Below are 57,671 nucleotides of genomic sequence, written 5' to 3' on the forward strand. Positions count from 1 at the left end.
GCTGTTCACCGAACTGGCCGCACTGTCCCCCGACGATCCACAACGCCAGCGGCTACGCGAGGAGATCATCGCCCGCTGCCTGCCGGTGGCCGAGCACATCGCCCGCAAATTCACCGGCCGCGGAGAGAATTTCGAAGATCTGCTGCAGGTCGCCCGGGTTGGTCTGGTCGTGGCGGTGGACCGCTTCGATCCCGACTTCGGCTCGACATTCCTCGGCTACGCGGTGCCGACCGTGATGGGCGAGGTGCGACGGTACTTTCGCGACCACGCCTGGGCAGTGCGAGTTCCGCGGCGGCTCAAGGAGATTCAGGGCAAGCTGGGACCGGCGTCCGACGCGCTGACCCAACGGCTGGGCCGGGTGCCCAGGGCTCGTGAGATCGCCGCCGAACTCGGGGTCGACCTCGCCGAGGTGACCCAGGCGCTGGTCGCCCGCAACGCCTACCAGACCTCGTCGCTGGACGGCAACGACAGCGATGACGGCACGTCCACCGCGCGCACCCCGCTGGACACCCTCGGCGCCGAGGAACCGGAGTTCGAGGTCATCGAGAGCTACCTGGCCGTCGCGCCACTGCTCGATGCGTTACCGGACCGAGAGCGCCGGGTGCTGACCATGCGGTTCTACGGTTCGATGTCGCAACAGGAGATCGCCGACCAGCTCGGATGCTCGCAGATGCAGGTGTCACGGATTCTTTCGAAAACTCTGAAAACTCTGCGCGATCAGGCTCTACCGGACTGATCCGCGATCGCATCGAGCGGACGTCCGGCTGCGTCCTCTGCGGATCGGCGACCGCATTTCCACGACCGTCCCGGCGTCGCCGGTCGTCACGACGACGTCGGGAACCAGTGCGTGGATGATCGTCGGCCCGCGCCCGCGTGCCGGGTCGGCATCCGCACCCCGCGGCTTCCACCTGCCCCGGTCGGCGACGACGAGGTGCAGTTCGTCATCCTCGACACGGGCGGTCACCGATACGAGGCCGCCACGGTCGCGGTGACCATGCTCGACGGCATTGGCACAGGCCTCGTCGACGGCCAGCAGGATGTCGCCGACTTGCTCGGCGACCATCGAACGCCGCTCCAGCCACACGCGCAGGGCGTGGCGGACAGCGGGGCGGCCGACTCGTTCTCCGGTTCGTCCGGATCACATCGCAAGGTCGACCTTCGGGACGCGCCGCACGTCCATCGTGTCCCGCGTGCCGCTCACACCTCGGAAAGCGGCCTGTATCCGGCGCTGTCGGCTCAACGCCATACTGCCGTAGACCGCGATCACCAGCACAGCCGCGACACCCAGCACGACTGCGATCGAGAACATCACCGACTCCACGTGGTTTTCCTCCTGCGGCTGTGCCGCCTTCGTCACGGAACCCTCCGGCAATGACCGGTTTTCGCACCGGTCAAACATTCCGTACCGACACCGCCGACGGTCACCGTCGCGCCCGGAACATGTTGAAAATGAGAAGCACGATCACCGCCCCGACGATCGATCCGAGGAACAGGTGATGCACCGGCGGGTGCACGCTGAAAACGTGTGGCGCGAACACCAGGCTGCCGAGGGTGCCGCCGACGTAGCTACCCACGATGCCCACGACGATGGTCGCCAGCCAGCCGATGTGCTGGCGCCCCGGGATCAGCAGGCGAGCGATCGCGCCGGCGATCAATCCGATGACGATCATGGTGATGATGCCCATGGCAAGCTCCCTAACAGTGTTGCGGCGACGCAATTGCCGCGCCGGTGTGACGCCATCTGGCGATGCCCACGATCCCGGATGTTCAAACAGGCCGGCGCGGCTGCGGCGTGGCGACCGGTCAGCCCTCGGTATCGGTTCGGGGTTGCAGGCCGGCCGTCCATTTCTCTTCGATGCGCCCGTAGCGCCAGGTGAGCACGGCGATGGCCCAGGTGAGGACGAACAGGCCGACGATGAGGTAGCCGAGGAGATTGAGGTCCAGGGCGCTGATCCAGGCGAAAAATCCACCGGTCCAGCCGAATTGGTCGGCGAGCAGCCCGAGAAGTTCGACGGTGCCGATGAGAAGCGCGACCACGACCGACAGCGCGGTGATCGTGATGTTGTAGAAGACCTTGCGCACCGGTTTGGCGAACGCCCAGCCGTAGGCGAAGTTCATGAAGCTGCCATCGATGGTGTCCAGCAGACTCATACCCGCGGCGAACAGGATCGGCAGGCACAGAATCGCGTACCAGGGCAGCCCGGCCGCCGCACTGGTTCCGGCCAGGACCAACAGCGCCACCTCGGTCGCGGTATCGAAACCCAAGCCGAACAGCAGGCCGATCGGATACATCTGCCACGGCCTGGTGACCGATTTCATCACCGGGCCCAGCAGCCGGTTCACCAAACCCCGTTGCGCGAGTTGGTTTTCCAGCTCGGTTTCGTCGAACTGCCCGGTGCGCATACGCCGGAATACGCGCAGGATGCCCACCAGCACAGCGATATTCAGGATGGCGATGATGTAGAGGAACGTGCCGGACACGGTGGTGCCGATCAGGCCGGTGTAGTGATGCAGGGCCGAGGAGTCGTTCTCGACCGGCCCGACGACGGCCTTGACCCCGACCGACAGCAGCAATGCCAGAGCGAACACGACGCTGGAATGCCCGAGGGAGAAGAAGAACCCCACCGACAGGGGCCGCTGCCCGTCATGCATGAGTTTGCGGGTGGTGTTGTCGATCGCGGCGATGTGGTCGGCATCGAAAGCGTGGCGCATACCCAGGGTGTAGGCGGTCAGGCCGACACCGATCCCCAGGGTGCGCTCGCCCACGCTGAAATGCTGCGGGGCGACGAGCCCGACCAGGCTGAACCAGCCCAGCACATGCAGCGCGACGATCACCCCGGCCATCACGGCCAGCCGCGACCATTCCCGGCGAGTCAACACCAGACGATCGGTCACGAAACGGAAGGGCCTAGGAATTGTCGACGTCACGATGTGCCCTCTCCAGACGAACCGAATTCGTCGAAGGTAAACCCACCCGTGGCGTAGATGCAACTCATTGGCAAGAACAGAGTTGGCGGGCGACCGGCTCGAGGCGGCAGACTGTGCATATGGCGAGCGCGTCGCACCATTCCCACGCTCCGACACCGGTCGGTGAGCAGCACGCCCGGCGGCTGCTGCGCAGTCACGGACTCCGCTGCACCGCACCACGGCTGGCCGTGCTCTCGGTGCTGGGTCGCTCCCGCGATCACGGGCACCTGACCGTCGCGCAGATCCAGCAGAGCCTGACCGCCACGGGCCACGATGTCGACCTCACCACCGTCTACCGCACCGTCTCGACCCTGGTCGAGGCAAACGTGTTGCACGCCTTGGTGATCGACGAACGGATCACCAGCTACGGCCCCACCGACATCCCGCACCACCACGCGGTCTGCACCCGATGCGGCGCGATCAACGAGGTCCCGTCCGAGCATCTCACCGCGGCCCTGGCCGAAGCACGCACCGGTAGCCATTTCGCCCTGCCCGATACCGCCGGACTCACCCTGCATGGTTTGTGCCCCGCGTGCCAGCAGGACGCCGAGCACTGACCGCGGGTTGTAGTAGACAATGAAGTAGGCGTCGGTCTCGGCGCGCGTTTCATCGAAGAATTCGATATCGATGGTCGTGATGTGGTGCCGAATGTTTTGCGGGGCCGTACCCATCTCGATGACGGGATCCGCTGATTCACTCCTGGCGTAGACCGATTGAGAGGATCTGACCTTGAACGATCTTTCTCGCCGTGACCTGCTCAGGACGTCGGCAGCCGCTGGCGTCGGAGCAGTCGTCGCCTCGGGTCTCACGGCCGCGGACACGCCGGATATCGCGGGTGCGAGCGCCCCGGGAATCGTGGCCGCGGGCCACCCGAGTGAAAACCCGGGATGCCCGCCCGCGACGCTGACCGGCCACATCGTCCGCCCCGGTGACGCCTCGTACACGGATGCGCGGCTCGGCTGGGATCAGCTCTTTTCGCACTATCCGCTGGTCATCGCCTTCGCACAGGAAACCCGGGACGTGGTGAACGCCCTCACGTGGGCGCGGCAGCACGACATCGCGCTGCGGGTGCGCAGCGGCCGCCACGCCCTCGAAGGCTGGTCGAACGTCGACAACGGCATCGTCATCGACGTCAGCCAGCTGAAATCGGTCCAGATCGACCCCGGCGCCCGTATCGCGACGGTCGGCGCCGGGCTGAACCAACTGGAAGCGGTGACGACGCTCGCGAAGCAGAACTTCGCGGTCACAACCGGAAGCGAGGGCAGCGTGAGCCTGTGCGGCGCAACGCTCGGTGGTGGCCTCGGGCCCCTCAACCGCTGGCTCGGCATGGCCTGCGACAGCCTGATGGCGGCCGAGGTCGTCGTCCCGTCGGGTCACGACTGCGCCGAGGTGCTCAACGCGGACTCGCAACACCACTCGGACCTGCTCTGGGCACTGCGCGGAGCGGGAAACGGCAACTTCGGGATCGTCACACAACTGACCTACAAGGTGTATCCGCTCGACCATCTCGCCTATGTGCAGGCGACATGGGATGGACTCGGTGACCTGAACGGGGTCTTCGAGGCATGGCAGCGCACGGTGCCGTCCGCCGACAGCCGTCTGGGATCCGAGCTGGAGATCCACAAGTCCCAGATCCTGCTGTCCGCGTGGCTCGTGGAAGGGGCAGGGGCACAGGCCAGAGCGATGCTCGCTCCGATCCTGTCGGTCGGCACGCCCGATGTCACGGTGCGGGTCGGTAACTGGGGCGACTTCTTCGCTGGTGCCCAGGTCCCGCTCGCGCGAGAGCCCGCGAACTGGAAGTTCTTCTCGCAGTTCGTAAAAGAGCCGTTTCCGAAGAAGGCGATCGACATCATCGGCGACTTCATGCGAAACGCTCCCACAGAGGACAGCAACTACTTCGTCGATGCCTTCGGTGGAGCACTCGAGAAGGAGCCCCCAGGCGGCACGGCGTTCGCGCATCGCGACGCGCTCTTCTACGGTGAGATCGGCGCAGCCTGGGGCACTCGTTCGACACAACCAGGCGTCGTCGACCCACTGACCTCGCAGGCCCAGGCCTGGACCGCCGAGTTCAGCCAGACGCTGCGACCCTACACGGACGGCGCCTACGTCAACGTGCCGAACATCGGAATGCAGGAGTGGCAGACCGCCTACTGGGGGAGCCCGCATTTCGAGCGGCTGCGCAAGATCAAGGCGAAATACGACCCGCACAACGTCTTCCAGTACGAACAGAGCATCCCGCCCGCGTAGCAGTGTCGCGGTGCGCGTGGTCCCGGCGGTGCCGGGTGGAATCCGGTCCGCCGGGACTTCGCGTCGTCCGTCAGAGATATGCGCCGCAGACCGGCCATGCGCCGCGGCCGTGGGTGGCGAGGACGGTTTCGGCGATGCGAATCTGTTCGTCGCGGCTGGCTTGTGCGGGTGACCCTGTGCCGCCGGCGGCTCCCCATGTGCTGCGGGCGATCTGGAGGCCGCCGAAGTAGCCGTTGCCGGTGTCGGCGCTCCAGTTTCCGCCGCTTTCGCAGGCGGCGACCGCATCCCAGTCGTGGCCGTTATGGGCCTGTGCGGCGGGCGCGATCATCATCACGGAGACCGCGGTGATCGCGGCTGCGGCACTGATGAAGCGAATGTCGAAAACACGCGGGTAATGCACGGAGAATCTCCTTCCATGATCAGCCGACTCGACCTTCGGAATACCCGCCGCCATTCGTGCGGGTATCGTCGGGGATTTCGCGAACCGTGGTGTGGAAATATCAGGTGTGCGTAGGATTCACCGGCTTGCAGGGACCGTTGTCCGGTGCACCGCTGCCGGGCCACTCTCGTCGCAATCGCGCAGCCATCAGACGGTAAAGCGCCGATCTACAGGGGCGACTTCGGTTTTCGTCTGGGCAAAGGCCTGTGGCCACGCGTGGAGAGTGGATAACGCTGAGCACTTTTTCTCCGGAACAGACGATACGTCGAAGACCGTGAATATGCCGGAGAGTTTATCGAATCGAAACCAACCGATGCGAATGCATTCCTCACGTGCGGAAATGTTTCCTGCCGATCTGGACCCGCCGCACTGAAAAGCTTGCGCGTGTCCGTACAAGAGCATCATCCACACCCGAAACATCCACCGGCGCAACCGATCTGCTCCAGGTTCCACGACTCGGCGGATCAGTGGTGGCGAAGTTACGGCAACGAACTCTGGGAATTCACTGCCGAGGGTTTGATGTGCCGCCGGGAGGCCAGCATCAACGACGTCCGGATCACCGAGGCAGATCGGCGAATTTTCGGCCCCCGACCGGACCAGGAACACGGTCGGCCGTTCCCGCTTCGATGACACCGGTTCGCACCGCGACGGTTCGGCTGGCGAATCGGTCTACGACCACCAGGCCTACTTCCACAGTGTGGACATCCGGATACCGCTGTTGCGCTTGACGATCCGGCTCGTCGTCGCGCTTGGCATACCGGCAGTGCTCGCCCGGCGCGGCCCCCGGGTGACGAGTGTCGAGCCGACGCCGAAAACGCTGTCACCAGCGGCGAACCGACGATATTGCGGCCGACACCCGTCAGTGCCGCAACGAAATTCACGCTCGTGGCTGCGACCGCGCACCCATTTCATCGCGCCGGCCAGCTTCACCCGCCCCGCCGATCTGCCCGAGCATGTCCGTGCCGCCGACGTCGCCACCGCGATGCAGGTCCTCAACGCCGTGCCCGCGATGCGCCGGGCCGCACCGGGATTCGCGGGAACCGCGCCGCCGCCGCAGATCCACAGCCACGCGGGATTCGCGAGCCGATGCGCGGCGACGGCAACCGATACCGGGCGGCCTCCGATTCCGAAACGGGCGGTCGGTGACGGCCTTTCCCGTGGGGTCGCCTGACTACTCGGCGGCGCGACTGGTGAAGTCGAAGGATCCTCCGTCGATGCCCCAGGAGATGATCCGTTCGGGGTGGATTCGGATGACGGCGCGTTCCTGGGGTTGGAACGGCGGCTCCTGGTCGTCGAGCGCCTCGGCCGTGCCGCGCACCTCGATGCCGCGAATCACGTAGGGCTCCAATGAGACCTGTTGGTCGATGACGAACGACACCCGGCTGCCCGCCTCGACGTTGCGGTACTTTCGACTGGCACGCATCCGCATGCCCCCGATGTCGATCGTGCCGTCGGCGTTCACCCGATAGCTGGTCGGGTTGTTCTGCACAACGCCGTCGGGCGACACCGTGGCCAGCCGACCGATCCCGGCCTCCGCGAGGAACTGCTGTTCGTTGACGGTGAAGGTCATCTCGTTTACTCCTCAGTGAATTCTAACGGCGCTAGAAACTGAAGCAACGGTAACATTCGTCCGCTAGACTGTCTAGCGTTGCTAGATTGCGGATCGCTACCGCGGGATCGTGCTCACTTCGAAGGGCAGCGTCCGCCTGCTACCAGCAGCGGTTTGCCCCGCGTTCGGGAGCTTCAGCCAAATAGAGGCGGTGGCGGCAGCTGGGAAGGGTCAGTCGAGGCGGGTGGCGGTCACGGCCCACACGGGCAGGTGCACCCGATTGTTCTTCAGCAGCGGCCCTATGGTCTGGAGTTGTTCCAGCATCGGCTGCATCCGCTCGGCCCATCCGGAGCCTTCGCCCATCTCCTTGGTGAGATGAGCGAACGTCTCCGGACTGAAGGTGCCCAGGTAGGTGGCGGTTCCCAGGTGGTCGATGCGCCATCCGGCCGCGGGCAGCACCCGGTCGAAATTCTCCGCCGGCAAACCTTCGGGCTGAAGGCCGTTGACGTTGTGGCGGCCGATTTCGAACATGAACAGTCGCGCCCCCGGTTTGGTGGCCCGATGCAGGGCCTGCGCGTATCGGGTCTGGATTTCTTCGTCGTCGAGGAACACGTGGTAGAAGGCGCTGTCGACCACGGTGTCGAAGCGGGCCTCCAGCCCCTCGAGTCGGGTGGCATCGGCCACCTGGAAGTCCACCCGCACCCCGGCGCGCTCCGCATTGCGCTTGGCCCGCTCGATCGCGGTCGGGGACGCGTCGATCCCGGTGGCCGAATAGCCCTTGGACGCGTAGTGGATCGCGTGATGTCCCGGGCCGGTTCCGGGGTCGAGCACCTCGCCCCGCACAGCGCCGTAGGCCACCAACTGCTGCACCACCGGCTGTGGACCACCGATGTCCCAGGGGATCAATGCGGGAGCAGCCTGCTCCGGCGGCGCGTCACGGTACAGCGCTTCGAAGTCCGGCTGACCGTTGTGGTTCGGTTCCCTGCTCATGACGCCTCCTTCGATCGCGGACGGGCCACACCGGAAGGGTCGTGCTGGAGATGAGATCAATGGTTCCGCAATTCGGCGGCGAACGCCACCGACTGTCGTGACTGGTGGGACGGCTCCGATCACAGCCGTGCGCCTGCTTGCCTTCGATGACGGAGAGGCGGACGCTCGGGTTCATGGCCAAGCCGTATCGAGCATCGTGGGGTGTGAAGGCGTCCAACGCGTGGATGCGGATGGTGATACGCGCTGGATTTCCGATGTGGACTTTCCGCGTCCTCACGGTGCCCGGGCGTCGCACCGGGCGCGCGATCGAGACGCCGCTGGCAGTGTTCGAACAAGACGACCGGCGATACCTGGTGGCGTCCTACGGAACGGTGAACTGGGTGCGTAATCTGCGTGCGGCACAAGGGAAAGCGGCACTGCGCCACGGCAAACACGTCGAGACCGTGACGGCCGTGGAATTGTCCGCCGATCACGCGGCCCGGATATTCCGGGCGTCGCTGACGTCCGGGCCACCACGCGTTCCGAAACCCGTTGTGGCGCTGTATCGGCGGTTCTTCGTGCTGCCCTACCTGGATGTGGATATGGACTCCTCGCCACAGCAATTCCTCGACAACGCCCGCACACACCCGGTCTTCGAAATCGTATCGGCCTGACTCAGGCGGGACTCCGGCAAACCCGGGGATGAAGTCGGCGTCTCGACGAGATTCGGCCCGGCTGTCGGGTCTTCCCCGTATCGCCCTGCAGCGCTGCGTCTTTCGGTGATCGCCGGAACAACGGCGTCAACGTCCACGCATCCCGCGCTACCTACAGGCGCTGCCGAGGCCGATGGATCTCGAGGATGCCGGATCCGAGTTCCGGCCCCACACGACGACTCTCGAGGGCGGGATACGGCACTCGGCCTCCTACCGTGGTAGCCCGAGCATTCGACGGAACGTCCGCGAGCCGGGTGGGTAGGTACGGGATCGATGACGGAAACTCGTTGCACGGCGAGATCGAAAACCTAACATCTCTAGATAAACTATCAGAGAGGAGACCGCGGTGACCGCGAATTCCGGAGACAGGGAACTCACCGGCGAGATCGCGCTCGTCACGGGTGCCGGTTCCGGGCTGGGGCGGCGGTTCGCCGCGGTGCTGGCGGAGGCGGGTGCGCAGGTCGTCGTCAGTGGCCGCCGGGCCGACCGGCTGAAGGAGGTCGCGCAGGAGATCACCGACTCCCGCGGCCGGTGTGCGGCGGTTCCGTTCGACATCGCCGACGCCCACGCCCTGCCCGCCGCGCTGGACGCGGTCGAGTCGATGTTCGGGCTGGTCACCGTGCTGGTGAACAACGCGGGCATCAACGACGCGATGCGGCCGCACAAGATGCCGCTGGAGCTCATCGATGCCGTGATCGACACGAACCTGCGCGGCCCGTTCGTGCTGTCCTGCGAGGTGGCGAAGCGGCTCATCGCCGCGAAGCGCGGGGGCCGGATCGTGAACATCTCCTCGATGGGTTCCTTCGACTACCACGGCAACGCGGCCGCGCTGTACTCGACGACGAAGGCGGCGGTGAACCGGATGACCGAGACGCTCGCGGTGGAATGGGCGCGGCACGGCATCAACGTCAACGCGATCGCACCCGGCGCGTTCTCGACCGAGATGATGGACGGCATGATCGAGCGAGTGGGTGACCCGAGCGAGGCGTTCCCCCGCAAACGCCTCGGTGACCCGGCCCAGCTCGACACCACGTTGCGGTACCTCGTCTCCCCGGCCTCGGAGTTCGTCACCGGCACCGTGATCAAGGTCGACGACGCACAACTGGGCCGATGAGCACGACCCGGCCAAGCGATCCCCGGCCGGGACCGACAACGCCGACTCGGAACCGAATAGGTTCGCGCCCATAGTTTTTCAGCGAGGTCACGGGAGGTTGAGGATCCGCTGATGCTCGGGCAGGGGCGCGCGTAGCGGCTTGAGTTCGAGCATCCCGCCACCCAGCCTGCCGCCGGTTTCGAACTCCATCAGCCCGTCACCGGCGAGCAGTCCGATGCCGCCCTCCACCGCGCCGGTCTGGAAGACGCCGTTGATCCGCGTGCCGCCGGTCGCGGTCCACACGTCGCAGCGACTCCGAATGGGAAACAGGCCGTCGTTGCCCACCGAGGCGGAGATCGTCGCGCGCCGAACGGGTTCCAGCACGCCGTTGCGCAGAATCCAGCCGTCCTGGTCCGGCCCGGTCAGCGTCTGGCGCAGGTAGACCGAGGTCATCAGGTCCGGTCCGAATACGGCGAACATGAACTGCCCAGCCGGGTTTCGACCGAGTTCGCGATTTCCCCACGAGTGGTCCTGGAAGGCGACCCCGCTGAGCCGACGGCCACCGACCTCCACGTCGACGGCCCCGAGGCTCTCGATGTGCCGCTTGCCCAGACTCGCGCCGCCGCGGGCGTAGTCGAGTTCGACCGGCGGAGAATAGGCGCGGAAATCGATTGCGGCGCAGACGGTGCCGTAGTCCAGTTCCAACCGGAACTTCCCGAAGTCGCCGTAGCTGCGCAGCCGCATCCCGCCGACGCGGAAGTCCTCGAAACCGGCGTCCGGGATGGCGATCTCGTTGACCTGCTCGCGCCCGGCCTCGACACCGTCGAGCACCAGCCAGCTCCAGATATCGGCCCGGCGCTGGTTGCGCCACAGACTGAAGTGGTGGTTGCCGCCGCTGCGGGTAGCCGGGTCGTGCCAGACGATACAGAAACTCTCCTGCCAGCGTGCGTCGTCGTCCGGCGGCTCGTGCGCCTCGAGATCACTGGGGTCGAATTCGGTCGTGAGCACTTTTCCTCCTCGTTCAGTGGGTGAATGCCTCGAGCGTCCGCAGGTCCGACAGCGCCGCGCAGGTCCGCTCCGCGTTGGCCGAGCAGACCTCCTCCGGCTGCCGCTCGACCGGGCACAACACGGTCATGAAGCACCAGATCGCGTGCCTGCGATAGGCCAGCAACGCCTCGTCGTAGCCGGGCGCGCGGCCGGCGTGCGCGGCCAGCCTGCCGAGGTAGTAGCGCAGCAGGGATTTCTCGTGCGCACGCCGGTCCTCGACGGTCAGCGACATGATCAGGAAATAGGCCACGTCGAACGCCCAGCTGCCCAGGCCGACGGTCTGCCAGTCGAGGAATCCGCCGTTGCCCGCGGCATCGAAGAAGACGTTGCCCTGGTGCGGATCCCCGTGCACCAGCCACGCCGGTTCGGCGCGGTCGTCGGCCTCCATCTGCTTCAGCGCCGAGCGAATTCGCGCACGGTCCCGCAGCGATTCGGGAACGAACGCGAACCGCGGTTGGCGCGCCGCGGTCTCCCAGAACCCGAGGTATTCTGCGCCGACGTCGACGGCCTGGATGGCACCGCCGGGTTTGAGCCAGTCGAGCTGCCCCACCGGCTCGGTGGTCGTGGGCAGAGCGTGCAGCCGCGCGAGGATGTCCAGCAGCGACCGGGCCACGGCGGGGGTGACGGGTTCGAGCGGGTGCCCGAACCGCACCCCGCGCTGCTCCAGGTCCTCGAGCAGCAGCACGCCGTTGCCTGTGGCAGGGTCGATCGCCTCGAAGTAGGTGGCGGGCAGGTTCGCCGCCACCAGCGGGGCGATCTCGCGGAAGAAGTTCACCTCCGCGGCGTAGAGCAGGGCCGAGCGCTCGCTGTGCGACTCGAACCCGGTCTTGAGCCACATCGTGTCCGGAAGCTTTGCGGCACAACCGATGTCGTTGTAGGTCAGGCGCAAGCGGACCTTCGTGGCCATCCCGCTGATCACCTTGTCCTGCGTCGCGGTCAGCACCCGGACGCCCGGATGACGTCCGGCGAGCGCGGCCGAGAGCCAATCCGGCGTGACCTCGTCGAGAGCGCGGGGAAACAGCATCACGCGACCTCCGCCGTCAGTGCGCCGCCCGCCGCCGTCCGGCTACGGTCGAGCAGGCCACCGCGTGGAACCAGCACGGTCAACACTGCCGCGACGACGCTGATCGCGGCGAACGCGTAGAACGTGCCGGTCGAGCCCATCGACGAGCCCACGATCGCACCGACCATGATCGGCCCGACGACCCCACCCAACCGGCCCAGGCCCACCGCCAGACCGAGCGCGGTGCCGCGCGCGGCCGGCGGATAGTAGACGCCGACGAAGCCGGACAGCGCCGTCTGCGAGGCCGAGCAGAATCCGATCAGCAACACCAGCACGTACACCGCCGCCTGCGCCGGATGCAGCGCGAGTACGGCCACCGCGATCCCACAGCACACGAAGCCGCCGCCCACGATCCGGCGCGGGCCGAACTGGTCCGCGAGACCGCTGAGCACCACCATGCCCACGCCGCTGCCGACGTAGTAGGCGAGCAGGAAGGTCAGCGCCGACCCTAGGTTGTATCCGCTGCTGCGCAGGATCTGCGGGATCCAGGTGTTCATCCCGTAGGCGCACAGCAGCCCGCAGAACGACACCAGCGGGAAAAGCACTGTCGCGGTGCGGAATCCCGGGACGAACAGCGATTTCAGCGGCGACACCCGTTCGGCGGAACGCGCGACGAGAGCCGCGCCGGACTCCGAGGCACTCGACACCCCGTACTTGGCGGCCAGGGCCGCGGCCTCGTCGTGGCGGCCGCGGCCGGTGAGGAACGCCAGCGACTCGGGCAGAGTCCGGAACGCGATGGCCAGCAGCACCAGCCCGATCACGCCGCCGAAGGCGAACAGCGCATGCCAGCCGAGCGCGGGCACGACGAAGATCGCCAGGATCGCCACCAGCGCACCGCCGATGGTGAACCCGGTCTGGATCACGCCGTTGTAGAACTGCCTGCGTTCGCGCGGGACGTACTCCATCGTCAGCGCGATCGCGGTCGGCAGCCCGCCGCCGAAGCCGAGACCACCCAGCAGGCGGAACGCGGCGAACAGCGGCAGATTGGGCGCGACCGCGCAGAGTGCGGTGAACACGCTGAAGCAGGCGACGCACATCAGCGCGACCGGACGCCGTCCCACGCGGTCGATGAGATACCCGGCGAGCATCGCGCCCACCATCATGCCGATCAGCGAGAGACTGCCGACCAGCCCCGCCTCGATAGCCGTTATCCCCCAGACTTTCTTCTCCAGCAACGTCGGTAGCACGGCGCCGAACATCGCGAGGTCGAGCCCGTCGAGGGTGGTGATGGCCAGACACGTCACGACGACTGCCATGGGCGTGGCTGCACGCGCGATTGCACGAGACATGAGGACTCCTTGGGACATATGTGTCCGAAGCCGCCGTGGCGGCAGGTGATTCGCGGGGCGACACCGCCATTCGGGTGATCGGTGTACCGGGAGGTCCGGTTTCTCCGCTGTTTCCGAGATTAAAGTCAGGAGGCGAGAAATGTCCACGACCAGGGCGGCAAGGTGTAGGTGACCATTTCGGTCACGTACTCAGCGAACGGACCAGCCGCGGCAGTCCGTGCAGGGCGCGGTCACGGCCCGGACGCCAGACCGCGTTGGTGTGCAAGCGAATCCGGTCGTGCTCGAATTCCAGGAACAGCACCGGCTCGTTCAGGAAGACATTGCGGGTCGCGCCGAAGCGGGCCCCGCAGATCGTGAACGCCTCGCCCGCCGACACCCGAGGCACCAGGTCCGCGTGACTGCCGCTCACCGGCGCGCGGCCCATCACGCCGTGCCGCCGCAACAGGGTTTCACTCGACTGCACCACGAATGGCGCAGCGGCGGCCTTGAGGAACGTGTACGGCAGGTGGGCGAGTTCGGCCAGACCGACCGACTCCCGGCCGTCGAACCCGATCCCCTTCGCCACCACGACCCGCACCGGCTGGATCTCCACGAGAACGGATTCCAGCCGCCGGTCCTCGATCGATCCGTGCACGAACGCCAGATCCACCTCGCCGTTGGTCACGCCGCGCACCAGCGGGCCCGTGCTCGCCGGACGCTGGCGGACCAGCAGGCCGGGGCAGCGAACCCGCATCAGGTCGAGAAATCGTGCGCGCAGATCCGGCGACACCTCGGGCGCGGTGCCGATCACGACCACCGCGCTGCCGGCCGCGCGCGGCACCAGCTCGGGCAGGGCGTCGAACCGTTCCAGGATCGCCCGAGCCTCCGGGAGCAGCGCGCGGCCTGCCTCGGTCAGCGAGACGTGGTGGTAGTCGCGCACGAACAACGGGGTGCCCAGTTCCTGTTCGAGGTCGCGCACCCGGCGGCTGAGCGGGGAGGTCGCCATCGCCACGCGTTCGGCCGCACGGGCGAAGCCCGCCTCCTCGGCCACCGCAACGAAATATCGGAGATGCCGGATTTCCACCGCGCCTGCTCCTCTCGACGCCACTGCCTCGCTGGCCCTCCGATCGTAGGCTCGATTCCCCGGGCTTATATAGCGTTCGCTAAGTACTCTTCCCGTCCCCAGGGCGGCCGGTAACCAATGACGGTCATTCCGCCGAATAACCTCGATATCTAAAGGAATTAGGTTACTGTCGGCCTGGGTGATCCTCGAGCAAGGAGATAGTCGATGCGTAGCGAGCGAGTGACAAGGACCAGTGCGGCCTGCTGAATCCGACCGCAGCGGGGCACCCGCGCCGGCCGACGCGAGCATCGTGAAATGCGTTGTCGGGCAACGCCGTATTCGACGGCGCGCCCGTCGACCAGTAGTCGACCGCACGCCGGGCAGCGCGCGTCGACCTCGTGTCCGAACGGTCAGCGGGGCGTCATCCGGATGGCGCCGTCGAGCCTGATGGTCTCACCGTTGAGCATCGGATTCTCGACGATGTGCCCGGCCAGCGCGGCGTACTCCTTCGGATCACCCAGCCGCGAGGGGTGCGGCACCTGAGCGCCCAGCGCCTTCAGCACGTGCTCCGGCGCACCGGCCAGCAGCGGCGTGTGGAACAGCCCCGGCGCGATCGTCACCACGCGGATCTTCAGGCTCGCCAGATCGCGTGCGATCGGCAGGGTCATGCCGACGATGCCACCCTTGGACGCCGAGTACGCCGCCTGCCCGATCTGTCCTTCGAACGCCGCGACCGACGCGGTGTTGATGATGACGCCGCGTTCCTCGCCCACCGGCTCGGCCTGCGAGATCCGTTCGGCCGCAAGCCGGATCACATTGAACGTGCCGATCAGGTTCACGTTGACGACCTTGCTGAAATCGGCCAGCGGGAACGCGCCCTGCTTGCCGACGGTCTTGATCGCGTTCCCGATACCGGCGCAGTTCACCGCGACCCGCAGCTGCCCCAGCTCCGCGGCCTTGTCCAGCGCCGCGCCCACCTGCTGCTCGTCGGTCACGTCGGTCGCCGCGAACACGACCCCGTCGCCCAGTTCCTTCGCGACCGTCTCGCCCTGCGACGAGGGCAGGTCCACGATCACGACCTTCGCGCCCGCACCGTGCAGCGCCCGTACGGTGGCCAGCCCCAGGCCCGACGCGCCGCCGGTGACGAGCGCGACCGTGTTCGCGATATCCATTCCGTTTCCTCTCAGTTCAGCGCACCGGCCAACCGGCCGGAAATGAGTTCGTGTGCCTCACGCACGATCCGGTCGATCAGCTCGGCCACGGTCGGGACGTCGCGGATGATCCCCTGCACCAGGCCCGCGGTCCAGATGCCGAGGTCCAGTTCACCGGTCTCGAAGACCTTGCGCCCGCGCGCCCCGGCCACCAACTCCCGCACGTCCTCGAATTGGCCGCCCTTGTCCAGAATGGATACGACCTCGGAACTGACCGCGTTGCGCGCCACCCGAGCGGTGTTGCCCAGCGGCCGGAAGATCAGGTCGGTGTCCCGCTCGGTCGCCTCGACCAGGCGCCGCTTGACCGAATCATGCACCGGCGCTTCGACGGTCGCCAGGAACCGGGTGCCCATGTTGATCCCGTCGGCCCCGAGCGCCAGCGCCGCCACCAGACCGCGCGCGTCGCCGAAACCGCCGGAGGCGACCATCGGGATGGTGATCTTGTCCGCCGCGGCGGGAATCAGCACCAGCCCGGGAATGTCGTCCTCGCCCGGGTGCCCGGCGCATTCGAAACCATCGATGGAGATCCCGTCCACGCCCAGCTCCTGAGCCTTGACCGCGTGACGCACACTCGTGCACTTGTGCAGCACCTTCACCCCGCCGGCCTGGAAGGCGGGCAGGTGCTCGGCCGGATTGAACCCCGCCGTCTCCACCACCTTCACCCCGGAGTCGACGATCACGTCCCGGTACTCCGCGTACGGCGGCGGCTTGATCGAGGGCAGGATCGTCAGATTCACCCCGAAGGGCTTGTCGGTCATCTCGCGGCAACGCACGATCTCCTTGGCGAGATCGTCCGGAGTCGGCTGGGTCAGCGCCGTGATGAAGCCGAGCCCACCCGCATTGGCCACGGCCGACACCAGTTCGGCACGGCCGACCCACTGCATCCCGCCTTGGACGATCGGGTGCTCGACTCCGAACACTTCACAGAACCGCGTGCGCACCATCGCTGCCATACCTCTCCGTCGCCGATACTCGGAACGAGTGTACTTAGCGAGCGCTAAGTAAGCTAGTGACCCGCATCTCACGCAGCGCGAACCCTATGCTTGACGGCGAGGTGATTCGCCTGGACGGCGCGATCCGCCGGGCGCACAACGAAACCGAGGAGGGGCCGATGCCTCAGCAGCCGCAAGCGACCGCCGCGGTCTGGCGGGAGTTCGCACCTGTGCAGCTCGACCCCTTCCTCGAGAACGCCTTGAACGCCTTCCACGAGAACGGCTTTCACGGCACCACGGTGCGTGATCTGGCTCGCCGGGTCGGCGTGACCGTGCCCGCGCTCTACTACCACTACGAGAACAAAGAAGCGTTGCTGGTGGCGCTACTCGACAGCCAGATTCACGACCTGATCAACCGCTGCCGAGCCGCCATCGAAGACGGCGGCGTCGACCCGGTCCTGCGTTTCACCAATTTCTTCGAAGCCGTGGTGCTGAACATGACCCATCGGGTCCGGCAATCCGATCTCGACTCGGAGGTGCGGCACCTGTCCCCGGACAACCGTGCCACCTACGCGGCCAGCCGCAAGACGCTCGAGCTCATGACCATGGACCTCGTCAGCGAGGGCGTCGCGAGCGGCGTCTTCTCGGTCGACGACATCCCCGAGACGGTCCGCGCCCTGCTGGGAATGGCCCAGTCCATTGCCCGCTGGTTCCAGATCGACGGCCCCCTACCCCCCGCCGTGATCGCGGAACGCTACACCGCCATAGCCCTGCGAATCGTCGGATACCAGTCCCCCGATCCGCACACCCCGGCCCCCTGAGCCCGAACGATGCCTCTCGCGGCGCCATCCACATCGACGCGCCGCCCAGGACATGCCCGCTCGGCGATAACGTCAGATGTGGCCGCTACCAACAGGTCTCGGGCCCATCCACGGATACCGCTCCGAGAAACCGCAGCGTGGCCGGAAACGCGTAGTGTCCGCGCCATGGCGATGCCGACTGTGCACGTAAGGTCCAGTGCGGATTGGCTCCTAACCGGCACATCGATTCGATACAACACGCTCACCAATTGATCGCGGCGGGCCGGGCACGGTTCACCGTGACCGCTGTCCGATCTCGGAGTGCACCGAAAGGTAGGTCATGCGGCAACGTTGGATCCTGCGTCAACTATCGAAAGTCCTCCCGGTTCTGGCCGCCACGACGGCCCTGCTCATAGCGGGGGCCGGATGCTCATCACAGAACGGCGGAAGCTCGGGCGGTTCCAGCACCTCCGCACCCGCGACCGCGCCGATCACGACCTTGCCTGCGGGGCGGGAACTGCCGGTGATGCTGCCCAAGACGAACTGTGCCGATCTGTCCGGGCACGACTTCGGAGCGATCGCGCAGGCGCCGACGGGCATCTCCTCGGCAACAGTGGTCGCGAAGAGCGCCGCCCGCTCGTTCGAGTACTGCGATGTGAAGGGATATGTCGGCGGGCAGATCTCCTTCGAGTTGCACCTGCCCACCACCACCTATCGAGGCCGGTACCTGCAGCAGGGCTGCGGCGGCTACTGCGGCATGGTCGACCTGTCGTCGGGCCCGCCGGCCAGCACCGGCTGTGCGCCGGTCACCGATGGGTCCCTGGTCGTCGGAACCGACGATCAGGGGCATACCGGTACCGGCGGGGCCGAGGTCTGGGCCGTGGACCCGCAGCTGAAAGTGGACTTCGGGTATCGGGCCGAGCATGTGTTCGCCCTCGCCGCCAAGGCGATCACCGCGACGTATTACGGTGCGATGCCGCGTTTTTCGTACTACGACGGCTGTTCCGACGGCGGCCGTGAGGCGCTGATGGAGGCGCAACGTTATCCCGGTGACTTCGACGGCGTGCTGGCCGGTGCGCCCGCGTTCAACCAGACCGCGCTCAACGGGTTCGAAGAGGCGTATCTGTCCACGGTCGACTTCCGATCCAACGGCTCGGTGATCCTGCCTGCGGCCAAGGTGGACGTGCTGCACGCCGCGGTCATCGAGGCGTGCGCTGATCCGGGATCGAACGACCGCACGATCCAGGATCCGCGCGACTGCAAGTTCGATCCCGCGAGCTTGAATTGCCCTGCCGGACAAGATAATCCGAACTGCTTGACCCGCGAGCAGGTCGAGGTGGCGCGCAAGATCTACGCGGGTGTGGTCGCGCCTGATGGCACCCACCTGTACACCGGCGGCGAACCGATCGGCTCGGAGGGGCAGTGGGTCGGGTTGATCGTCCCCCCGGACGGCAAGGGCCGGGATTCGACATTCACGTACAAGATCGGCAGCGGATTCCTGCGGTGGCTGGGCCACTGGCAGGCCGACCCCACCGCGTCGGTCGACGCCTCGGTGTTCACCGTGGCGAATCTGAAGAAGTTCCAGGATGAGGTCGGCGGGCTGTACGACGCCACCGATCCGGACCTGAGCGCGTTCGCCACGCGCGGCGGCAAACTGATCCACTGGCACGGCTGGTCCGACGGCTACATTCCCACCGTCGGCTCGATCACCTACCGGCAGGCGCTGATCGACACGATGGGGCAGACCGCGGCGGACAAGTTCTACCGTTTGTATCTGTTTCCCGGCGTCTTCCACTGCGGAAACGGTTACGGACCGAACAAATTCGATCTGCTCACACCGCTGATGGAGTGGACCGAGCACGGGCGCAGGCCCGGTGCGGTGATCGCGTCGAAGTATGCGAACACCGGGCCGAGCAATGCGCTGACCGGGGCCACGGGCACCACCACCAGCGGCGCGCCCGCATACCAGCGGCCGGTTTACCCGTACCCGCAGCACATCGCGTACTCCGGCAGCGGTGATGTGAACGCCGCGGCCAGCTATATCCCCCGCACTCCGCCCCCGCGCGACGACCACTACAAGTGGGGCGGTAACGCTTTCACCTCGGGCTACCAGCAGTGGTGCGCCGCCGATGACGGCCGCGCGCTGAGCTGCACCCGGCACAAGCCGTAGAGGAAATCGCCGCGGCACCGGCGATGGCGCTCAGTACCGTGGCCGTCAGCGCGAATCGGGTCGGGCGGTGACGAAGGGCCTGCCTTCGGAGCACCGTGCAGGGTGACATGCCCTTCGTCGACCGACGTCACCGGCATCAGGTGCTGAACACACTGCTCGAACCAGCGACGTAGGGCCGCATACCCGCAAATCAGCGCTCGAATCCCTTGGCCTGTGTGCAAGCGCGCCATCATAATTGGGTCCACCGCGATCAGGAGCGACCGCGCCCCACCCGCCGGAGCCGGGAGCTCGCTCGTGATGGCCATCGGCGTCGGCAGCGCCGCCGTGGTCGTGGCGATCGCCGAGACTCCAGGTGTCAGCCATACCTTCGGGCGTGTCGGTGATGCTCGAACACCGACTCTGTGACTCGAGGGCGAATCTGGACTCGCCGCGTGACGATCATGAGGGGTGGAACGTGGAGCACGGAGGTCCGTCGATCGCATCTGGCGGTGCCGCGAAAACGCTGACGCCGAGCCAGGACCATTCGGCCGGTCGAGTGTGGTGAAGTCAGGTCAGACCGGCGACTTCGTGGGCGATTGTCGTGAGCCGCGATTGCAGCGCCGCGACCACGCCGTGGCGGTCCTTGTTGGCCTGCTCGTAGAGCAGGATGGTCCGAATATCAGCGGGTTCGGTGAGTTCCTTGATCGCCGCGGACGCTTGGGCGACGGTCAAATCGTCGTAGTCGCTGATGGGCAACTCCCCCGCTTCCAGGGTGCCGGTGGCGGTGCGGATCGAACGCAAAGCCCCGGCCGCGGTGTCGGCACCTTCACGGCGGGCGACCTGTTCGGCGGTTTCCAGCGCCGCATCCCGGGAGGCGCTGAGAGTTTTGACCGCGACATCACCGGCGTGCGCGCCCTGGGCGAGCAACTCACCCAGCGCGGGCGGAGCGGTGCGGACGGTGTCCAGTACCCGGTCCAGGCCGCGGGCGGACCAGCTGACGGGCAGGTTGACCAGCTTCACCAGCGTGCCGGCGCCCGCTTGCAGTGGGGTGTGGCGCAGCGCGGCAGGTCCGCCCAGGGCCTCCTCGGCCAGCACGGTGGTCAGCCAGTCGACTGTCTCCGAATGCGCGGTGATCAATCGCTGCGCCAATGCCACGACCTCGGTGCGTCCGGCGGTGGTCGCCAAGGCCATGATGTAGCGGGCGCGGTCCAGGAGCTGGTGTTCGAGAGCCAGGTCTCCCAGCAGGGCTTCATCGAACGGCTGGGCCTGCTCGATCACGGCCTTGATCGCGGCAGCGCCCCGTCCCAGGAACGGGGCGACCAGTTCCGGAACACCTCCGAGTTCACGGATGGCCGCCTCGATAGCGCGGGCACGGTCGCGGGCATTGTCCGCGTTATCGGACAATGCGCGGCGGGCGGCCTCGGTGCGGGCCTGCGCGATCCGGGTGTCAGCGACTTGGATTTCGGTATTGGTCAAAGCCAGGACGGCGCGCAACTGCGCCGACAAAGTCGTGGTCTCACGTGTACTCATGCGTATCTCGTCCCTTCGGCGTTGGTGATGACGGCATCGGGTCGGCGCAAGCTCTGATTACGGTTGCTGATTTTACCGCCCGGTAACCGGCTCCAAAAGGGCCGACCAAGTCCGCGAGAGCCAGAGCCCAGCGGCCGACACGGCGCGAAATCTCAAGTGCCGCTTGTGAATCCAGCAGATCTGCTCGCCGGTCCGTGATTCGTGACCGAATGCTTCCGCCGAGGCCGACCAGCGGCGGGAAGCCCCAAGCGGCCGGATTGTCCGGGCGGCCCGCTTCCGATCCGTATGGCCCCTGAGCGGGGGCAGATCACGAACATACGGGACTGCTCGAAGCGAGCGGGGCAGGCTGTATTCCACCCGTGGGGGCACTTCGGCATACCGCTATTCGCGGCCGGCTGGACCGGCCCGCGCGTTGATCGTCGAATTCATCAGGGCGTGTGCCCGCGGTACTCGGAAATGGAAGTGGTGAGGGTGACACCGGGCCGATATCCTGTGCATATTGTGTGGGGAGGCTGACCATGGACGATGCTCTGCGAGTACCGCATCTGAGAGCCACCGCAGACTTGGAGCTCCGCCCGTGGTCGTTGTCCGCGGCAGACCTCGAGCTTGTTCGGGAAGCCTCTGCCGACGACCTGATTCCTATAACCATGGCGCCGGCGACCTCCTCGCGCGAGGCCGCAACGCGGTTTGTCGAACGCCAGTGGCAACGAGCGACCGATCGAACCGGATACCCGATGGTGATCGTCCGGCGACGGGACAACACACCAGTGGGAAGTATCGGCCTGTGGTTGAAGGACATCGACGAAGGCCGCGCATCGCTCGGCTACTGGGTGGTCCGCTCTGCCCGCGGCCACGGCGTCGCCGCGGATGCTCTGGCAGCAGTGGCTCTCTGGGCGCTGCAAGAGCTGCATATCCCACGGCTCCAGCTCTATGTGGAACCTTGGAACCGCGCTTCGATCCGCACTGCGGAGCGAGCCGGTTTCGAATGCGAGGGGCTCCTCAGATCGTGGCAGAAGGTCGGCAATCGACGCCGCGACATGTTCATGTACGCGCGCCTGGCAACGGAAACCCTCGCCGAGGCGGATCGGGTTTGCACCGGTTAGACCTCGATGACCCGCCACGGCCTCGCTTGTAAAATTAAAAAATTGGTCGAGACTATGCTTGATGCGCGTTTGTACGCACAGCCAGTGGATAACTCCGCTCGAAAAACATCTGATGAACCGCTCACCCTCTCTATGAGAGGACCGTCCGATGGGTTTTGCAGAGATGCGCCGGTTCCGGCGTGATCCGTTGGGTTTCCTCGAGAATCTGCGCCGAACCAGCCCGGTAGAGGTGTTCGGGCTGCCGTGGGGCGGGTGGTGTGTCGGCGATACGGGTCTGGCGCTGACGGTGTTGAGTGACCGCGCTTTCAATGCGGGGAAGTCCGGGTTCTTCGGTTCTATGCTGCCTTCGCGGTCTGCTCAGGTCGATTTCGGCCGCGCGGTACGCGCGATTCTGCGTACGCATACGCCCGGGTATCGCGAGTCCCTGGCGGCGGCGGTGACCGAAATGCCGTCGGTCACCCGCTGGCCCGCAGCGGGGGTCGAGCTGGTGTATCGGTGCACCGCGGACGTGTTGCTGCACCCCGATGGTTCTCCCGAGTTGCGGCAGTTACTGGAGCGAAATGCACGTGTGGGCGCGCTTCGCCCGGCCCGAATGACGCAGCGGGCGCGGGCGCAGCTGCTGCGCGCCAAGCTGTCCACCGCGCTGAACGAGCAGATCCGGGACCGGCGCAGCGCCACCGGCCGCACCGCGGAAGCCGAATCGCGGGATCTGCTCGATGCCGTGATCGGCGCCTGTCCCGACGGCGTCGCCGATACAACGGTGGCGCAGCTGTATGTGCTGATGTTCCGGTCCATTGTGGGACCGCTGGGCTACTCGCTCGCGTGGTCGGTGCTGCTGGGCAGTCTCCACTCGCCCGGCTCACCCTGGCCTTGGCCCGTCGACTGCGTGGTACGTGAGGCCCTGCGGCACCGGCCGGTCTCCTGGATGGTCAGCCGTCCCGTCCCCTATCCCGCCGAGTTCGGGGGGATCGCCTTCCAAACCGGCGACCTGCTGTCCGTCAGCCCCTACCTGCTCCATCACGACAACAAACACTGGACCAAACCAGCGGCATTCCAACCCGACCGCTGGATCCGACCGAGCGAGCACGGCCCATTCGTGCCCTTCAGTTCCGGCCCCTTCACCTGCGCCGGCGCCGCGGTCGCCCACGATCTGGTCACCGATGCAGCCACCACCCTCATCGAGAACGCCTCTCTGCGCGTCATCGGCGGCGGTGATACCCGCCCGATCGTGACCAATGCCGCGACCCCCAGGCCGTTCACCCTGCGGCGTACCCCAAGCCCCGTCCGCTCCCGACCGAGCCCCAGGAAGGAGGTGACATCATGATCAAGGCATTGCGGTTCATCATCACCAACAAGCCGACCCGTTCCTGGAACCCCGCTGAATACGGATGATTCGCGACCGGCTGGATGGCTCGACCAACGCCAACCAGCTCTCGGTCATCCGTGGCGCCCCCGATGACACCGCGTTTCCACCCGGGGTCTTCGGAGTGAATGAAACGCCGCGACCTGTACGGCGGAGATTCGGGGGCACCCTCGAGCACCTCCCCGCTACCTGCCGGAAGCCAGAAAGCAGCCTCGAACGTGTTTCGGCTCCGTCGAGTCGGGCATGCGCTGGTCGTGACCACCGAGAATCCGCGACCCTATGTGACCACGCAGGACTTGCGGCGACTGCTGGAGGCCGGTGATCCCGGCGCGCAACTTCTGCTGGTTGCCGGTGCGGTGCAACTGTCCCCCGGTGACAGCGACGGAATGGCCTTGATCAGCCGACGCGAACTGGTGGCACACGTGGGCGCCGATCCGGCAGAGAATCAGCTCACCGAACAAGCCGAGCTTTTGAACACGTTGATCCGCCTCCAGGGCGCTTGAGGGGCGGATCGATCGTGCGCATGATATCGACGGCCGTCCCGGCTCGCCTGGATCGTCTGCCGTGGTCGCACTGGCATTGGCTGATAGTGATCGGCTTGGGGTCGGTCTGGATTCTCGACGGCCTCGAGGTCACCGTCGTCGGCAGCGTGGCGACCCGGCTGTCCGCGCCCGACAGCGGTTATTCGTATCACGGCCGCCCAGGTCTCGGGTGTGGCCGCGGCGCTGTACATCGCCGGCGCCTGCGCGGGCGCGCTGTTCTTCGGCTGGCTGACCGACCGGCTGGGACGAAAGAAACTGTTCCTGGTGACGCTGGCGGTCTATCTGGCGGCGACGGCCGCGAAGGCGCTGAATACCGCGCTGTTTCCGCCGAATGTGGGCTGGCGCTTGACTTTTGCGCTCGGGGCGATTTTCGGCTTGATCATTCTGGTGGTGCGCCGGAACGTCCCGGAAAGCCCGCGCTGGATGTTCATCCACGGCCGTGAGAACGACGCGGACGATCTGGTCTCCGACATCGAGGACCAGGTCCGCGCCGACACCGGCACGGACCTGGTCGACGTACGCGATCAGAGCATCGAGGTCCGGCAGCGGCGCGCCACCGGATTCGGTGAGATCGCGGCCGTGCTGATGCGGTATTACCCACGCCGGACCGTACTCGGATTCGCCCTGTTCGTCGGGCAGGCGTTTCTCTACAACGCAATCACGTTCAACTACGCGTTGATTCTGTCGAAGTCGTTCGGTGTCCCCGACGACCGGGTCGGCTATTACTTCGCGGTCATCTGCGCCGGTAATTTCCTGGGCCCGCTGCTGCTGGGCGAACTCATGGACACCCTCGGCCGCAAACCGATGATCACCGGCTGCTACGTGGTGTCCGCGGTGCTGCTGCTGGTGACAGCGGGACTGTTCGATGCCGGTGCGTTGTCGGCGCTCACGCTGACCGCATGCTGGACCGTCGTACTGTTCTTCGCCTCGTGCGGCGCGGGCGCCGCCTATCTGACGGTGAGCGAGATCTTCCCGATGGAGACCCGGGCGATGGCCATCGCGTTCTTCTACGCCATCGGCACCGCGGCGGGTGGAATCGCGGGACCGCTGGTCTTCTCGAAGCTGTCCGCCGCGGGCGATCCGGGTCGCACCGCCCTCGCGTTCGTCATCGGTGCGGCGGCCATGTTCGCGGCCGGACTGGTCGAACTCGTCTTCGGAGTTCGCGCCGAGGGCCGTTCGCTCGAGGAACTGGCCCGCCCGCTCAGCGCCACCGAAACTGATCCGGCCGTCCGGACGGGCCGGTGAGCGATCACGATGCCGACCCGCGAGATGACCGGCGGACGCACCGTATCCCGACAGAGGCGAGGTTTCGGTTTCGTGGTTGGTGCAGCGGGTACGGCCCGGCTATGAACATGGCCGGCACCGATCACTACGACTTCCGGTTGGAGATCGACGGGGTGTCCTGGGTCGTGCCCGAGGGGCCCTCGACGGACCCCGAGGACAAGCGGATGGCCTGGCGCACCGAGGACCACCCGCTGGAGTACGAGAACTTCGAAGGTGTCATCCCGGAGCGAGGGCACCTGTCGGTCGTGCTCCAAGGCGAGAAGCTCCACGGCGGCTTCGCACTCACTCGCATCCGCGACCGCAAGCACGAAACGTGGCGGCTGGTGAAGAAGTCCGACGCCGATGCGGGCTCGCCGCACCGCCCGCTGGACGACCTCCCGGAATCCGTGGTGTCGGGGCGGGCTCTCGAGGATCTGGCGTGACCGGCGCGCAGATCGATACGCTGCCGGACGAGGTGCGTTCGCGGCTGCGGCGCGAACCGGTTCCGACATGGCTGTCCCCGACGCTGGCCACGCTCACCGAGCAACGATTCTCCGATCCGGACTGGCTGTTCGAACGAAAACTCGACGGCATGCGATGCCTGGCATTCCGCGACGGCGATCGGGTTCGGCTGCTGTCCCGGAATCGTCAGCCGCTGGACGCGACCTATCCGGAGTTGGTCGATGCCCTCGGCGCACAGGAGCCGTCCCGTTTCGTGGTCGACGGCGAGGTCGTGGCGTTCCAGGGACGGCGGACCAGTTTCTCCCGCCTGCAACAGCGCCTGGGCATCACCGATCCCCGTGCGGCCCGTGCCTCGAGGATCGAGGTGTTCTACTACCTCTTCGATCTGCTGCACCTGGACGGATACGCCACCACCGAACTGCCGCTACTGTGGCGAAAGCGGTTGCTGCGCAGGGCATTCGATTTCGCCGATCCGCTGCGATACAGCGCCCACCGCATCCGGGACGGCGAGGCCGCCTACGAGCAGGCGTGCGCACGCGGTGACGAGGGAGTGATCGCGAAATCGATGAACTCGACGTACGCGGGCCGCCGGTCGAGTAGCTGGCTGAAATTCAAGTGCGTCCGAGACCAGGAATTCGTGGTCGGCGGCTACACCGCGCCGCAGGGAAGCCGAGTCGGGCTGGGCGCCCTGCTGGTCGGCTACCACGACGGACACGATCTGGTCTACGCGGGCAAGGTCGGAACCGGCTTCGACACGAACACCCTGCGCCGTCTGCACGACCGGCTCTCCGGGATGGAACAGGACGGTCCACCGTTCACCCGGGGCCTGGCCCGCCCACCCGCGGCCCGATGGGTCCGCCCCGAGGTGGTCGCTCAGGTGGGATTCACCGAGTGGACGACCGACGGCAAGCTGCGGCACCCGCGCTACATCGGGTTGCGCACCGACAAGAACGCCGAGGACGTGGTGAAGGAGACGCCCCGATGACCACCGATGTCACGCTCACCCACACCGACCGGGTGCTGTTCCCCGCCGACGCCATCACCAAGGGCGACCTGATCGACTACTACGCCACGGTCGCCGAGGTGATGCTGCCGCATCTGAAGGACAGGCCGCTCACGGTGCGGCGGTATCCCCGGGGCATCGACGAAAACGGTTTCATCCAACAGGATTTCGGGCGATCGACACCGGAGTGGATGAGCCGCGCCGAAGTCCCCGAACAGGACGGAACCGTCCTGCACCCGGTGGCCGACCGCCGCGCGGCACTGGTGTGGCTGGCCAATCAGGACTGCCTCAGCCTGCACGCCTGGCTGTCACGACAGGGCCACACACCCGATCGGCTCGTATTCGACCTGGACCCCTCCGGCAGCGATTTCGACGCCGTCCGGGCGAAGGCCCGCGCGTGCGCCGACCTACTCGGCGATCTGGGCCTGGCCACCTACGTACAGACGACAGGCTCGCGCGGACTGCACGTCGTGGCGCCGCTGCGCGCCGAGGCCGATTTCGACACCGTACGAGCGTTCGCCGCCGACGTGGCCGAGATCGTGGCGCGCGATGATCCCCGGCGTCGCACGGTGCAGGCCCGCAAGGAGGAACGCGGCGACCGCGTCTACATCGACATCATGCGTAACGCCTACGCGCAGACGGCCGTCGCCCCGTACAGCGTCCGCGCCCGCCCCGGCGCACCCGTGGCCACACCACTGAACTGGGACGAACTCGACGATCCCGGACTACGGCCCGACGGCTTCACATTGCGCGACGTACCCACCAGGATCGACGAACGAGGCGACCCGTGGGCCGACATACACCGGCATGCACGTTCCCTCGCCCACCCATCCGAACGCTTGCAGCACGCCCGGGCCTGAACACGTCGTCGCGGATTCGAGCGGGCGTGCACCGAAAATCAATGCAGAGATCTGCTGGTGCGGTTCGGAACGAATTCCCGCGCTTTGGTTTTCAGATCCGACGGAATGATCCTCGGTCAGCTCACCGCGGTGGGATCCAGGACGATTTTCACCGCGCCGTCGGACTTCTCCTGGAACATGCGATAGGCCTCCGGCGCGGCGTCGAGCGGAAGCCGATGTGTGGCAAAGCTTTCCACACCCAGCGGATCGTCGTCGCCCAGCAGGGGCAGGATGTCCCGGGCCCAGCGCGTGACATTGGCCTGTCCCATGCGCAACTGGATCTGCTTGTCGAACAGAATCCGCATCGGCAGTGGGTCCAGCATGCCGCCGTATACCCCGGACACCGATATGGTGCCGCCGCGGCGCACGATGTCGATCGCGTCGTTCAACACCGCCAGGCGGTCCACACTGATGGTGTCGGACAGCTTGCGGCCCAACGTTTCCGGTAGCCAGGACGCTGACCGTTGCGCGAGTTCGGCCAGCACAGAGCCGTGCGCTTCCATCCCGACCGCGTCGATGACCGCATCGGTGCCGCGTCCGTCGGTCATGGTGCGCACCAACTCGCCCACCGATCCATCCACCGCCGACCGATCGATCACTTCCGCACCGCATCCGGCCACGCGGGCGAGCCGTTCGGGAACACGATCGATGCCGATGACTCGCAGACCTCGATGTAGCGCGATCCGGCATGCCATGTCACCGATCGGGCCCAGCCCCAGCACGGTCAGCGAACCGCCCTCGGGAACCGCCGCGTACTCCACGGCCTGCCAGGCCGTCGGCAGCACATCGGACAGGTACAGGAACCTCTCGTCGCCGGGCCCGTGCGGGACCGTGATGTGCGTGGCGTCCGCCTGGGGTACCCGCAGGAATTCGGCCTGTCCGCCCGGGACCTGGCCGTACAGCTTCGAATAGCCGAAAAGTGCTGCGCCGCTGCCATATCGGCGTACCTGAGTGGTTTCACACTGGGTCGGCAGCCCCGCGGCGCACATGTAGCAGCCGCCGCAGCTGATCTGGAACGGAATCACCACCCGATCTCCCGGCGTGAGTTCGCTGACCTGCGAGCCGACTTCCTCGACGATGCCGATCGGTTCGTGGCCCAGTACGTCTCCCTCGCTCATATAGGGCCCCAGCACCTCGTACAGATGCAGATCCGAACCACAGATCGCCGTCGAGGTCACCCGCACGACCGCATCGGTGGGCGCTTCGATCCTGGGATCCCGGACCTCGTCCACCGACACCCGGCGGCGCCCCTGCCATGTCACGGCCTTCATACGTTCCTCCTCGCACCTTCGCTCCCGCGACGGCTGCCCAGCGGCGAGTCGCGCGGGACGTCGTCATCGCTTCGTTCGCGCCGCAGGCCCGGATCGGACCCAGTCGCGCACTACCCGAAGGGACACGCATCAATCACCCACCGCAGATCATCATGCGGACCTGAATATCGCCCCGGCTGACCGATGTCGTGCGCAAAGCCGAGACACCAGTCCTGATGTAGGAACGCTGTCCAGATAACGGCTCTAGTGCACCTCCGGTGGTGGCCGAGTTGCCGTGGCGGCACGATACCTCGTATGGGTAAGGTGAATATTGTTGTCACCGTGACGTTTTCGCGGTTGTCACCGCTGGTTGTCGGGGGCGTGGTGAACGAGGGTGAACGGCCTCCAGCGATACCCGATCCAATCGGTGGAGCATCTTCACATCGGCCCGGATTGGCATGGTTAGTCATACGAGATGCGGGTACGGCGGTTTCATCATCGAGCGCAGCCGAGAAAGGCGAAGTGATGACAGCTGAAAAGAATCCCCATGAACCAGAAATCGACGAGGAACCACAGGAGGAACGCGGTGAACCCGGCTCCCGGGACACAGGCTCGCCGGAGCCTGGAGGCGGTCCGGTAGACCGCCCGGAAGGCGCGGTCGAGGAAGATGAAAACCCTGTCCTGGGCGAACCAGGCGATCCGGGAACTCGCAAACCGTCAGGGACATTGCCCCCTCAGGACACGAAACCGGCCGTACCGCCCTATGAAGGACGCAGCTAGTCAGTAGCGGGCCCGACGTTGCACAGGCCTGGTTTCACGCTAGGAAAGCCCGCTCGTGGTGGCCACCAGCATCGGCAGCGCCGCCGCGCTCGGGCTTCCGCTGGCCCCTGTGACGAATCGTATGCACCAGCCGCAGGCTGTGTAGCGGTGGTGGTTGTGGCGGCATGGGGTTTGAAGGTGCGGGTGCCGACGGGGTTCATGCGGGCCTACCCACGCGACGGACCCGCGCGGCTGCGGTCTTGAACAGAGGTTCGTTCGCGGGCCGGGTGCGTGCGGCCTCGGGGCCCTCGGCGTCGGGCATGTCCCAGTAGCCGTAGTGGAATGGGATGAACACGACGCCGGGCCGGATTCCGGCCAGCCGGGCGCGTGCGCGCAGCGCGCCGCGTGCGGTGCTGACCTCGACCAGGTCGTTGTCCGCGATTCCCGCGGCTTCCGCGTCCAGCGGCGACAGTTCTATCCACGCATCGGGGGCGGCGGACTGCAGTTGCGGTACGCGGCCGGTCTTGGTGCGGGTGTGGAAGTGGTAGACCGTGCGGCCGGTGATCAACACAAGCGGATACTCCGGGCTCGGCGGCTCCGGTGACGGGAGATAGGGGGCGGTCTTGATCATCGCACGCCCATCCGGGTTGGCGCTGCGGTACCGTTGCTCGCCCCACGGCTCACCGGTCACCAAATCCTTTCCGTAACTTTCACATTCATCGGGATGAGCGAAGAAGACGCCGTTCGTGTAGAGACGTCCGTCATCGCCGGGCCCTCGCCCGGCCGGATGAGGCCATTGCACTCCGCCGTCGCGCAGCAGGTCGTAGGACAGTCCGGTGTAGTCACACGGGCGCTCAGCGCTGCATCGTTGCCATGCCGCGTAGGCGCCGCGTTCGTCGGTCCAGGGCGGCAACGGGTTCGCGTCGCGGTCACGCAGGTCCATGCGGCGGGCGAAGTCCAGGAAGATGGCCAGGTCCGATCGTGCCTGTCCGGGTGGTTCGACGGCTCGTTCGGACAGATGCACGGTGCGATCGGCGTTGGTGAACGTCCCGGTCTTCTCGCCCCAGGCCGCCGCCGGAAGCACCACGTCCGCCAATGCCGCTGTCTCGGTGAGGAATATGTCCTGCACGACCAGGAAAAGGCTGCGGCCGTTAAGGATTCGCCGGATACGTGCCAATTCCGGAAGTGACACCGCGGGATTGGTCGCCGATACTCACAGCATGCCCGGCTCGCCGGTCTCGGCCAAGCGCATGATCTGCATGGCATGGGTGGGTATCGACATCGCACACCTGCGCGGCCCGTTCCGGGGTCCAGTCGGCTACCGCCGCGGCGAGATCGTCGAATCCGACGGTGTGCGCGGCGATGTAATCGCGATCGATCCACCCGTGCTCGAGCAACTGGTGCAGCAGGGCGTTCATCAGCGCCATATTCGTTCCCGGACGCGGCGCCAGGTGCACCGTGGCGTGGCGGGCGACGGGCGTGGAGCGCGGGTCGACACACAACAGCGCCGGGGGTTTCGGGCCCGCGAGCCGGTCCAGGATCCGGGCCCACAGCACACTCTGAGTCTCCGCGACGTTGTGCCCGTACAGGGCGATGACGTCGGCATCGTCGAAATCGGCGTACGACCCGGGCTGCCCGTCGCATCCGAACGATTCCTTCAGGCTTTCCGCGGCCGTGGCCGTGCACAGGCGGGTGTTCCCGTCGATGTGGTTGGTGCCGATCCCGCCGCGCGCGATCGTGGCGAGGGTGTAGTACTCCTCGAGGAACAGCTGTCCGCTCGTGTAGAAGCCGATCGACCCGGGACCGTCGGTCTCGAGTAATTCGCTGGTGTGCTGGACTATTCGCGTCATGGCGGTGTCCCAGTCGCACGGCACGAGCTGCCCGTCCACCCGGATCAGCGGGGTGGTGAGGCGGTCGCGGTCAGCGGTGGCCCCGCCACCCGAACAGATCCTTCGGATCCAGACGCCCGCGATTGATCCGATCGCCCGCGCACCCGCGCACCCCGACGATGTGGCCCCGCTTCACGGCGATATCGAAGGCATCACCGTTCGAATGCAGGACCGAGGCCGAGGGCACCGATCCACCTCGCCCGGCGAGATCCCTTGTGCCAGTTGCATATCGACTCGGAGAGGCCATGCGTCCCCGCGTCCGTACGGAGTACGCGGGCCCCACGGATTCTCGATCCTGGATCGGTCTCGCCCATCATCAGCGGCTTCATCGGCGCGTTCTATGCGTACGGCGGGTACGCGTCCGCGCGTAGCAACCGAGCGAGATGGGCGGCGTTGCGCGCCAGCGCCTGGGTGGTGGAGCGGACGGGGTCGGGCGTCTTGTCCAGGTCCTGGTAGTCGACCGATCCCATGGCCTCCCCGGTCCAATAGGTCGATCCCTGCGCGGGTATGGAGAAGCCGATGTCGTCCAGACCCTGGAACAGGTCCGCGGTCACCTTGTGGGCGCCGTCCTCGTTCCCGACGATCGCGGTGACCGCCACCTTGCCCGCCATCGAGGGTCTGCCCTGATCGTCGGTCTCACCGCCTTCGGCGTTGAGTCGCTCGAGGGTCCGCTGCGCCACGGAGCACGGGTGTCCCAGCCAGATCGGGGTCGCCAACACGAGGACGTCCGCCGCGAGGACCTTCTCGCGGATGCGGGGCCATTGGTCGCCGTCGCCCTCGTCGACGCTGATGCCGGGGTGCACGTCGTGATCGGCGACGCGGATCAGCTCACCGTCCGCGCCGTTGTCCGCGAGCTCGGACAGCACCTGCCGGGCCAGCAGTTCGCTGCTGGACGGGGTCGGTGACGGTTTCAGCGTGCAGACCAGCGCGAGGGCGGTCAGACGCCCGTAATCGCGTGTGGTGCTGGGATTCTGGGGCATCGGTAACTCCTTGTCGGGTCAGGGATGTCGGGTCACAGGATCGGGCGTCCGCCGGTGACGGCCACTCGGGCTCCGGAGACGTAACTGCCGTCGTCACCGGCCAGCAGCACGTAGGTGGGCGCGAGTTCGGCGGGTTGGCCGGCGCGGCCCAGCGGTGTGTCGTCGCCGAAGTGCGCGACCTTCTCCGGTGGCATCGTGGACGGGATCAGCGGGGTCCAGATCGGACCGGGCGCGACACTGTTCACCCGAATTCCCTTGGGGCCCAGCAACTGTGCCAGACTCGCGGACAGATTCGCGATGGCCGCCTTCGTCGCCGCATACGGCGCCAGGGTCGGCGAGGGCATATCGGAGTTGACCGATGAGCTGCCGATGATCGAAGCACCGCGCGGCATATGCGGTACCGCGGCCTTCACCAGGGTGAAGTACGCGCCCACGTTGGTCCGGAAGGTGTAGTCGAATTCCGCGTCGCTGATCTCCTCCAGCGTCTCGTGCGTCATCTGATACGCGGCGTTGCTGACCAGCACATCGATCTTGCCGAACTCACGCACAGCGGTATCGATCACCACCCGGCAGTGTTTCGGGTCGGACAGGTCGCCGGACACCGAGACCACCCGGTGGCCCTCCGCGCGCAGAATGTCCGCGACCTCCCGGGCGTCGTCGTGCTCGTCGAGATAGGAGATCAGCACATCGGCGCCCTCGCGGGCGAACGCGATCGCCACCGCCCGTCCGATACCGCTGTCCGCACCGGTGACCACCGCGGCCTTACCGGCCAGTTTCCCGGTGCCGCGGTAGCTGTCCTCACCGCAATCGGGCCGAGGATTCATCCGCGACTGCACACCGGGCACGCGCTGCTGCTGTTCCGGAAAACCCATCTGTCCGTACTCCTATCTGCTGGCGGCCACCACGAACGGTTGATCACCGGCCGAACTACCCGCCCCGGCCCCCGCCAATCAGACGCCTCTCGACACGACCGATGCGCCACGCCCGGTAATTCGCCCCCGCCGGGATGTGTCGATCGACGGTGAGCGGGTATCGCGGCCCTAGTTCCGGGCAGGCCCGAACCACGGGCCCCGCTATGTGAGGAGGTACGTCATGCCCCAGGCGTGGACCGACAAACAGGAACGCGAATACCAGCACATCCTCGAATCGGAGAAATCCCGCGGAACCAGCACCCGACGCGCGAAAGAGATCGCCGCACGAACAGTAAACAAGAACCGCGCCCAATCCGGACAAACACGCACCGCCAGCCGCACCACGGTCGAAGACATCTCACCGCAGCGGCGCGGCGGCCAGCGATCCCACTCCGGAGCACAGGGCCCCACCTACGACCAGCTGTACAACGAAGCGCGCCAACGCAACATCGAAGGCCGCTCCAAAATGAACAAATCCCAACTCGCCCACGCCCTCGGCCGCGACTGACCACACCCCCCGACCACGATCAGGGATCCCCCGAATTCCGTTGCCGCCGTGCCCGGTTCAGCTTCCGCATGCTCATGCCACTGGGAAGCCGCCTCCCCGATCCGAACCGGTGAATGCGTAATGTCTTGGGCAGCAAGATAATCGGCCAATCCGCTCACATCCGAGTACCCGCTTCTCGACCTGCTCGCTATAGGCGACCACCGACCCGCGCAACCACTGTGCCGAGTCCGGCGTCGCGCCCCGACTTCGCCACCGATGCGATCGAGAGCGTCTTCATCCGCCCCGAGAGCGATACCCCAGCGGGGTATCACCCTGGAAACGGACCTCTTTCAGATCTGGAAGGGGACCAAACCGGGACGGAGGCTGCCTCCTGCCCCGCAAACCGCCTCCTGTCAGGCAAGTTTCAGCGAACGCCCGATGATCTCCTTCATGATCTCGGTGGCCTCGCGGACAGCCCGTCAGGGGGCATTTTCCTGCGCCTACCTGCATAAACGCGACCCGACACTTCCTCATGTATCCCAGTGAATCTCAACGATTCGACATACGCAACGGGACAATCACGGGATCGACTTGATACCCATACGGGGTATTACAGGCTGCAGAAGACTTGGCGTCATCGAACCCGAAGGGCTTGGACACGCCTCGGCTAATGCCTGCCCTGGGGCATCTGAACGAACTGGTGCCCGCAGAACACTTCGGCGTGTCGCAAATTCGACACGCCGACGAATTCTCGCCACAGTAATTGACCAGCAACCCCACATCTCCAGAAGGCATCTTTCCAGCCCCGCACTCGTAGCCGTTTGGCACGCTCACCGGTTCAGAGCCAATCCGGGCCGAGGTCAAGTAGCGCGGTCGCCCAGGCTCGCCCGCCCGAACATCCACCGCCACAACGCCCCCTGCCTGGTCGCAACCCTCATGTCTCCGTCGGCCCCCTCCCCCTACGGATCTGTCCGTAGGCTTCGTCAGCGGTGAACCACACCCGCGGCCAGGGCGCGAGCCGACATCGGCGGAACCCGACCGCGCTCGGCATGGTCATCGCGGTTCTGCTCACCGCCCTCGCCGCAATCCGAAAGTCACTGCCGCACAATTCTGTTCGTGCTGTTGATGCACCGGACTGATCCGGTCGTCAACGGGTCGGTTGCCCCGCTGTTCGCCGCGACCGGGCTGCGACGCCGTCGGCGATGCCGATCAGGATCTGGTCCAGTTGCTCGGCACTGCGCACCGCCGATTCGTCGCCGGCGACGCTCATCAGATAGCCGCTGATGAAGTTCAGGGTCGCGAACGTCAGATCGGCGATGACGTCCGGATCCACCTCTTCGCCCGGCGGCAGCGACTTCACCACGATTTCCCGATGTAACTCGGCATGGATCTCCGCGTTACGGCGAAAGACCTGCGCCAGCGCGGACCGGCGTTCCGCCTGCAACATCAACGCGAGCCGCGCTCTGGTCCGGGGCAGGCCATCCCCCGTCACCGCCCGGGTGATGGCCACCGCCAGCCGGGAAACCGGCGGCGGGGCCGGGTCGACGGTTTCGGGACCGACAACCGATCGCAGGTCCGCCAGATCCAGTTCGGCCAATCGCTCGGCGAGACCCAGCAGCAGCGCCTCCCGAGTGCGGAAATAGAACGACGTCGTCCCTTTGGGAACTCCGGCCCGAAGGTCGACCTTCGGATGACTCAGCCCTTTCGGCCCCTCTTGCGCCAACAATTGAATGGCCGCATCGCAGAGTTCGCGGCGGCGACTGGCGGCGTCTGGTTTCCTCCGCATGATCGCCGCCAGTCTAACGGGCCACTGACCTCACCGGTTGTTCCACACTGACCCGGACATTCAGCTCTCGGTGCGAGCGCGGGCCGCGGTGATCGGTTCGGCCAGCCGTTGTGTATCGCAGATCCGCTGCAGTTCGGCCAATGTTTCAGCGAGTCCGGAGCCCAGCCGCGGCCCCGGGGTGAATGTCGCGGGCAGGTGCTTCATCCCCTGGATGACGCCGATGGTGTCGTAGTGCACCGCGCGGTCCGGATCGCAGCGATAGTCCGGCATCCGATCGAACACCGCCTGCAGCATCCGCTTGAACACCATGCGCGCCATATTCGATCCGATGCAGCGGTGCACGCCGAGGCCGAAACTGTAGTGCCGATTACCGCGACGTTCCAGATCGATCTCGTTCGGATTGTCGAACACCTGCGGATCACGATTGGCCATAGCCCACGAAAGCCACAGCCGCTCACCTTCTTTGAACTGCTTGCCGCCCACTTCACAGTCCTGCGCGAAGGTACGGCCGTCACCGGGCGCCGGTGTGAAGTAGCGCAGGAATTCCTCGGTCGCCGCGTCGAGCATGAGTTCGCGCTCGCGGCTGAGCAATTCGCGCTGCTCCGGATTCTCCGATAGCCACTCGAGCGCATGGGCGGTCAGCGCGGTGGTCGTGTCGAAGCCACCGCCGATGATCAGAGCCAGCATGCCCAGCGCATCGCCGTCCGAGATCGGCTCGCCAACCACGATCGACCGGGCCACCGCATCGATCATGCCCGGCCGCGGAGTTTCCTTGATCTCCAGGTAATTAGCCATCAAATCCACCCGCATGGCCTCACGCATCTTGTTCACGCGGGCTTGATCGGGCGAGTCCGGCGGGGTGTAGACCGAGGCGTGCGCGGGCTCGTTGTAGATGTTCCAGTGGGCGATCGGGATGCCCATCATCGCCAGCGTGAGCACCGCGGGCACGATGTTGGCGAGATCGTCGACGAAATCGATGCTCCCGCTCTCGATCCGCTCGTCGATCGCGGCGCGAATCACCTCGTCCACGAATGGAATCCAGCGCCGCACCGCGGCCGGGGAAAGATACGGATTCAGCGCGCCCCGCAGATCCTTCTGCTCGGGCGGATCCATCTCCAGAATGCCCGAGCGGACCATCCCCGGCACGTCCGGCGCCGGGATGGAGATGCCCTTGTAACCACGCCGAACCCGTTGCGGGTCATGATCATTGGACACGAACGGGCAGCGAGCAAGCTCGAACACCTCCCGGTTCCCCGCGGCGACCCAGTGCCCACCGTAGGTGTCCGACCAGGCGACCGGGCACTCGCTCTGCATCTCCGCCGTGATCTCGCCGAATCGCCCGCGATACTCCGACATGTGCCGATCGAACCGATAGACCGGCCGACGGTGCGCAGCGTTCTCGATAGTCATTGTCCGCCTTGCCTATTCGACGATGGAGATGGCTCGCTCCGGGCACGAGTGCACGGCTTCCCGCGCACTCTCCCCCCGATCAGCAGGAACGTCCTCACCGATCGCCGACGAATGCCCGTCGAAATCACTGAGCGTGAAGACCTTCGGCGCGATCATCGCGCACAGAGTGTGCCCCTGGCAGCGTTCGGCATCCACATGAACTCTCACAATCGATTCCCTTCATCATGTATCTCACCAATGCGCTGCGTCCCGGGCGCGTGGGCCGACGCGCGGCCGGACAAGCACCTCCTGCGCGACCCCGGCGAGATCCACACCGCGCCCACCTCTGGCGAGGGTGTGCCGGGCGGATTCGCCCTCGACACTTCGGGATTCAAGATGACCTCGCTGCCGCACAGTCCCGTGATTCGAGTCGGCGTTGGGACCCAACGCATTCAGCCATAACTCTAAAGTCTTAGAGACAGCGAGCGCAAGGCAGAGAACGCCTCGGTCCGCTATTCGAAGGTCGAGTGAAGGGTGCGCCGATGCCCGGCTATGCCGTGGGAAGCAGCCGAGACGCGATACTGCGGCCTGTGCCTCGCAGCGGTGGCTCCTGTGAGCCGACCCGGTGAGTCCGGAGACTTACTGGTGTGACAGAGGGTGTTGTCGAAGCTCGATCCCACCTCGCCTACGCTGGGCCGTATCCCGGCTTCGGCGAAACGTTCGGTGAACGCGATCGATGTGCAATGGATTAATCCCGCGATCCTCGATCATTGTGGTGCACAATGTCTTTCACATCCCATCCCTCACGTTCACGAGTCCAGATGGCATGCTCCATCACGTCGAGCACCAGCGTCGCGGTCATCGATGTCGATGTGCGCCAGCCGATGATGCGCCGCCGGCGCAATCCAGTTTCGCCTGATCGTGACCGAGCGGCCCGACGACGCCTTCGTGAAAGGGCTCACCGAGCTCGTGCAGCGCGGCACGAGACCGAGCTGACAGCGACCGGGCACGACGAGCCGCGATCCGATCCACGCTCCGACCTCAACGCCAGATGTTCGGGCGCGCGGAGATTGATCGCGCGGAGTATTGCCGTGCACCTTCACGCTCCAGCCAGGTGGTGAAATCCAGCAGTTCCGGATGGCATCGCCGCAGCGCCACGATGTCGGCATTCCAGCCTCCGCCCTGGTTGGCGAACCGGTAGCCGGCGAGGGCGTCGGGGTCCTTGTCCGACAACGCTTCTCGTGGGATCGCTCGGTATTCGATCGGTTGTCCGAGGGACCGGCTCATGGCCTCGGTGATCTCGGTCATTGTCAGCTCGTCGCCCGCCAGTTCCACTGCGGCTCCGATGTATTCGTCCGGGTGAGTGAAAGCCCGCGCGGCGAAGACACCGATGTCGGTACCCGCGATCAGCTGCACAGGTACGTCCGGATGGATGACATCGGTGAGTACTCCCTCGCGCAAGCCGAAGCGGGGGTCGAGCTGGTTCTCCATGAAGCGCACCGGGCGTAATGCGGTGGTCGGCAGGCCGAGCCGAGTCGAGTATCTCTCCAACTCCGCCTTGCTCTGCCAGCGGCGAATGCCGTGATCGGCGTCCGCAGCGCCGACCGAGGCGTAGACGAAGTGAGCAACACCCGCTGCCGCTGCCGCATCCGCGACATTGCGGCCCAGTCTCAGTTCATCGTCGACGGTGAAGCCGGGGGGTGTGCCGGGGTATCCCGCGGTCGGTTGCACGCTGAACACCCCGTGAACATCCGCCGCCGCCGTATCCAGCGTGGTTCGGTCGCCCATATCGCCACGGGCCAGTTCCGCACCTGCCCCCGCCAACGCTCGAGCACTCGCCGTTTCCGGGTCACGCACCAGCGCACGCACCCGCCAACCCGCCGCCAGCAGTGCGCGAGCCGTTGCGCCGCCTTGGGTGCCCGTCGCTCCGGTAACCAACACGATTTCCGACATCGCATCCTCCTCGAATAGCGCTGTTCGCCTGTATCGGCAATAAGTGGGGATTGTCCCCGTTTAGCTGTCGGCTACAATACGGGGACTGTCCCCGTTTTGCAATCGGAGTGAAATGACACCAGCCCGGAGCAGACCGGCCCGCGCCGATGCGCTGCGCAATTACGAGCGGCTCATCACCGCCGCCACCAATGCCGTCGCCGAACACGGCCCGCAGGTGCCGCTGGACGACATCGCACGCGCCGCCGGGGTCGGCAATGCCACGCTCTACCGCCATTTCCCGACCAGACAGGCACTACTGGAAGCGGTCCACCACGACCACATAGAGGCACTGGTCCACCGAGCCGGCGACTTGGCCACGGCACACGCCCCCGCCGAGGCGCTCAGGTTGTGGCTCGACACCGTTGTCGCACAGGGCAGCGCCACCCGCGGCCTCGCGGCCTCGCTGCTCGCAGTCATCGGCACATCGACCGAATCTTGGTGCCGGAAAGAAATATTCGCCGCGGCAACCGGCCTTTTGCAGCACGCTCAAGACGCGGGCGAGATCCGTTCCGGGCTGACCGCACCCCAGTTACTGAAGCTCGTCAACGCGATAGCCCTTGCCACTGAAGGAGATCCGGACCGAACCCAGCAAGCCCGCACACTGCTGGACTTCCTCTTCGACGGCCTTCGCGTCCAAGGGTGACACTGTGCACGCGACAGAGCTGTGCGTAGCTCGAAAGGACTGGCCGAACGTTCGCCGACGCCGCCGATCGCGCTGCTCGGACTCGCACATACGGCGCGGCCCGGCCCGGGATGGAACGGTCCTGGGCCGGGCAGGGATTGGTGTGCCGGTCAGTTCGCCACATTGTCGAATGTGCCGGCCTGGTAGGAGCCACCTGTGGTCCTGGTAATCACCAGCAGCCGGTTGCGGCGTTGATCACGGCGACCAGGTAGACCAGGGCGGCGATCTGGTCATCGTCGTAGTGCTTGCGCACCAGGAACACTCCCGCGGACTCGCAGCAAAGATCTCACCGTGACGAACATCGCCCACGACTCAGCAATTAGGCGGAAAACATCCCCTTCTGCCGCTTACCGCGCTGCCCGAACTGGCCAAATCGAGAACTCTGGAGCAATCGGCTCGACTGGGACCCATAGCGCGAACAACGACTGAATGAGGATCGTCCAGCGCGTGGAAGTCACAATCCGGGGTCGAGTCGTCAACGCCTCAGCGAACCTGTCACTGGCAACAAACATTGGCCACGTATCCCAGGCGGGTTCAGTTACCAAGACGTTCAAGAATCCTGGAACCCGCACATTTCTGACCCACTTCATCGCCGCCGGCCAACTCTCGGCGGCCGGGATCGCCAACGCGGTCACCAGTTACTCGCAAACCGTGCCCGACCCCGCCCGCGCGGACACCCTCGACGATCTGGCGCTACGCGCCATGCCCCTCGCCTGAATCCTCTCCGCGCCCTATGCCTTGTTGCACCGCAACAAGTTTCATCACCCAACACAATGGAGGTACTCATCATGACCAGCACTGTTCCCCGCGCCGAGTACGAGCGGCTGCACTACTTCGGTGCCGCGGGCCCGGTGTCCGAGCTGGGCGAGGAGATCGCGCATCGCTGGCAGCACGAGCATGCCGATTGGAAGGGCCGCTACTGGAGGTACACCTTGATCGCCGAGGACTCGGAGTTGATGACCGTCGAGCCGGTCAACGTCTCCGCTCGCAGCAAGGGTTCGCGGTGACCGGGGCCACCGAACGCCCGCGCCCGATAACCCCGGCCGAGCGCGACATCGTCTCGCGCGCTTTCGGTTTCCCGGGCTGGCGAGACATGGTCGCCGCGCTCACCTGCCCGGCACGCCGCCACAACCCGGCCGCATCGACCGCCCGATCCGCACAGCCCGTCTCCCGTACCCGAGCGGTGACGCTGGGGGTGCGCAGGCGGCCCTGGACGCGGGCACCGCGCACACGGTTGCCGTCCGCGGCGGCGATCGTGGCCGCGTGCTCGCAGGTGATCGTCCCGTACGGCGACGGCGAAATCCTGGATGCGGTAAGGGATTTAGCGGGATTGGCGATGCACGAGCACACCGCGGACCCGCGGGAGCCGATCTCTCCCACGCAGGTGGCGTTCGAGCACGACGAGCTGATCGCGACCCTCGACCGGCTCACCGCTGCGGCGTTACCGGTGCGGTCCCGTCGCGAGGTGGCGGTGCATACCGAGCCGGTCTCGCCGGTGATCGACAGGTTGGTGACCTTCGCGGTCACTCGCGCGGTCATCGACCCGCACACGGGCGGTCCACGGCCCGAGTGCCGGGGCGTTCGGTGGGGTTCGGTTCGGCTTCAGCGGTGCACCGATCTCGGCACGGTAACCAGGGTTGCAGGTTCGGTTGGCCGACCGTACTGCGCCCGAACCGGATTCGAACCGATCGTGAGGACATGACCTTCGACCTTCTCACCGCGATCGGTACACTCGTCCTCGCCCTCCAGGCCGCTGCCTCGGCTCCCGCTGCCGCCGCCACGCTACTGCGCGCCTGCCGACAGGTGGTCGACGCAGCGCGTGACCTTCGCAACGCCATCACGCAGCCCACCGAGCGGCACCGGAACAACCAAACCGACGGCCAGCCTGTGACTGCTCGCGGCGTGATTAGCGGCTGCGATGCGAGAGCGGGGTGTAGCCGTCGAGCCGGGCATCCGAGCGGTTTCGGCTCTGTCTTGTGCGGATGTATGGTGCCAGACTTCGATGAGCGGACCGTCTACCCAGGCTCAGCGGAATGGACCGATGCCGACGGCCGGAGGTCGTAGTGTTACAACAGCATTGGCTTCGCGACTGCGTTCGAGCCGAGCCGAACGAGGGGTGAGTTGATGGTCGACGTCGATGTGGTCCAGACACCCACAGAGTGGCGTGCCGCGTTGGATGCGCTGATCCAGCTAAGACCGTGTCTCATGTGGATGACTTCGCGAGTTTCTTGTGCGATCGAGGGTGTGTTCACCCGCCCCGAGGGCAGTACCCCGGTAGGGTACCCCCCTCGAAACGGAGTAATTTCAGATCTGGGACGGGATAATGACGGGATTTCCGCCGCCTCCTGACCCCCGAAACCGCCCCCTATCAGGCAAGTTTCAGCGAACGACCGATGATCTCCTTCATGATCTCGGTCGTGCCGCCGTAGATGGTCTGGACGCGCGCGTCCATGTATGCCTTGGCGATGGGGTATTCGCGCATGTAGCCGTAGCCGCCATGGAGTTGCAGGCATTTGGTGATGAGGTCGAGTTCTTCCTCGGTGCTCCACCATTTGGCCATGGCGGCCTCCTCGACGGTGAGTTTCTCCTCGTTGAGGGCCTCGATGCACTTGTCGACGAAGACGCGGACCGCGGTGGTCTTGGTGGCCAGTTCGGCCAGGACGAAGCGGGTGTTCTGTTGCGCACCAATCGGTTTGCCGAACGCTTTGCGGTCGCGGACGTACTGGATGGTCATGTCCAGGCAGCCCTCCATGGCCGCGACGGCCATCACCGCGATGGACAGGCGCTCCTGCGGGAGGTTCTGCATGAGGTGGATGAAGCCCATCCCCTCGGTGCCCAGCAGGTTCTTGCCGGGGACCCGGACGTCGGTGAAGCTCAGCTCGGCGGTGTCCTGTGCCTTGAGGCCGATCTTGTCCAGGTTGCGGCCACGCTCGAAACCCGGCATACCGCGCTCGACCACTAGCAGCGAGAAGCCCATCGAGCCCTTCTCGGGATCGGTCTGGGCGACCACGATCACGATGTCGGAGTTGATGCCGTTGGTGATGAATGTCTTGGCGCCGTTGAGAATCCAGTCGTCGCCGTCCTTGACCGCGCGGGTCTTGATGCCCTGCAGATCCGAGCCGGTGCCGGGCTCGGTCATCGCGATGGCGGTGATGATCTCACCGGAACAGAAACCGGGCAGCCAGCGCTGCTTCTGCTCCTCGTTCGCCAGCTCCAGCAGATAGGGGGCGATGACGTCGTTGTGCAGCGTGAAACCCAGGCCCGAGTACTGCCCCTTGGTGGTCTCCTCGGTGACGATCGCGTTGTAGCGGAAGTCCTTCACGCCGCCGCCGCCGAACTCCTCGGGCACGGCCATGCCCAGGAAGCCCTGCTTACCGGCCTCGAGCCAGACCTGCCTGTCGACAACGCCCTGCTCTTCCCACTCCGCGTGATTCGGTGCGACGTACTGCTCGAGAAATTTGCCGTACGACTCCCGGAACAGGTCGTGTTCCGGTTCGAAAAGGGTGCGCTCCACGCCAACCTCCTAGTGACCACATGGGCTACCTCGCCTCTGCCCATACGGTACATGGAAGTCGAATCGCCGTTTACTTCGATCCTCGAAAAAGTAGTCCCAACTGCGTTACACGGCCGTCCAGCGGCGACGATGAAGTCCCGAACCGCGGTAAACCTGCCCGCGGCTGCCCTACAGGCCGACCGCCCCGCGCACCCGGCCCAGCAGGGTCCTGCCGCGATCACGCTCCCGCTCGGCGAACAGGAACCGGAGCTCCTCCTCGAGCGCCTTGCGCACCACCGCCTGTAAATCCTCGGCGGCCCTGTCCAGATCCGGCGCATCGGCCCACGGCGTCGTCTCGATGGGCGTGCCCGCGGAGTAGTAGAACCGCTCGGGCTTGGGCAGCAGCGTCGGGCCCAGGCCCCGGACCAGTGGCGGAGTCAGACTGCGGTGCAGTCCCAGCGCCTCGACGAGCATCCGCACCGGGCGCATGGCCAGATCGTCGCCGTCGAAGATGATGTCGTAGACGTCGTCCGCGCCGATCATCGCCATCGGCACGATCGGTGCGCCGGTCTCGATCGCCATCCGCGCGAAGCCGGTGCGTCCCTCCCATTTGAGGACGTACTTCTCCCCCTTGCGGCGCACGGCCTCGCGCCCGCCGCCCGGGAAGACCAGCACCATCTCACCCTCTTCGAGCAGTGTGCGGCAATTCTCGCGGTTGCCGCGCACACACCCGATGCTCTGCAGGATGTGCCGCACACCCGGCACGGTGATCAGCGCATTCTCGGCCAGGCCGCGCAGCAGCCGACCCCGCGTGCGCGCGAGTTCGGGCCACAGCACCGGGGTATCGATGCCGAGGAAATTGTGGTTGCCCACCAGCAGCACGGGACCGTCGGCGGGAATGTTCGACAACCCGTGGAATACCGGACTCGTCCATGCCCGCAGGGGTGCCGCAAGGGCCTCGAGTCTTCGAATATCGTTCTCCTCCAACGATATCCGCAGCGGCGCGCCATCCGACAACACGGTTGTGCCGGTAGCCGTCGCTACCGGCTCGAAATCGGACAAAAAATCCTCCCAGCAGGCCGTTTCCAGAGTCGCCATGGTAGCGACCTCGCCTGAGAGAAACCTTCGAGATCCGGCGGACTTCGCGACGGCCGCACCGGGGACCGAACGGGAGGTCGCCACTAGGCGCCGAGCAAACGCCGCCTACCGTGCGCGGCGAATTCGGCCTCGAGGGCGGATCTGCCCCCGACGGTCAGCGCGGCGTATTCGGGCCCACCGCGCCCCGACCAGTGATACACCGCATCCTCGGTTCGCCACGCCTGTTCCTGCAACTGCCGCTTGAGCACCTTGTTCGAACCGGTCACCGGCAGATTCGCCGAGACCCGCAGCAGCCGCGGCGTCCCCTTGGCACCGAGATCGTCCTGGGCACAAAGGAATTCGGCGAATTCGAGCAAATCGAACCCGGCCGGATCGGCGACCTCGACCGCCGCCATCACCTGATCGCCCGAACGGGGATCGGGCACGCCGTAGACCGCCGCGGCGATCACCGCGGGATGACGGCGCAGCACCCGTTCGATCATGAGCGCCGAGGTGTTCTCCCCGTCCACCCGGATCCAATCACCCTTGCGACCCGCGAAGTAGAGGAATCCGCCGGTATCGATGTAACCGAGGTCGCCGGTCCAGTACCAGCCGTTGCGGATGCGCTCGGCGTCGGCGGCGTCGTTCTTGTAATACCCCTCGAAGGACAGGGCGCCCGCCTTGTCGACCATCTCGCCGATGGCCTCGTCGGGATTGCGGACCCGGCCGTATTCGTCCAGTTCGGCGCGAACGCACTCGGTCAGCGTGTCCGGATGGACGACCGCCACCCCGGCATGCGCGGGACGGCCGAGCGCACCGGGCGGCGACTGCGGATCCAGTGCGACCATGCCGGAGCCCTCGCTCGAGCCGTAGCCCTCGAACAGCTCCGCGCCGAAGCGTCGGCGGAATTCGGCCTGATCCGCCGTGGATGCCTCGGTGCCGAAACCGCGCGTCAGGCGATTGTCGGAATCCTCGGGCGTCTCGGGCGTCGCCATCAGGTAACCGAGCGCCTTGCCGACGTAGGTGAAGAAGGTCGCGCCGTAATACCGGACGTCCGGAAGGAATTGGGACGCAGAGAATTTCGGTGTGAGACATACCGTCGCGCCGACCGCCAGGGCCGGGGACCACAGCGCCATGATCGCGTTGCCGTGGAACAGCGGCATACAGCAGTACTCCACGTCCTCACGGATGTGCCCGAATTTCGCGACCGCCGCGTACGCCACCCGGCTCAGACGTCCCTGGGAGCATTTGACGGCCTTGGACATGCCGGTGGTTCCGGAGGTGAACAGCAACAGCAGCAGCGAGTCCGGTCCCCCGGCGGCCTCGGGCTCACACCGATGCTCTCGCACCGCGCGCACATACTCCGGATCGTCGACCAGCAGAAAGCGATCCCGCGTCAACCCGGTATCCAGATCCCGCAACCGCTCGAACCCCGCGGCATCGGTGACGATGAGCTGGCAGTCGGTGTACCGGATATCCGCACCGAGCTGTTCGGTGCCGCGCGTGGGATTGATCCCGACCACCGTCGCGCCCGCCAATGCCGCCGCGCCGAGCCAGAAGACGAAATCCGGCACGTTCTCCAGCAGGACGCCGATGTGGAACGGACCGTCGCGGCGCACCTCCCGGGCCAGCGCCGCACGCGCCGCCGATTCCCGGACCACCTCGTCCCAGGTCCAGGTGGCGGTGCGGGACAGCAGGCCGGGCCGGTCGTCGCCCAGTCGGTCCAGCAGCATCGTCGCGATATCGGTGCGCAGGTGGTCGGTCATCTCGACCAGCGTGGCAAAACCGGTGCGGGTTCCGCCAGGAATCACCGACTGAGCGGGACTCGGCCTTGTGCGATCAGCCCTGGGAGACCAGGCCGTCGGTCTCGGCGGATCCCGCGTGCGCGAATTCGGCCAGCGACGCCGCCAGCGGCCTCGGCACGCGCGCGCAGACCCGGGTTCCGGACTCCTGGTGCTCGGAGCTGATGATGCTGCCGTCCGCGTGGATCCGGGACAGCAGATCGCCGCGGCTGTACGGCAGCAGCACGCTGACCTCGACATCCAGGCCGCCGAGGATCTCGGCCAGTCGATCGCGCAGGTCCTCGATGCCCCGCCCGGTGCGAGCGGAGACGAAGACGGCATCGGGGAGCAACCCGCGCAACTGCGTCAGCTCCATCGGGTCCAGGGCGTCGATCTTGTTGACCACCAACAACTCCGGCGGAGCCGGGGTGCCGGTCTCGCGCAGCACATCGGTGACGACCGCGCGCACCGCCTTGATCTGCTCGCCGGGCAGCGAATCGGAGCCGTCCACGACGTGCAGTAGCAGATCCGCGCCGGTGACCTCCTCGAGCGTCGAGCGGAACGCCTCCACCAGCTGCGTCGGCAGATGCCGGACGAATCCCACGGTGTCGGTGAACACGACCTCGCGACCGTCCTCCAGGGCGGCGCGTCGCGTGGTCGGGTCCAGGGTGGCGAACAACGCGTCCTGCACCAGGAGGCCCGCCCCGGTCAGGGCGTTCATCAGGCTCGACTTGCCCGCGTTGGTGTAGCCGACGATCGCCACCGACGGAATGCCGCTGGAGGTGCGCCGGGACCGCTTCGTGTCGCGAGCGGTCTTCATCTCCCGGATCTCGCGACGCAGCTTGGCCATCCGCTCGCGGATCCGGCGACGATCGGTCTCGATCTTGGTCTCACCCGGACCACGGGTACCCACACCGCCGCTGGCGCCGCCCGCGCGGCCACCGGCCTGCCGGGACATCGACTCACCCCAGCCGCGCAATCGCGGCAGCATGTATTCCATCTGCGCCAGCGAGACCTGCGCCTTACCCTCCCGGGAGGTCGCGTGCTGGGCGAAGATGTCCAGGATCAGCGCGGTCCGGTCGATCACCTTGACCTTGACGACCTTCTCCAGCGCGGTCAGCTGCGCGGGCGTCAGCTCGCCGTCGCAGACGACCGTGTCCGCGCCGGTGTCGAGTACCACCGCGCGCAACTCGTCGGCCTTGCCCGAGCCGATGTAGGTGGCCGGATCGGGCTTGTCACGACGCTGGATCAGCGCGTCGAGCACCTGCGAGCCCGCGGTCTCGGCGAGTGCGGCCAGTTCGGCCATGCTCGCCTCTGCCTGTGTCGCGCTACCCTCGGTCCACACTCCGACCAGCACGACCCGTTCCAGGCGCAGCTGCCGGTACTCGACCTCGGTGACGTCGGTGAGCTCGGTGGACAGGCCCGCGACGCGACGTAGCGAGCTGCGCTCCTCGAGCTGCAGTTCGCCGACGGTCGGGTCGGGAGCCCACCCGCCGCCCGCACGATCCTCGTCGGGGGCGGTCGCATCCTCCGGGACCAGCTCGTCGACCGGAGTGAACTCATACGTTTCGGATTTCCTCATATACCTCCATGCTCCCACGACAGAACACGAAGATGCACTCGAGTTATTTCCGGCAGGGCGTGCGAGGGACTCAGATCCCGTCCCACCACTGCCGGGCGATGCGCCCGGAGGCGACCAGCTCGGAGGGACCGCGCAGCCGGGCGTCACCGTGATCGATGCTCACGGTGACCGCTCCCCCGGGCACCCACACGACCACCTCGCCGGAATCCTTCTCGATCGCGAAGCCCTCGCGCACCAGTGCCGCTGCCGCCGCGGCCACGGTTCCCGTTCCGCAGGAACGGGTTTCGCCGACGCCGCGTTCGTACACGCGCATATCGACCCCGCGCCGACCGTCGCCGGAGTCGCCCAGCGCGGTGAGAATTTCGACGTTCACGCCGTGCGGGAACATCTCGGGTTCGTAGCCGGGTGCCACGGTCAGATCGAGTTTCGCCAGCGCCTCGGCGGTCAGCTCCGGATCCACGCAGGCCAGGTGCGGATTGCCGACGTCGATGCCGATACCCGGGAACGCCCGGCCGCCGAGGGTCGCGAAGGACTCGCCCAGCTCCCGCACCCGACCCATCTCCACGGTGACCTCGCCGTGTACCCGATCCGCGGCGTGCACGACCACCGGCCGCGCCCCCGCGCGCGTCCCGACCACGAACGATCCGCTGGTCTCCGCCCCGATCACCGCGAGGTGATGGGCGAACACCCGCACGCCGTTACCGCACATCTCCGCGATCGAACCGTCGGCATTGCGGTAGTCCATGAACCAGTCGTCCGGGCCGACCCCCTCGGGCAGCTCGTCCAGCACACCCGCTTCGACCAGGGGTTCACCCCACGCCACCCGCAGCACACCGTCCGCACCCAGGCCACGCTGCCGATCGCACAGCGCCGCCACCCGGCTCGGCGTGAGATCCAACCCGGCCTCCGGGTCGAACAGGATCACGAAATCGTTCTGGGTGCCGTGGCCTTTGGTGAATTCGATATCGGACACTCCCACATTCTCCCTGTTCCACGCCGAGACACTCGTCACCGGGGTCGGCCCCGCATCACAGCCTGCCCGAACCAGCACCGCACCCGCCCGAAGAATTCCGCCGCACACGCCCGCCAGGGATCCGACGCCGCCGAGCCCGCGTCGTCCGGGCGCAGACGGCCCCGCCGCAGGCCTCATCCCGAGGGCATCGGTGCCTTGTCCATTACCAAGCGACCTCACCCACGACTCGTCCCGCGACCTGCCGTGTGACGGGTGTCCGGCAGAGCCGGTGGACACGATTGTCGCCGCAGATGGGCGTGACCTGCTTGCGTGGGTAATTCAGCCACATGCGTCAGGTCGAACGGAGCGGGACATCGCGCTCACGTATCCAGCGATCTGCGGAATCAGACGCGTCGAGACGGCGAATTCGTACGTGCAGCTTTGTCGTATCGGCGAATGCCCCGACCGCACGTCCGTGCCGATGGGTCCGCGGCATCGATACGACGGCATCGCCCCAGCGCAGCCGGTGTACCGGGCCGACCCCGGGTTCTCGACCTCAGCGCTCGATGCGTTCCCGGTCGGTCTTATCGAGACGGGGCAGCACGTGTTCGAGGGCGGATTCGGGGAGGTGGGGGTCGGCGCCATCGAGCCAGTGGACGCGGGGGTCGCGGCGGAACCAGGAACGCTGACGGCGGACGTATCGTCGAGTGCCGATGAGGGTGCGTTCCTGCGCGTGGGCGAGGTCGTATTCGCCGTCCAGGTAGGCGAGAACCTGAGCGTATCCGATTGCGCGACGGGCGGTTTGCCCCTCTCGCAAACCCTGTCCGAGGAGAGTGCGCACCTCGTCGACGAGGCCGTCCTCGAACATGGCCGCGGTGCGGATCTCGATGCGCGCGTCGAGTTCGGCGGTCTCGCGATCGACGCCGAGAATGATTGTGCCCCAATGCGGTTCACCGATCTGCGGTTGGGAGGCGGCGAACGGGCGGCCGGTGAGTTCGACCACCTCGAGCGCGCGCACCATGCGGCGGCCGTCGGTGGGCAGAATCGTCTGCGCCGCAACGGGATCGGCGTCCCGCAGGGCGGCGTGCAGCGCGGCCACACCGCCTTCGGCCAGCAGCGCCTCCCATTTCGCGCGCACCCGCGAATCGGTGGCCGGAAAATCCCACCGGTCCAGCAACGCCTGGACGTACATCATCGATCCGCCGACGATGACCGGGGTGCGCCCGCGCGCCATGATCGCCTCGACATCGGCAGACGCGCCGGTCTGATAGGCCGCGACCGTGGCGGTTTCGGTGACGTCGAGCACGTCGAGCTGGTGATGGGCGATGCCGCGACGTTGCGCCACCGGGAGTTTGGCGGTGCCGATATCCATGCCGCGATACAGCTGCATGGCATCGATGTTGACGATCTCCCCGTCCAGGCGTTGCGCCAATTCCAGTGCGAGATCGGACTTTCCGGTGGCGGTGGGACCGACCACGGCGATCGGGGTGATCACGAACCGACCCCGGGACGCCAGGTGCTCACCTGATAGCCGACGCCGAAAGGCGCTGCCCGGTAGAGGGTTTCGACCTTCGGGACGTCGCCGGAGAACAGTCCGGCCAGGACCTGGTAGGCCGCGCGGCCCGATACCCCGAGCTCCGCGCACAGATCGGTGTCGAGCGTCGTCAGGACGGTCGCCTCGCCCGCGGAGAGGGCGTCATCGATCCGGTCCTGCACCGCCTGCGCGCGCGGATCCAGATACCCCGGCGCGCTGGTCGACAAGGTGGCCGCCCCGTCGGCGATTACCAGCACGCCGTGCGCCTCGGGTTGCGCGTCCAGCTCGCGACGCAGCCGCTCGCCCAGCTCCACACACCGCCCGGCCGGGGCATCCTGATCCACCAGCCACGCGTCGGCCCTGACTTCGTCCCCCACGCATCCACGCACCCATCCGCCGATCAGCACGGCCAGCGGCAGCCCAGGATCCGCGGGACCGTCCCCCTGCAGCGCGACCTCCGACAGTGCCACGCGGACATCGGCCCCGTAGCCCCGGAACGTTCCGATCGTCCCGGCACCGAACAGCGGCACGTCAGCTCGGGGAGCACCCAGCCTCGGCACCCCGCCCGACGCACCCTCCGTCCCGGCGCCGATCACCGGGCTCGCCCCGGGTGATCCGCCCGATGTGTCATCCGTTCCGGGCGCGAACACCCCCGCCTCGCGCGGGCCGTTCCCGTCGCCCGCCGCACTCACCCCGACGACCGTCCACCGCGATGTGAACGCGGCCAGATCACGCGCCGCGGTCAGCACCGCCTCGCGCAGCGGGCGCACCTGTGCCGCGAGATGCGTGCCGTCCGCCTCGGGCCGTCCACCGCACAATTCGGGGACCAGCACGGGCGGTGATGGGATCAACACGGCGAGACCGAACACGCCGTCAACGGTAGCGGCACGGCCCGGCGGCGCGGCGCGGCCGGTCCGGACGGGGTGCGCCGAAGCGTTCGGCCAATTGCCGGATAGGTCCGAAAGAGGACGCACGACCCCTCCCGCAAGGGTCTTTAGCACGTATTCGCCGTGCCTGCCACCGTTCACACTGCGCCACCCGCGATAAGAGGCGGCGTATCTGCGGTTCGGCTGGTTGAATGGGGATGAAGCTAGGGCGTAACCAGGCAGCCGTGACGCGCGGCAGGGACGAGGAGTGATGACCGAGAACAGCGGAACCGAGAAGGCTACCCATCCGGATACCGGTACGGCGCAGCAGTCCAGCACCTCCGCCGCACAGGGACCCACGCCCGCCGATACAGCGGCTCGGCCAGGTCCTCCGGCGCCCAAGCCGGGCGCACCGCGGCCGGGCGCACCCAAGCCGGGTACCCCTATTCCGGGTGCCCGCAAACCCCACGCGCCGGCATCGCACGACGCGCCCAAACCGCACGCGATCAAACCCACGCCGGGCGCGCCGCAGGAGCATCCGCATCCGGTGGTGGTGCCTACGGTCAGTGACCCGAGCCGCTGGGGCCGCGTCGACGACGACGGCACCGCATGGGTCAAGACCGCCGAAGGCGAGCGGGAGATCGGTTCCTGGCAGGCCGGTGACGCCGCCGAGGGCCTGGCGCACTTCGGCCGTCGCTTCGACGATCTGGCCACCGAGGTCGCCCTGCTCGAGGCGCGTCTAGCGGCCGGAACCGACGCTCGCAAGACCAAGACCGCGGCCCTCGCGCTTGCCGAATCGTTGCCCACCGCGGCGGTGATCGGCGATGTCGACGGCCTGGCCCGGCGCCTGCAGGCCATCGCCGAGCACTCCGACGAGGCGGCCGCGCAGGCCAAGGAGGAGAAGGAGCGCTCCCGGCACGAGCAGACCGAGCGCAAGGAGACCCTGTGCGCGGAGGCCGAGCAGATCGCCGCCGACTCCACCCAGTGGAAGGCCGCGGGCGATCGGCTGCGCGAGATCCTGGACGAGTGGAAGACCATCCGCGGGGTGGACCGCAAGGTCGACGACGCCCTGTGGCGTCGCTTCTCCAAGGCCCGTGAGGGGTTCAACCGCCGCCGCGGCGCGCATTTCGCCGAACTCGATCGCGAACGGGCCGCCGCCAAGTCGCGCAAGGAGGAGTTGTGCGCGCGCGCCGAGGAGCTGTCCTCCTCGACCGACTGGGCGGGCACCGCGTCGGTCTTCCGCGATCTGCTGACCGAGTGGAAGGCCGCGGGCCGGGCCCCGCGCGAGGCCGATGATCAGTTGTGGCGGCGTTTCAAGAACGCGCAGGACGTCTTCTTCGGCGCGCGCAATGCCGCGGCCTCGGAGCGGGACGCCGAATTCGAGCAGAACGCGACCGCCAAGGTGGAACTGCTGTCCAGCTTCGAGCACCGGATCGCGGCCCATCTGGAATCGGATCTGGAGGGTGCGCGCACCGAATTGCGGCATCTGCAGGACCGGTGGGACGAGATCGGCAAGGTGCCGCGCGAACGCATGCAGGAACTCGAGGGCCGGTTGCGCGCGATCGAGAAGCAGGTCCGCGACGCGGCCGACACGCAGTGGCGACGCACCGATCCCGAGGCCGTGGCGCGCGCCGCGCAGTTCCGCGAGCGCGTCGCCCAGTTCGAGGAGCAGGCGGCCAAGGCGCAGGCGGCCGGGCGCACCCGCGATGCGGACAAGGCTCTCGAACAGGCCCAGCAGTGGCGTGAATGGGCCGAGGCCGCCGAGGGCGCGGTCACCCGCCGCTGATCACGGCACCCCGAATCACGTTGCGCGGTAATCGGACTCGACGCTGACGTCGAGTCCGATTACCGCTGGCGCGGGTTACTTGTCCTCGTCCTCACCCAGCAGCCAGCGGCGGCTGCGCTCTTCCTCGGCCGCGGCGGCGAGGCGGCGCTGCTCCTCGGCCTCGAGCTGGACCGCGGTGCGGCTCCAGACCACCTTGAGCCAGTGGAAGGTCAGCACGATCATCGCGATCGCGCCGAGGATCAGGCCGATCGACGGTCCGGCGCCGTGGTAGTTGCCCAGGTCCGGGGTCTGGCGATGCCAGATGGACAGCACGCCGAAGACGCTGCCGACCGCCGATCCGGCCACCGCGACCCATGCCAGGGTCCAGCGACGGGTCAGCAGGGCCAGGGAGGAGAAGCCGATGCCGAAGATCAGCACGAACCACTGGAACACCCGCGAAGGCAGTCCGATGTGGTCGGCGACGGCCGTGTGGTCGAACAGCAGGATGTCCATTCCGCGGGTGTGACCGGTGTGCGGGAGCACCAGGGTCAGCAGCAGCACGAAGACCGCGCCCGCGACGACCATCGCGCGATAGCCGGGATCGATCTCACCGGCGATCTTGCGCTCGACCGCCTCCAGATCGTCGTGATAGGACTCGAAGACCTGAGTCTGCTCGGGATTCATCTGCTCCTCGTTCGACTGGGAATCGCTGCTCACGGTTTCGGACACGGCGTCGGCTCCCGACGTCGCGACCGTGTCCGACACGACACCAGCTGCGTTCGAATCACCCTGTGGCGCAATGGCTTCGCCGTTCGTATCGCCGTCCGGCTCGGCGCTCTCGGGCCCCCGATCGGCCGACGCTCCGGGACCGCCATCCGCACCGGCCGAGGCCGGCCCGCCGGGCCGGGTTTCGTCTTCGGGATGTTCGAGCATCAGTTCTCCACCACTGGTCGCGGTTCTCCGATGGGGTGATCCGGTCTCCGCATCACCTCGAGCCGGGCATCCGGCCTTCGCCACCGAGTCACGCTCCCACCCTACGACTCGACGTCACGGCACTACGACCCGACGTCGTAATAGCGCGCCCGATCACACCTCGCACCCGGACCCGCAGCCCGCGGCGGCGGGCAGCGGTTCCGGTGCGCCGATCCGCGGCAGGCCGAGCCCGACGCCGATGGGAGCGGTCTTGGGCGTGATGCCGCGCTCGTGCGAATCGCCCGCGCGGGTGCGGCGGTGCTCGCGGATCTCGCTGTCGGCGATCAGGTGGTGCGGCGCGGCCCCGGTGAGCACGACGCGCACGATGTCGCCGGGCCGGATGGAGTTCTGCGCGGGCGGCCGGAAGTGCACGAGCCGACCGTCGCGGGCCCGTCCGCTCATCCGAGCGGTGGCGGCGTTCTTCTTGCCCGCGCCCTCGGCGACCAGCAGTTCGACCTCGGTGCCGAGCAACGCCCGGTTGGCCTCGAGCGAGATCTCCTCCTGCAACGCGATGAGCCGGTCGTACCGTTCCTGCACCACCGCCTTGGGCACCTGATCGGCCATGGTGGCCGCGGGCGTCCCCGGACGGATCGAGTACTGGAAGGTGAACGCGCTGGTGAACCGCGCCTGCCGCACCACGTCCAGGGTCTGCTGGAAGTCCTCCTCGGTTTCCCCCGGGAAGCCCACGATGATGTCGGTGGTGATCGCGGCGTGCGGCATCGCGGCACGCACCTTCTCGATGATGCCCAGGTAACGCGCCGAACGATAGGACCGGCGCATGGCCTTGAGCACCCGATCCGAACCCGATTGCAGCGGCATGTGCAGCTGCGGGCACACGTTCGGGGTCTGCGCCATCGCCTCGATGACGTCGTCGGTGAATTCGGCCGGATGCGGTGAGGTGAACCGGACCCGCTCGAGCCCCTCGATACTCCCGCAGGCGCGCAGCAGTTGTGCGAACGCACCCCGGTCGCGCGGCTCGCCGGGGTCCGCGAAGTTCACCCCGTAGGAATTGACGTTCTGCCCCAGCAGGGTCACCTCGAGCACGCCCTGATCGACCAGCGCCTGCACCTCGGCGAGCACATCGCCGGGACGCCGGTCGACCTCTTTGCCGCGCAGCGACGGCACGATGCAGAAGGTGCAGGTGTTGTTGCAGCCCACCGAGATGGACACCCAGCCGGCATAGGCCGACTCGCGCTTGGCCGGCAGCGTCGAGGGGAACGCCTCGAGCGATTCGAGGATCTCGACCTGCGCCTGTTCGTTGTGCCGGGCCCGCTCCAGCAGCACCGGCAGCGAACCGATGTTGTGCGTGCCGAACACCACGTCCACCCACGGCGCCCGGCGCAGTACGGTGTCGCGATCCTTCTGCGCCAGGCAGCCGCCGACGGCGATCTGCATACCGGGCCGATCGGCCTTGATCGGGGCCAGATGGCCGAGCGTGCCGTAGAGCTTGTTGTCCGCGTTCTCACGCACCGCGCAGGTGTTGAAGACCACCAGATCCGCGGTCGCGCCCGGCGCGGCCCGATGATATCCGGCATCCTCGAGCAGGCCCGAGAGCCGTTCGGAGTCGTGCACGTTCATCTGGCACCCGTACGTGCGCACCTCGTAGGTACGGGTCGTGTCCGCGGCGGCCACCGCTCCTTCCGCGGCACCTGCTGCCACCTGCATCGACGAATTCACCTGTCCAGGGTATCGGTAGTACGCAAATCCGATTCGGCCCGTTCCCCGGGGCCGAGCGGGGGCGATGCCGGTCCGGCGCGCCGAGGGGCTTCGTGGGCGAGATCCTGAATCATCGACCGGCGTTGCCGCACACTGGGAATGCCACCGATCCGCACTCGGCACGGTCCGTCGTTCAGCAGAGAGGGCATTCGATGAGGTTCACCCGGGCACTGCGCCTCGGCATCGGCGTTCTGGTACTCACGGTCGTGGCGAGCGGATGCGGGTCGGGCGGTCCCAGAACCGCCGTCCAGGACGCCGCGGCCGGAAAGCTCAGCGTCGGCATCAAATTCGATCAGCCCGGGATGGGTCTGCAGAACCGGGACGGCACGTTCTCCGGTTTCGATGTGGACGTCGCGAAGTACGTCGCGGGCAAGCTGGGTGTCGCGGCGCGGAACATCACGTTCAAGGAGGCGCCCTCGGCCCAGCGCGAGCGGCTGATCCAGGGCGGGCAGGTGGACATGGTCGTGGCCTCCTATTCGATCACCGACCAGCGCAAGCAGAAGGTCGATTTCGCCGGGCCCTACTTCATCGCGCATCAGGCCCTGCTGATCCGCGCGGACAACACCGCCATCCACGATCCGAACTCGCTGCCCGCGGGCAGCACCCTGTGCACGGTGGCGGGGTCCACATCCGCCGAGCAGGTGAAGCGGGAGTTCCCGCAGGGCGTGAAACTGATCGAGTACGACACCTATTCGCTGTGCGTCGAGGCGTTGCAGAGCAAGATGGTCGACGCGGTCACCACCGACGACATCATCCTGGCGGGCTATCAGGCGCGCTCGCCCCGGCTGCTGAAGCTGCTCGGCCCGATCACCCTCGACGGCCGGCCGGTGCAGGAGCTCTACGGCATCGGATTACGCAAGGGCGACAAGGAATCTCGCGACCGGATCGACGACGCGATAAGCGCGATGCTCACCGATCCCGCCGAACCCTGGCAGACCGCGCTGACCCGGAACCTCGGCGCGGACTTCCCGATCCCCGCACCGCCGACCGTCAACCGGTACTGACCGGCCGGTCCGCGACCGGTTCGACGTGCCCGTAAGCTCGCGGTTCGCGGCCGATTTTGGACTCACGCAGCGTGAAAATATTTCCTGGCGAGAGCATCATTTCTACCGTTGCCGAATGACCGCCAACGAGTCTCCTCAGCCCGATTCGACCGCCCCCGAAGACCCAAGTGCCGCTTGGAGTTTCGAGACCAAGCAGATCCACGTCGGACAGGTGCCGGACGACACCACCAACGCCCGCGCGCTGCCGATCTACCAGACCACCTCGTACACCTTCCGCGACACCGCGCACGCGGCGGCGCTGTTCGGCCTCGCCGAGCCCGGCAACATCTACACCCGCATCGCCAACCCCACCCAGGACGCGGTCGAGCAGCGGATCGCCTCGCTCGAGGGCGGCGTGGCCGCACTGCTGCTGTCCTCCGGGCAGGCCGCGGAGACCTTCGCGCTGCTGAACATCGCCGGGGCCGGTGACCACATCGTGTCCAGCCCGCGGCTGTACGGCGGCACCTACAACCTTTTCCACTACACGCTGCCCAAGCTCGGCATCACCGTCGAATTCGTCGAGGACCCGGACGATCTGGAGCAGTGGCGTGCGGCGATCCGCCCGAATACCAAGGCGCTCTATGGCGAAACGGTCTCCAACCCGCAGAACCACATCCTGGACATCCCCGGCATCGCGGAGGTCGCGCATGCGGCCGGTGTGCCGCTGATCGTCGACAACACCGTTCCCACACCGTATTTGATCCAGCCGCTGAAGCACGGCGCCGATATCGTGGTGCACTCGGCGACCAAGTACCTGGGCGGCCACGGTGCGGCGATCGCCGGTGTGATCGTCGACGGCGGCAACTTCGACTGGACCGGGAAGGACGCCGACGGCAAGCCGCGTTTCCCCGGTTTCGTGGAGCCCGACGCCAGCTACCACGGGGTGGTCTACGCGGAGCTGGGCGCTCCCGCGTATGCGCTCAAGGCCCGCGTGCAACTGCTGCGCGACCTGGGCTCGGCCATCGCGCCGTTCAACGCGTTCCTGATCAGCCAGGGCCTCGAGACGCTGAGCCTGCGGGTGGAGCGGCACGTGCAGAATGCCCAGGCGGTCGCCGAATTCCTTTCCGAGCGTTCGGAAGTCACCTCCGTC

51 protein-coding genes and 6 pseudogenes (1 of these 57 running past the window's edge) are annotated in these 57,671 nt (G+C 66.8%); 24 read left to right on the plus strand and 33 right to left on the minus strand.

Going from position 1 to position 57,671, the window contains the following annotated elements; genetic code table 11:
- The first annotated feature begins 1 nt into the window (after position 1).
- Positions 2-736: an RNA polymerase sigma factor SigF gene (locus NM2_RS13540; protein ID WP_157121068.1), complete on the plus strand. Its 735-nt coding sequence runs from the start codon at positions 2-4 to the stop codon at positions 734-736.
- On the opposite strand, the pseudogene NM2_RS13545 reads toward NM2_RS13540, so the two are convergent.
- The 4 genes and pseudogenes from NM2_RS13545 to nicT all read right to left on the minus strand — a co-directional run.
- Positions 725-1,093, minus strand: a pseudogene (locus tag NM2_RS13545) (ATP-binding protein); the annotation flags it as partial. The gene NM2_RS13540 and the pseudogene NM2_RS13545 overlap by 12 nt on opposite strands.
- A gap of 45 nt (positions 1,094-1,138) precedes the next feature.
- Positions 1,139-1,357 (minus strand): hypothetical protein, encoded by a 219-nt coding sequence (locus tag NM2_RS13550; RefSeq protein ID WP_067668373.1) that lies wholly within the window; start codon positions 1,355-1,357, stop codon positions 1,139-1,141.
- Between the two features lie 64 nt (positions 1,358-1,421).
- The gene (locus NM2_RS13555; RefSeq protein WP_067668375.1) at positions 1,422-1,685 is read right to left on the minus strand and encodes a GlsB/YeaQ/YmgE family stress response membrane protein; all 264 of its coding nucleotides are present in this window, start codon (positions 1,683-1,685) and stop codon (positions 1,422-1,424) included.
- 118 nt (positions 1,686-1,803) lie between these two features.
- Positions 1,804-2,928: a Nickel transporter NicT gene (gene nicT / locus NM2_RS13560; protein WP_439956869.1), complete on the minus strand. Its 1,125-nt coding sequence runs from the start codon at positions 2,926-2,928 to the stop codon at positions 1,804-1,806.
- A 119-nt stretch (positions 2,929-3,047) separates the two neighbouring features.
- On the opposite strand from nicT, the gene NM2_RS13565 reads away from it, so the two are divergent.
- Positions 3,048-3,524 (plus strand): Fur family transcriptional regulator, encoded by a 477-nt coding sequence (locus NM2_RS13565; protein ID WP_084530920.1) that lies wholly within the window; start codon positions 3,048-3,050, stop codon positions 3,522-3,524.
- A 172-nt stretch (positions 3,525-3,696) separates the two neighbouring features.
- Positions 3,697-5,214: an FAD-binding oxidoreductase gene (locus NM2_RS13570; RefSeq protein WP_067668377.1), complete on the plus strand. Its 1,518-nt coding sequence runs from the start codon at positions 3,697-3,699 to the stop codon at positions 5,212-5,214.
- Between the two features lie 70 nt (positions 5,215-5,284).
- Here NM2_RS13570 and NM2_RS13575 read toward each other — a convergent pair whose 3' ends face one another.
- Complete coding sequence (locus NM2_RS13575) at positions 5,285-5,545, minus strand: transglycosylase family protein (RefSeq protein WP_084530964.1); 261 nt, start codon at positions 5,543-5,545, stop codon at positions 5,285-5,287.
- 555 nt (positions 5,546-6,100) lie between these two features.
- Between NM2_RS13575 and NM2_RS51580 the strand changes: the two are divergent.
- Positions 6,101-6,283, plus strand: a pseudogene (locus NM2_RS51580) (DUF1348 family protein); the annotation flags it as partial.
- Positions 6,284-6,515: 232 nt separating this feature from the next.
- A complete protein-coding gene (locus tag NM2_RS13585; protein WP_067668379.1) occupies positions 6,516-6,824 on the plus strand; it encodes a hypothetical protein in 309 nt (102 codons plus the stop codon).
- Here NM2_RS13585 and NM2_RS13590 read toward each other — a convergent pair whose 3' ends face one another.
- Positions 6,825-7,223, minus strand: a complete 399-nt coding sequence (locus NM2_RS13590; protein WP_067668381.1) for a PPOX class F420-dependent oxidoreductase — start codon at positions 7,221-7,223, stop codon at positions 6,825-6,827.
- A 210-nt stretch (positions 7,224-7,433) separates the two neighbouring features.
- Entirely contained in the window at positions 7,434-8,192 is a 759-nt protein-coding gene (locus NM2_RS13595; RefSeq protein ID WP_084530924.1) for a class I SAM-dependent methyltransferase, read from the minus strand.
- A 173-nt stretch (positions 8,193-8,365) separates the two neighbouring features.
- Here NM2_RS13595 and NM2_RS13600 point away from each other — a divergent pair, with 173 nt between their 5' ends.
- Together NM2_RS13600 and NM2_RS13605 are read left to right on the plus strand one after the other, a co-directional pair.
- Positions 8,366-8,845, plus strand: a complete 480-nt coding sequence (locus tag NM2_RS13600) for a nitroreductase family deazaflavin-dependent oxidoreductase (protein WP_067668383.1) — start codon at positions 8,366-8,368, stop codon at positions 8,843-8,845.
- 385 nt (positions 8,846-9,230) lie between these two features.
- The gene (locus NM2_RS13605; RefSeq protein ID WP_157121070.1) at positions 9,231-9,998 is read left to right on the plus strand and encodes an SDR family NAD(P)-dependent oxidoreductase; all 768 of its coding nucleotides are present in this window, start codon (positions 9,231-9,233) and stop codon (positions 9,996-9,998) included.
- A gap of 87 nt (positions 9,999-10,085) precedes the next feature.
- Here the strand turns inward: NM2_RS13605 and NM2_RS13610 are convergent, their stop codons facing one another.
- From NM2_RS13610 to NM2_RS13635, 6 genes are all read right to left on the minus strand, one after another.
- On the minus strand, positions 10,086-10,985 hold the full coding sequence (locus NM2_RS13610) for a DUF7064 domain-containing protein (RefSeq protein WP_067668387.1): 900 nt from the start codon (positions 10,983-10,985) through the stop codon (positions 10,086-10,088).
- A gap of 13 nt (positions 10,986-10,998) precedes the next feature.
- Positions 10,999-12,048, minus strand: a complete 1,050-nt coding sequence (locus NM2_RS13615; protein WP_067668389.1) for a phosphotransferase — start codon at positions 12,046-12,048, stop codon at positions 10,999-11,001.
- On the minus strand, positions 12,048-13,376 hold the full coding sequence (locus NM2_RS13620; RefSeq protein ID WP_245718011.1) for an MFS transporter: 1,329 nt from the start codon (positions 13,374-13,376) through the stop codon (positions 12,048-12,050). The genes NM2_RS13615 and NM2_RS13620 overlap by 1 nt, the downstream gene beginning before the upstream one ends.
- 181 nt (positions 13,377-13,557) lie before the next feature.
- The gene (locus tag NM2_RS13625; protein WP_067668393.1) at positions 13,558-14,439 is read right to left on the minus strand and encodes a LysR family transcriptional regulator; all 882 of its coding nucleotides are present in this window, start codon (positions 14,437-14,439) and stop codon (positions 13,558-13,560) included.
- Positions 14,440-14,828: 389 nt separating this feature from the next.
- Positions 14,829-15,590 (minus strand): 3-hydroxyacyl-CoA dehydrogenase, encoded by a 762-nt coding sequence (locus NM2_RS13630; RefSeq protein WP_067668395.1) that lies wholly within the window; start codon positions 15,588-15,590, stop codon positions 14,829-14,831.
- A gap of 11 nt (positions 15,591-15,601) precedes the next feature.
- Positions 15,602-16,573, minus strand: a complete 972-nt coding sequence (locus NM2_RS13635) for an NAD(P)H-dependent flavin oxidoreductase (RefSeq protein WP_067668668.1) — start codon at positions 16,571-16,573, stop codon at positions 15,602-15,604.
- Positions 16,574-16,740: 167 nt separating this feature from the next.
- Here NM2_RS13635 and NM2_RS13640 point away from each other — a divergent pair, with 167 nt between their 5' ends.
- Together NM2_RS13640 and NM2_RS13645 are read left to right on the plus strand one after the other, a co-directional pair.
- Positions 16,741-17,382 carry a TetR/AcrR family transcriptional regulator gene (locus NM2_RS13640; RefSeq protein WP_067668669.1) on the plus strand — a complete coding sequence of 214 codons (642 nt, stop codon included), beginning with the start codon at positions 16,741-16,743 and terminating at the stop codon, positions 17,380-17,382.
- A gap of 319 nt (positions 17,383-17,701) precedes the next feature.
- Positions 17,702-19,531: a tannase/feruloyl esterase family alpha/beta hydrolase gene (locus tag NM2_RS13645; protein WP_067668397.1), complete on the plus strand. Its 1,830-nt coding sequence runs from the start codon at positions 17,702-17,704 to the stop codon at positions 19,529-19,531.
- Positions 19,532-20,077: 546 nt separating this feature from the next.
- On the opposite strand, the gene NM2_RS13650 is transcribed toward NM2_RS13645, so the two are convergent.
- Positions 20,078-21,040: a hypothetical protein gene (locus NM2_RS13650; protein WP_067668399.1), complete on the minus strand. Its 963-nt coding sequence runs from the start codon at positions 21,038-21,040 to the stop codon at positions 20,078-20,080.
- Between the two features lie 518 nt (positions 21,041-21,558).
- Here NM2_RS13650 and NM2_RS13655 point away from each other — a divergent pair.
- From NM2_RS13655 to ligD (NM2_RS13685), 7 genes and pseudogenes are all read left to right on the plus strand, one after another.
- A complete protein-coding gene (locus tag NM2_RS13655) occupies positions 21,559-22,143 on the plus strand; it encodes a GNAT family N-acetyltransferase (protein ID WP_067668401.1) in 585 nt (194 codons plus the stop codon).
- Positions 22,144-22,291: 148 nt separating this feature from the next.
- Positions 22,292-23,467, plus strand: a complete 1,176-nt coding sequence (locus NM2_RS13660) for a cytochrome P450 (protein ID WP_218025911.1) — start codon at positions 22,292-22,294, stop codon at positions 23,465-23,467.
- Positions 23,468-23,760: 293 nt separating this feature from the next.
- The gene (locus NM2_RS13665; protein ID WP_067668405.1) at positions 23,761-24,009 is read left to right on the plus strand and encodes a hypothetical protein; all 249 of its coding nucleotides are present in this window, start codon (positions 23,761-23,763) and stop codon (positions 24,007-24,009) included.
- Positions 24,006-25,293, plus strand: a pseudogene (locus tag NM2_RS13670) (MFS transporter). Before NM2_RS13665 ends, NM2_RS13670 begins: the two are co-directional and overlap by 4 nt.
- A 101-nt stretch (positions 25,294-25,394) precedes the next feature.
- Positions 25,395-25,754 (plus strand): DNA polymerase ligase N-terminal domain-containing protein, encoded by a 360-nt coding sequence (locus NM2_RS13675; RefSeq protein WP_084530930.1) that lies wholly within the window; start codon positions 25,395-25,397, stop codon positions 25,752-25,754.
- Positions 25,751-26,758: a non-homologous end-joining DNA ligase gene (gene ligD, locus NM2_RS13680; protein ID WP_245718012.1), complete on the plus strand. Its 1,008-nt coding sequence runs from the start codon at positions 25,751-25,753 to the stop codon at positions 26,756-26,758. The genes NM2_RS13675 and ligD (NM2_RS13680) overlap by 4 nt, the downstream gene beginning before the upstream one ends.
- Positions 26,755-27,636 carry a non-homologous end-joining DNA ligase gene (ligD, locus tag NM2_RS13685; protein ID WP_067668409.1) on the plus strand — a complete coding sequence of 294 codons (882 nt, stop codon included), beginning with the start codon at positions 26,755-26,757 and terminating at the stop codon, positions 27,634-27,636. Before ligD (NM2_RS13680) ends, ligD (NM2_RS13685) begins: the two co-directional genes overlap by 4 nt.
- A gap of 116 nt (positions 27,637-27,752) precedes the next feature.
- On the opposite strand, the gene NM2_RS13690 is transcribed toward ligD (NM2_RS13685), so the two are convergent.
- The 4 genes and pseudogenes from NM2_RS13690 to NM2_RS13705 all read right to left on the minus strand — a co-directional run bounded on the left by NM2_RS13690 (position 27,753) and on the right by NM2_RS13705 (position 33,425).
- Entirely contained in the window at positions 27,753-28,946 is a 1,194-nt protein-coding gene (locus NM2_RS13690) for an alcohol dehydrogenase catalytic domain-containing protein (protein ID WP_067668411.1), read from the minus strand.
- Positions 28,947-29,901: 955 nt separating this feature from the next.
- Positions 29,902-31,801: pseudogene (locus tag NM2_RS13695) on the minus strand (molybdopterin oxidoreductase family protein).
- A gap of 110 nt (positions 31,802-31,911) precedes the next feature.
- On the minus strand, positions 31,912-32,553 hold the full coding sequence (locus NM2_RS13700; protein ID WP_067668412.1) for a flavodoxin family protein: 642 nt from the start codon (positions 32,551-32,553) through the stop codon (positions 31,912-31,914).
- 32 nt (positions 32,554-32,585) lie between these two features.
- Positions 32,586-33,425, minus strand: a complete 840-nt coding sequence (locus tag NM2_RS13705; RefSeq protein ID WP_067668414.1) for an SDR family oxidoreductase — start codon at positions 33,423-33,425, stop codon at positions 32,586-32,588.
- Between the two features lie 220 nt (positions 33,426-33,645).
- Here NM2_RS13705 and NM2_RS13710 point away from each other — a divergent pair, with 220 nt between their 5' ends.
- Entirely contained in the window at positions 33,646-33,972 is a 327-nt protein-coding gene (locus NM2_RS13710) for a plasmid stabilization protein (protein WP_067668416.1), read from the plus strand.
- Between the two features lie 1,126 nt (positions 33,973-35,098).
- On the opposite strand, the gene NM2_RS13715 is transcribed toward NM2_RS13710, so the two are convergent.
- From NM2_RS13715 to NM2_RS13735, 5 genes and pseudogenes are all read right to left on the minus strand, one after another.
- Positions 35,099-35,737 carry a TetR/AcrR family transcriptional regulator gene (locus NM2_RS13715; RefSeq protein WP_067668418.1) on the minus strand — a complete coding sequence of 213 codons (639 nt, stop codon included), beginning with the start codon at positions 35,735-35,737 and terminating at the stop codon, positions 35,099-35,101.
- A gap of 60 nt (positions 35,738-35,797) precedes the next feature.
- Positions 35,798-37,147, minus strand: a complete 1,350-nt coding sequence (locus tag NM2_RS13720) for a cytochrome P450 (protein ID WP_067668420.1) — start codon at positions 37,145-37,147, stop codon at positions 35,798-35,800.
- Between the two features lie 12 nt (positions 37,148-37,159).
- Complete coding sequence (locus NM2_RS13725; protein WP_067668423.1) at positions 37,160-37,354, minus strand: ferredoxin; 195 nt, start codon at positions 37,352-37,354, stop codon at positions 37,160-37,162.
- A 416-nt stretch (positions 37,355-37,770) separates the two neighbouring features.
- Positions 37,771-38,021: pseudogene (locus NM2_RS51585) on the minus strand (DDE-type integrase/transposase/recombinase); the annotation flags it as partial.
- A gap of 146 nt (positions 38,022-38,167) precedes the next feature.
- Positions 38,168-39,079 (minus strand): NmrA family NAD(P)-binding protein, encoded by a 912-nt coding sequence (locus NM2_RS13735; RefSeq protein ID WP_067668427.1) that lies wholly within the window; start codon positions 39,077-39,079, stop codon positions 38,168-38,170.
- Between the two features lie 112 nt (positions 39,080-39,191).
- Between NM2_RS13735 and NM2_RS13740 the strand changes: the two genes are divergently transcribed.
- Positions 39,192-39,761, plus strand: coding sequence for a TetR/AcrR family transcriptional regulator (locus NM2_RS13740; RefSeq protein WP_067668429.1), 570 nt, complete (start codon positions 39,192-39,194; stop codon positions 39,759-39,761).
- A 149-nt stretch (positions 39,762-39,910) separates the two neighbouring features.
- Here NM2_RS13740 and NM2_RS47465 read toward each other — a convergent pair.
- Positions 39,911-40,053, minus strand: a pseudogene (locus tag NM2_RS47465) (carboxymuconolactone decarboxylase family protein); the annotation flags it as partial.
- A 194-nt stretch (positions 40,054-40,247) separates the two neighbouring features.
- Here NM2_RS47465 and NM2_RS13745 point away from each other — a divergent pair.
- The 3 genes from NM2_RS13745 (at position 40,248) to NM2_RS13755 (ending at position 41,502) form a co-directional block, all read left to right on the plus strand.
- On the plus strand, positions 40,248-40,517 hold the full coding sequence (locus NM2_RS13745; RefSeq protein ID WP_157121072.1) for a hypothetical protein: 270 nt from the start codon (positions 40,248-40,250) through the stop codon (positions 40,515-40,517).
- A gap of 71 nt (positions 40,518-40,588) precedes the next feature.
- Positions 40,589-40,807, plus strand: coding sequence for a hypothetical protein (locus tag NM2_RS13750; RefSeq protein WP_157121073.1), 219 nt, complete (start codon positions 40,589-40,591; stop codon positions 40,805-40,807).
- The gene (locus tag NM2_RS13755) at positions 40,804-41,502 is read left to right on the plus strand and encodes a hypothetical protein (RefSeq protein WP_067668435.1); all 699 of its coding nucleotides are present in this window, start codon (positions 40,804-40,806) and stop codon (positions 41,500-41,502) included. The genes NM2_RS13750 and NM2_RS13755 overlap by 4 nt, the downstream gene beginning before the upstream one ends.
- 666 nt (positions 41,503-42,168) lie before the next feature.
- Here NM2_RS13755 and NM2_RS13765 read toward each other — a convergent pair.
- From NM2_RS13765 to NM2_RS13795, 7 genes are all read right to left on the minus strand, one after another.
- Complete coding sequence (locus NM2_RS13765; RefSeq protein ID WP_067668439.1) at positions 42,169-43,314, minus strand: acyl-CoA dehydrogenase family protein; 1,146 nt, start codon at positions 43,312-43,314, stop codon at positions 42,169-42,171.
- Between the two features lie 168 nt (positions 43,315-43,482).
- Positions 43,483-44,391: a lysophospholipid acyltransferase family protein gene (locus NM2_RS13770; RefSeq protein WP_084530934.1), complete on the minus strand. Its 909-nt coding sequence runs from the start codon at positions 44,389-44,391 to the stop codon at positions 43,483-43,485.
- A gap of 83 nt (positions 44,392-44,474) precedes the next feature.
- The gene (gene casI, locus NM2_RS13775; RefSeq protein WP_067668676.1) at positions 44,475-46,136 is read right to left on the minus strand and encodes a steroid-22-oyl-CoA synthetase; all 1,662 of its coding nucleotides are present in this window, start codon (positions 46,134-46,136) and stop codon (positions 44,475-44,477) included.
- A 73-nt stretch (positions 46,137-46,209) separates the two neighbouring features.
- Positions 46,210-47,733: a GTPase HflX gene (gene hflX, locus NM2_RS13780; RefSeq protein WP_067668441.1), complete on the minus strand. Its 1,524-nt coding sequence runs from the start codon at positions 47,731-47,733 to the stop codon at positions 46,210-46,212.
- A gap of 70 nt (positions 47,734-47,803) precedes the next feature.
- Positions 47,804-48,697, minus strand: a complete 894-nt coding sequence (gene dapF, locus NM2_RS13785) for a diaminopimelate epimerase (protein ID WP_067668678.1) — start codon at positions 48,695-48,697, stop codon at positions 47,804-47,806.
- A gap of 544 nt (positions 48,698-49,241) precedes the next feature.
- Positions 49,242-50,180 carry a tRNA (adenosine(37)-N6)-dimethylallyltransferase MiaA gene (gene miaA / locus NM2_RS13790; RefSeq protein WP_157121074.1) on the minus strand — a complete coding sequence of 313 codons (939 nt, stop codon included), beginning with the start codon at positions 50,178-50,180 and terminating at the stop codon, positions 49,242-49,244.
- On the minus strand, positions 50,177-51,088 hold the full coding sequence (locus tag NM2_RS13795; protein WP_157121075.1) for a class III extradiol ring-cleavage dioxygenase family protein: 912 nt from the start codon (positions 51,086-51,088) through the stop codon (positions 50,177-50,179). The genes miaA and NM2_RS13795 overlap by 4 nt, the downstream gene beginning before the upstream one ends.
- Before the next feature lie 268 nt (positions 51,089-51,356).
- Between NM2_RS13795 and NM2_RS13800 the strand changes: the two genes are divergently transcribed.
- Positions 51,357-52,871 carry a DUF349 domain-containing protein gene (locus NM2_RS13800; protein WP_084530935.1) on the plus strand — a complete coding sequence of 505 codons (1,515 nt, stop codon included), beginning with the start codon at positions 51,357-51,359 and terminating at the stop codon, positions 52,869-52,871.
- A 75-nt stretch (positions 52,872-52,946) separates the two neighbouring features.
- Here NM2_RS13800 and NM2_RS13805 read toward each other — a convergent pair whose 3' ends face one another.
- Both NM2_RS13805 and miaB read right to left on the minus strand, forming a co-directional pair.
- Positions 52,947-53,534: an Rv2732c family membrane protein gene (locus NM2_RS13805; protein WP_067668684.1), complete on the minus strand. Its 588-nt coding sequence runs from the start codon at positions 53,532-53,534 to the stop codon at positions 52,947-52,949.
- A 402-nt stretch (positions 53,535-53,936) separates the two neighbouring features.
- Positions 53,937-55,487: a tRNA (N6-isopentenyl adenosine(37)-C2)-methylthiotransferase MiaB gene (gene miaB / locus NM2_RS13810; protein WP_067668686.1), complete on the minus strand. Its 1,551-nt coding sequence runs from the start codon at positions 55,485-55,487 to the stop codon at positions 53,937-53,939.
- 203 nt (positions 55,488-55,690) lie between these two features.
- On the opposite strand from miaB, the gene NM2_RS13815 reads away from it, so the two are divergent.
- Entirely contained in the window at positions 55,691-56,542 is an 852-nt protein-coding gene (locus NM2_RS13815) for a glutamate ABC transporter substrate-binding protein (RefSeq protein WP_067668688.1), read from the plus strand.
- Positions 56,543-56,657: 115 nt separating this feature from the next.
- Positions 56,658-57,671, plus strand: partial view of a bifunctional o-acetylhomoserine/o-acetylserine sulfhydrylase gene (locus tag NM2_RS13820; protein WP_067668445.1) — the 5' portion only. The gene runs 330 nt beyond the window's last position; only the first 1,014 of its 1,344 coding nucleotides appear in the window; its start codon is at positions 56,658-56,660; the stop codon falls past the right edge of the window.

This window comes from Nocardia miyunensis NBRC 108239 (assembly GCF_001613065.1).
GTDB lineage: Bacteria > Actinomycetota > Actinomycetes > Mycobacteriales > Mycobacteriaceae > Nocardia > Nocardia miyunensis.

Bases quoted from the DNA above. Each gene is read 5' to 3' on its own strand.
- NM2_RS13750 (WP_157121073.1), top strand. From the start codon at position 40,589: ATGACCAGCACTGTTCCCCGCGCCGAGTACGAGCGGCTGCACTACTTC.
- NM2_RS13590 (WP_067668381.1), bottom strand. From the start codon at position 7,223: ATGACCTTCACCGTCAACGAACAGCAGTTCCTCGCGGAGGCCGGGATC.
- NM2_RS13655 (WP_067668401.1), top strand. From the start codon at position 21,559: ATGGACGATGCTCTGCGAGTACCGCATCTGAGAGCCACCGCAGACTTG.
- hflX (WP_067668441.1), bottom strand. From the start codon at position 47,733: ATGAGGAAATCCGAAACGTATGAGTTCACTCCGGTCGACGAGCTGGTC.
- NM2_RS13690 (WP_067668411.1), bottom strand. From the start codon at position 28,946: ATGAAGGCCGTGACATGGCAGGGGCGCCGCCGGGTGTCGGTGGACGAG.
- NM2_RS13565 (WP_084530920.1), top strand. From the start codon at position 3,048: ATGGCGAGCGCGTCGCACCATTCCCACGCTCCGACACCGGTCGGTGAG.
- ligD (WP_067668409.1), top strand. From the start codon at position 26,755: ATGACCACCGATGTCACGCTCACCCACACCGACCGGGTGCTGTTCCCC.
- NM2_RS13555 (WP_067668375.1), bottom strand. From the start codon at position 1,685: ATGGGCATCATCACCATGATCGTCATCGGATTGATCGCCGGCGCGATC.
- casI (WP_067668676.1), bottom strand. From the start codon at position 46,136: ATGACCGACCACCTGCGCACCGATATCGCGACGATGCTGCTGGACCGA.
- NM2_RS13660 (WP_218025911.1), top strand. From the start codon at position 22,292: ATGGGTTTTGCAGAGATGCGCCGGTTCCGGCGTGATCCGTTGGGTTTC.
- NM2_RS13805 (WP_067668684.1), bottom strand. From the start codon at position 53,534: ATGAATCCCGAGCAGACTCAGGTCTTCGAGTCCTATCACGACGATCTG.
- NM2_RS13740 (WP_067668429.1), top strand. From the start codon at position 39,192: ATGACACCAGCCCGGAGCAGACCGGCCCGCGCCGATGCGCTGCGCAAT.
- NM2_RS13735 (WP_067668427.1), bottom strand. From the start codon at position 39,079: ATGTCGGAAATCGTGTTGGTTACCGGAGCGACGGGCACCCAAGGCGGC.
- NM2_RS13620 (WP_245718011.1), bottom strand. From the start codon at position 13,376: ATGTCTCGTGCAATCGCGCGTGCAGCCACGCCCATGGCAGTCGTCGTG.
- NM2_RS13705 (WP_067668414.1), bottom strand. From the start codon at position 33,425: ATGGGTTTTCCGGAACAGCAGCAGCGCGTGCCCGGTGTGCAGTCGCGG.
- NM2_RS13595 (WP_084530924.1), bottom strand. From the start codon at position 8,192: ATGAGCAGGGAACCGAACCACAACGGTCAGCCGGACTTCGAAGCGCTG.
- NM2_RS13800 (WP_084530935.1), top strand. From the start codon at position 51,357: ATGACCGAGAACAGCGGAACCGAGAAGGCTACCCATCCGGATACCGGT.
- NM2_RS13630 (WP_067668395.1), bottom strand. From the start codon at position 15,590: ATGGATATCGCGAACACGGTCGCGCTCGTCACCGGCGGCGCGTCGGGC.
- NM2_RS13600 (WP_067668383.1), top strand. From the start codon at position 8,366: ATGGCCAAGCCGTATCGAGCATCGTGGGGTGTGAAGGCGTCCAACGCG.
- miaB (WP_067668686.1), bottom strand. From the start codon at position 55,487: ATGCAGGTGGCAGCAGGTGCCGCGGAAGGAGCGGTGGCCGCCGCGGAC.
- NM2_RS13700 (WP_067668412.1), bottom strand. From the start codon at position 32,553: ATGCCCCAGAATCCCAGCACCACACGCGATTACGGGCGTCTGACCGCC.
- NM2_RS13575 (WP_084530964.1), bottom strand. From the start codon at position 5,545: ATGATGATCGCGCCCGCCGCACAGGCCCATAACGGCCACGACTGGGAT.
- NM2_RS13675 (WP_084530930.1), top strand. From the start codon at position 25,395: ATGAACATGGCCGGCACCGATCACTACGACTTCCGGTTGGAGATCGAC.
- NM2_RS13815 (WP_067668688.1), top strand. From the start codon at position 55,691: ATGAGGTTCACCCGGGCACTGCGCCTCGGCATCGGCGTTCTGGTACTC.
- NM2_RS13650 (WP_067668399.1), bottom strand. From the start codon at position 21,040: ATGAGTACACGTGAGACCACGACTTTGTCGGCGCAGTTGCGCGCCGTC.
- NM2_RS13640 (WP_067668669.1), top strand. From the start codon at position 16,741: ATGCCTCAGCAGCCGCAAGCGACCGCCGCGGTCTGGCGGGAGTTCGCA.
- NM2_RS13770 (WP_084530934.1), bottom strand. From the start codon at position 44,391: ATGGCGACTCTGGAAACGGCCTGCTGGGAGGATTTTTTGTCCGATTTC.
- NM2_RS13720 (WP_067668420.1), bottom strand. From the start codon at position 37,147: ATGACTATCGAGAACGCTGCGCACCGTCGGCCGGTCTATCGGTTCGAT.
- NM2_RS13715 (WP_067668418.1), bottom strand. From the start codon at position 35,737: ATGCGGAGGAAACCAGACGCCGCCAGTCGCCGCCGCGAACTCTGCGAT.
- NM2_RS13635 (WP_067668668.1), bottom strand. From the start codon at position 16,573: ATGGTGCGCACGCGGTTCTGTGAAGTGTTCGGAGTCGAGCACCCGATC.
- NM2_RS13615 (WP_067668389.1), bottom strand. From the start codon at position 12,048: ATGCTGTTTCCCCGCGCTCTCGACGAGGTCACGCCGGATTGGCTCTCG.
- NM2_RS13645 (WP_067668397.1), top strand. From the start codon at position 17,702: ATGCGGCAACGTTGGATCCTGCGTCAACTATCGAAAGTCCTCCCGGTT.
- NM2_RS13710 (WP_067668416.1), top strand. From the start codon at position 33,646: ATGCCCCAGGCGTGGACCGACAAACAGGAACGCGAATACCAGCACATC.